Origin of the sequence: Actinomadura sp. J1-007 (assembly GCF_009793335.1) — a bacterium.
GTDB lineage: Bacteria > Actinomycetota > Actinomycetes > Streptosporangiales > Streptosporangiaceae > Spirillospora > Spirillospora yumaensis.
The window spans coordinates 3586958-3643622 of sequence record NZ_WING01000001.1 but is presented as its reverse complement, the minus strand read 5'-3'; the positions used below and the strand labels follow the sequence as shown (position 1 = coordinate 3643622).

At 73.9% G+C, this 56665-nt stretch carries 51 protein-coding genes, 3 pseudogenes and 1 riboswitch (2 of these 55 cut by a window edge); of the genes and pseudogenes, 29 read left to right on the top strand and 25 right to left on the bottom strand.

Features of this window, described 5'->3' with window-relative positions; translation table 11 throughout:
- Positions 1–13 carry the 3' portion of a PaaX family transcriptional regulator C-terminal domain-containing protein gene (locus tag GEV43_RS16535; protein ID WP_160821469.1) on the top strand. The gene continues 725 nt to the left of window position 1, outside the view, so 13 of the gene's 738 nt are visible here — the last part of the coding sequence; its start codon lies off the left edge, out of view; the stop codon is at positions 11–13.
- Positions 14–174: 161 nt separating this feature from the next.
- Positions 175–1620, top strand: coding sequence for an amino acid permease (locus tag GEV43_RS16530; protein WP_309239666.1), 1446 nt, complete (start codon positions 175–177; stop codon positions 1618–1620).
- Here GEV43_RS16530 and GEV43_RS16525 read toward each other — a convergent pair.
- The 6 genes from GEV43_RS16525 to GEV43_RS16505 form a co-directional block, all read right to left on the bottom strand.
- Positions 1610–2731 (bottom strand): zinc-binding dehydrogenase, encoded by a 1122-nt coding sequence (locus tag GEV43_RS16525; protein WP_160821468.1) that lies wholly within the window; start codon positions 2729–2731, stop codon positions 1610–1612. The two genes, GEV43_RS16530 and GEV43_RS16525, sit on opposite strands and share 11 nt — an antisense overlap.
- Entirely contained in the window at positions 2728–3144 is a 417-nt protein-coding gene (locus GEV43_RS16520; protein WP_160821467.1) for a thioesterase family protein, read from the bottom strand. Before GEV43_RS16520 ends, GEV43_RS16525 begins: the two co-directional genes overlap by 4 nt.
- Before the next feature lie 175 nt (positions 3145–3319).
- The gene (locus GEV43_RS16515; protein ID WP_160821466.1) at positions 3320–3922 is read right to left on the bottom strand and encodes a superoxide dismutase; all 603 of its coding nucleotides are present in this window, start codon (positions 3920–3922) and stop codon (positions 3320–3322) included.
- Positions 3923–4077: 155 nt separating this feature from the next.
- The gene (locus tag GEV43_RS46860; protein WP_164717195.1) at positions 4078–4230 is read right to left on the bottom strand and encodes a hypothetical protein; all 153 of its coding nucleotides are present in this window, start codon (positions 4228–4230) and stop codon (positions 4078–4080) included.
- 142 nt (positions 4231–4372) lie between these two features.
- The gene (locus GEV43_RS16510) at positions 4373–5395 is read right to left on the bottom strand and encodes a ribonucleotide-diphosphate reductase subunit beta (protein WP_309239665.1); all 1023 of its coding nucleotides are present in this window, start codon (positions 5393–5395) and stop codon (positions 4373–4375) included.
- Positions 5392–7662, bottom strand: a complete 2271-nt coding sequence (locus tag GEV43_RS16505; protein WP_160821465.1) for a ribonucleoside-diphosphate reductase subunit alpha — start codon at positions 7660–7662, stop codon at positions 5392–5394. Before GEV43_RS16505 ends, GEV43_RS16510 begins: the two co-directional genes overlap by 4 nt.
- 280 nt (positions 7663–7942) lie before the next feature.
- Positions 7943–8166, bottom strand: a riboswitch (cobalamin riboswitch).
- Between the two features lie 109 nt (positions 8167–8275).
- Here GEV43_RS16505 and GEV43_RS16500 point away from each other — a divergent pair.
- From GEV43_RS16500 to GEV43_RS16485, 4 genes are all read left to right on the top strand, one after another.
- Positions 8276–8881, top strand: coding sequence for an MFS transporter (locus GEV43_RS16500; RefSeq protein ID WP_160821464.1), 606 nt, complete (start codon positions 8276–8278; stop codon positions 8879–8881).
- Positions 8882–8981: 100 nt separating this feature from the next.
- Complete coding sequence (locus tag GEV43_RS16495) at positions 8982–9701, top strand: YcnI family protein (RefSeq protein WP_160821463.1); 720 nt, start codon at positions 8982–8984, stop codon at positions 9699–9701.
- Positions 9698–10222, top strand: coding sequence for a copper resistance protein CopC (locus GEV43_RS16490; protein ID WP_160821462.1), 525 nt, complete (start codon positions 9698–9700; stop codon positions 10220–10222). Before GEV43_RS16495 ends, GEV43_RS16490 begins: the two co-directional genes overlap by 4 nt.
- 117 nt (positions 10223–10339) lie before the next feature.
- Positions 10340–11101 carry a group II truncated hemoglobin gene (locus tag GEV43_RS16485; protein ID WP_160821461.1) on the top strand — a complete coding sequence of 254 codons (762 nt, stop codon included), beginning with the start codon at positions 10340–10342 and terminating at the stop codon, positions 11099–11101.
- Positions 11102–11123: 22 nt separating this feature from the next.
- On the opposite strand, the gene GEV43_RS16480 is transcribed toward GEV43_RS16485, so the two are convergent.
- Together GEV43_RS16480 and GEV43_RS16475 are read right to left on the bottom strand one after the other, a co-directional pair.
- Positions 11124–12479 (bottom strand): hypothetical protein, encoded by a 1356-nt coding sequence (locus GEV43_RS16480; RefSeq protein ID WP_160821460.1) that lies wholly within the window; start codon positions 12477–12479, stop codon positions 11124–11126.
- 24 nt (positions 12480–12503) lie between these two features.
- The gene (locus GEV43_RS16475; RefSeq protein WP_160821459.1) at positions 12504–12962 is read right to left on the bottom strand and encodes a DNA-processing protein DprA; all 459 of its coding nucleotides are present in this window, start codon (positions 12960–12962) and stop codon (positions 12504–12506) included.
- 67 nt (positions 12963–13029) lie between these two features.
- On the opposite strand from GEV43_RS16475, the gene GEV43_RS16470 reads away from it, so the two are divergent.
- The 4 genes from GEV43_RS16470 to GEV43_RS16455 all read left to right on the top strand — a co-directional run bounded on the left by GEV43_RS16470 (position 13030) and on the right by GEV43_RS16455 (position 17830).
- Entirely contained in the window at positions 13030–13317 is a 288-nt protein-coding gene (locus GEV43_RS16470) for a hypothetical protein (protein WP_160821458.1), read from the top strand.
- 211 nt (positions 13318–13528) lie between these two features.
- Positions 13529–15211, top strand: a complete 1683-nt coding sequence (locus GEV43_RS16465; RefSeq protein ID WP_160821457.1) for an AMP-binding protein — start codon at positions 13529–13531, stop codon at positions 15209–15211.
- Positions 15208–16875, top strand: a complete 1668-nt coding sequence (locus GEV43_RS16460) for an AMP-binding protein (protein WP_160821456.1) — start codon at positions 15208–15210, stop codon at positions 16873–16875. Before GEV43_RS16465 ends, GEV43_RS16460 begins: the two co-directional genes overlap by 4 nt.
- Before the next feature lie 76 nt (positions 16876–16951).
- Positions 16952–17830, top strand: a complete 879-nt coding sequence (locus GEV43_RS16455; protein ID WP_160821455.1) for a LuxR C-terminal-related transcriptional regulator — start codon at positions 16952–16954, stop codon at positions 17828–17830.
- On the opposite strand, the gene GEV43_RS16450 is transcribed toward GEV43_RS16455, so the two are convergent.
- From GEV43_RS16450 to GEV43_RS16435, 4 genes are all read right to left on the bottom strand, one after another.
- Complete coding sequence (locus GEV43_RS16450) at positions 17776–19209, bottom strand: MFS transporter (protein ID WP_160821454.1); 1434 nt, start codon at positions 19207–19209, stop codon at positions 17776–17778. The two genes, GEV43_RS16455 and GEV43_RS16450, sit on opposite strands and share 55 nt — an antisense overlap.
- Before the next feature lie 416 nt (positions 19210–19625).
- On the bottom strand, positions 19626–21080 hold the full coding sequence (locus GEV43_RS16445) for a GntP family permease (RefSeq protein ID WP_241682932.1): 1455 nt from the start codon (positions 21078–21080) through the stop codon (positions 19626–19628).
- Between the two features lie 92 nt (positions 21081–21172).
- Positions 21173–22741, bottom strand: coding sequence for an amidohydrolase family protein (locus GEV43_RS16440; protein WP_160821452.1), 1569 nt, complete (start codon positions 22739–22741; stop codon positions 21173–21175).
- Positions 22741–24033: an alanine racemase gene (locus GEV43_RS16435; protein ID WP_206681185.1), complete on the bottom strand. Its 1293-nt coding sequence runs from the start codon at positions 24031–24033 to the stop codon at positions 22741–22743. The genes GEV43_RS16440 and GEV43_RS16435 overlap by 1 nt, the downstream gene beginning before the upstream one ends.
- A gap of 151 nt (positions 24034–24184) precedes the next feature.
- On the opposite strand from GEV43_RS16435, the gene GEV43_RS16430 reads away from it, so the two are divergent.
- The 4 genes from GEV43_RS16430 (at position 24185) to GEV43_RS16415 (ending at position 27221) form a co-directional block, all read left to right on the top strand.
- Positions 24185–25141 (top strand): sugar kinase, encoded by a 957-nt coding sequence (locus tag GEV43_RS16430; RefSeq protein WP_309239664.1) that lies wholly within the window; start codon positions 24185–24187, stop codon positions 25139–25141.
- Positions 25138–25905 (top strand): IclR family transcriptional regulator, encoded by a 768-nt coding sequence (locus GEV43_RS16425; protein WP_160821450.1) that lies wholly within the window; start codon positions 25138–25140, stop codon positions 25903–25905. The genes GEV43_RS16430 and GEV43_RS16425 overlap by 4 nt, the downstream gene beginning before the upstream one ends.
- The gene (locus tag GEV43_RS16420; RefSeq protein ID WP_160821449.1) at positions 25902–26306 is read left to right on the top strand and encodes a RidA family protein; all 405 of its coding nucleotides are present in this window, start codon (positions 25902–25904) and stop codon (positions 26304–26306) included. Before GEV43_RS16425 ends, GEV43_RS16420 begins: the two co-directional genes overlap by 4 nt.
- A gap of 75 nt (positions 26307–26381) precedes the next feature.
- Entirely contained in the window at positions 26382–27221 is an 840-nt protein-coding gene (locus tag GEV43_RS16415; RefSeq protein WP_309239663.1) for a polysaccharide deacetylase family protein, read from the top strand.
- Here the strand turns inward: GEV43_RS16415 and mca are convergent.
- From mca to GEV43_RS16390, 5 genes are all read right to left on the bottom strand, one after another.
- A complete protein-coding gene (gene mca, locus GEV43_RS16410) occupies positions 27175–28080 on the bottom strand; it encodes a mycothiol conjugate amidase Mca (RefSeq protein WP_160821448.1) in 906 nt (301 codons plus the stop codon). The genes GEV43_RS16415 and mca overlap by 47 nt on opposite strands.
- Before the next feature lie 10 nt (positions 28081–28090).
- Entirely contained in the window at positions 28091–29506 is a 1416-nt protein-coding gene (locus tag GEV43_RS16405; RefSeq protein WP_206681184.1) for a DHA2 family efflux MFS transporter permease subunit, read from the bottom strand.
- Positions 29507–29687: 181 nt separating this feature from the next.
- The gene (locus tag GEV43_RS16400; protein WP_241682931.1) at positions 29688–30461 is read right to left on the bottom strand and encodes an SDR family NAD(P)-dependent oxidoreductase; all 774 of its coding nucleotides are present in this window, start codon (positions 30459–30461) and stop codon (positions 29688–29690) included.
- A 60-nt stretch (positions 30462–30521) separates the two neighbouring features.
- Complete coding sequence (locus GEV43_RS16395; protein WP_160821446.1) at positions 30522–31100, bottom strand: TetR/AcrR family transcriptional regulator; 579 nt, start codon at positions 31098–31100, stop codon at positions 30522–30524.
- 119 nt (positions 31101–31219) lie between these two features.
- A complete protein-coding gene (locus tag GEV43_RS16390) occupies positions 31220–31819 on the bottom strand; it encodes a CGNR zinc finger domain-containing protein (protein WP_160821445.1) in 600 nt (199 codons plus the stop codon).
- A 26-nt stretch (positions 31820–31845) separates the two neighbouring features.
- On the opposite strand from GEV43_RS16390, the gene GEV43_RS16385 reads away from it, so the two are divergent.
- Positions 31846–32781: an EamA family transporter gene (locus tag GEV43_RS16385; RefSeq protein WP_160821444.1), complete on the top strand. Its 936-nt coding sequence runs from the start codon at positions 31846–31848 to the stop codon at positions 32779–32781.
- Here the strand turns inward: GEV43_RS16385 and GEV43_RS16380 are convergent.
- Positions 32747–33331 (bottom strand): TetR/AcrR family transcriptional regulator, encoded by a 585-nt coding sequence (locus GEV43_RS16380; protein WP_160821443.1) that lies wholly within the window; start codon positions 33329–33331, stop codon positions 32747–32749. The genes GEV43_RS16385 and GEV43_RS16380 overlap by 35 nt on opposite strands.
- A 155-nt stretch (positions 33332–33486) precedes the next feature.
- Here GEV43_RS16380 and GEV43_RS16375 point away from each other — a divergent pair, with 155 nt between their 5' ends.
- Positions 33487–34383, top strand: a complete 897-nt coding sequence (locus GEV43_RS16375; protein ID WP_160821442.1) for an NAD-dependent epimerase/dehydratase family protein — start codon at positions 33487–33489, stop codon at positions 34381–34383.
- A gap of 184 nt (positions 34384–34567) precedes the next feature.
- Here GEV43_RS16375 and GEV43_RS16370 read toward each other — a convergent pair whose 3' ends face one another.
- The gene (locus tag GEV43_RS16370; protein ID WP_160821441.1) at positions 34568–34927 is read right to left on the bottom strand and encodes a hypothetical protein; all 360 of its coding nucleotides are present in this window, start codon (positions 34925–34927) and stop codon (positions 34568–34570) included.
- 210 nt (positions 34928–35137) lie between these two features.
- Between GEV43_RS16370 and GEV43_RS16365 the strand changes: the two genes are divergently transcribed.
- From GEV43_RS16365 to GEV43_RS16345, 5 genes are all read left to right on the top strand, one after another.
- Entirely contained in the window at positions 35138–35449 is a 312-nt protein-coding gene (locus tag GEV43_RS16365) for a winged helix-turn-helix domain-containing protein (RefSeq protein ID WP_160821440.1), read from the top strand.
- Positions 35450–35742: 293 nt separating this feature from the next.
- The gene (locus GEV43_RS16360) at positions 35743–35913 is read left to right on the top strand and encodes a hypothetical protein (protein ID WP_160821439.1); all 171 of its coding nucleotides are present in this window, start codon (positions 35743–35745) and stop codon (positions 35911–35913) included.
- Positions 35914–36556: 643 nt separating this feature from the next.
- Positions 36557–37873 carry a sensor histidine kinase gene (locus GEV43_RS16355; protein WP_309239662.1) on the top strand — a complete coding sequence of 439 codons (1317 nt, stop codon included), beginning with the start codon at positions 36557–36559 and terminating at the stop codon, positions 37871–37873.
- Positions 37837–38481, top strand: a complete 645-nt coding sequence (locus GEV43_RS16350) for a response regulator transcription factor (RefSeq protein ID WP_160821438.1) — start codon at positions 37837–37839, stop codon at positions 38479–38481. The genes GEV43_RS16355 and GEV43_RS16350 overlap by 37 nt, the downstream gene beginning before the upstream one ends.
- 168 nt (positions 38482–38649) lie before the next feature.
- Positions 38650–39576, top strand: a complete 927-nt coding sequence (locus GEV43_RS16345) for a hypothetical protein (protein WP_160821437.1) — start codon at positions 38650–38652, stop codon at positions 39574–39576.
- Here the strand turns inward: GEV43_RS16345 and GEV43_RS16340 are convergent.
- Positions 39573–40358, bottom strand: coding sequence for an enoyl-CoA hydratase/isomerase family protein (locus GEV43_RS16340; protein WP_160821436.1), 786 nt, complete (start codon positions 40356–40358; stop codon positions 39573–39575). The two genes, GEV43_RS16345 and GEV43_RS16340, sit on opposite strands and share 4 nt — an antisense overlap.
- Positions 40359–40623: 265 nt before the next feature.
- Between GEV43_RS16340 and GEV43_RS16335 the strand changes: the two genes are divergently transcribed.
- The 4 genes and pseudogenes from GEV43_RS16335 to rho form a co-directional block, all read left to right on the top strand.
- Positions 40624–42714, top strand: coding sequence for a PEP/pyruvate-binding domain-containing protein (locus GEV43_RS16335; RefSeq protein ID WP_160821435.1), 2091 nt, complete (start codon positions 40624–40626; stop codon positions 42712–42714).
- 43 nt (positions 42715–42757) lie between these two features.
- On the top strand, positions 42758–43720 hold the full coding sequence (locus GEV43_RS16330) for a hypothetical protein (protein ID WP_160821434.1): 963 nt from the start codon (positions 42758–42760) through the stop codon (positions 43718–43720).
- Between the two features lie 114 nt (positions 43721–43834).
- Complete coding sequence (locus GEV43_RS16325) at positions 43835–44647, top strand: hypothetical protein (protein WP_160821433.1); 813 nt, start codon at positions 43835–43837, stop codon at positions 44645–44647.
- Positions 44648–45027: 380 nt separating this feature from the next.
- Positions 45028–46197: pseudogene (gene rho, locus GEV43_RS16320) on the top strand (transcription termination factor Rho); the annotation flags it as partial.
- Between the two features lie 1046 nt (positions 46198–47243).
- On the opposite strand, the pseudogene GEV43_RS50365 reads toward rho, so the two are convergent.
- From GEV43_RS50365 to GEV43_RS16305, 3 genes and pseudogenes are all read right to left on the bottom strand, one after another.
- A pseudogene (locus GEV43_RS50365) lies at positions 47244–47960 on the bottom strand (serine/threonine-protein kinase); the annotation flags it as partial.
- A 119-nt stretch (positions 47961–48079) separates the two neighbouring features.
- Entirely contained in the window at positions 48080–49123 is a 1044-nt protein-coding gene (locus GEV43_RS16310) for a lysylphosphatidylglycerol synthase domain-containing protein (RefSeq protein WP_160821430.1), read from the bottom strand.
- Positions 49120–49989 carry a PIG-L deacetylase family protein gene (locus GEV43_RS16305; RefSeq protein WP_160821429.1) on the bottom strand — a complete coding sequence of 290 codons (870 nt, stop codon included), beginning with the start codon at positions 49987–49989 and terminating at the stop codon, positions 49120–49122. Before GEV43_RS16305 ends, GEV43_RS16310 begins: the two co-directional genes overlap by 4 nt.
- 121 nt (positions 49990–50110) lie before the next feature.
- On the opposite strand from GEV43_RS16305, the gene GEV43_RS16300 reads away from it, so the two are divergent.
- Entirely contained in the window at positions 50111–51307 is a 1197-nt protein-coding gene (locus GEV43_RS16300; protein ID WP_309239661.1) for a glycosyltransferase family 4 protein, read from the top strand.
- Here GEV43_RS16300 and GEV43_RS16295 read toward each other — a convergent pair.
- Together GEV43_RS16295 and GEV43_RS16290 are read right to left on the bottom strand one after the other, a co-directional pair.
- The gene (locus GEV43_RS16295; RefSeq protein WP_160821427.1) at positions 51265–52851 is read right to left on the bottom strand and encodes an acyl-CoA synthetase; all 1587 of its coding nucleotides are present in this window, start codon (positions 52849–52851) and stop codon (positions 51265–51267) included. The two genes, GEV43_RS16300 and GEV43_RS16295, sit on opposite strands and share 43 nt — an antisense overlap.
- 124 nt (positions 52852–52975) lie before the next feature.
- Positions 52976–54301 carry an esterase-like activity of phytase family protein gene (locus GEV43_RS16290; RefSeq protein ID WP_160821426.1) on the bottom strand — a complete coding sequence of 442 codons (1326 nt, stop codon included), beginning with the start codon at positions 54299–54301 and terminating at the stop codon, positions 52976–52978.
- A 199-nt stretch (positions 54302–54500) separates the two neighbouring features.
- Between GEV43_RS16290 and sigE the strand changes: the two are divergent.
- The 3 genes and pseudogenes from sigE to GEV43_RS16275 form a co-directional block, all read left to right on the top strand.
- Positions 54501–55027, top strand: a pseudogene (gene sigE, locus GEV43_RS16285) (RNA polymerase sigma factor SigE).
- A 60-nt stretch (positions 55028–55087) separates the two neighbouring features.
- A complete protein-coding gene (locus GEV43_RS16280; RefSeq protein WP_160821425.1) occupies positions 55088–55888 on the top strand; it encodes an alpha/beta fold hydrolase in 801 nt (266 codons plus the stop codon).
- Positions 55889–55969: 81 nt separating this feature from the next.
- Positions 55970–56665, top strand: the 5' portion of a protein-coding gene (locus GEV43_RS16275) for a helix-turn-helix domain-containing protein (protein ID WP_160821424.1). The gene runs 522 nt beyond the window's last position; the window shows 696 of its 1218 coding nt (coding positions 1–696); its start codon is at positions 55970–55972; its stop codon lies beyond the right edge, outside the window.

Sequence of the window (56665 nt, the reverse complement as noted above, 5' to 3'; positions counted from 1 at the left end):
CCTGACCGCCTGACCGCCCCGTCCGGCGGCGGGCGGCCGTCCCGGCCGCCGACTCGAAGTCCGGTACGGACGTTCTTTCCCGAATTGTGATCTTGCGCACGCAGGTTTCCGGCGCGGGGCGGGAAGACCTCTTCGGTGGACCGCGCAGCGCGGCGCGGGCGAGGAGGTAGTGCCGTGGCCCCCGACGTGCTGAACGGGATGCTCCGCCGCAAACCCATCGAGCAGATCGAGGACGAGTCGCCGGGCGGGGGGCTGCGGCGCACGCTCGGACTGTGGCAGCTCACCGCGATCGGCGTCGGCGGGATCATCGGGGCGGGGATCTTCTCGCTGGCCGGGGCCGTCGCGAACGAGAAGGCCGGGCCCGCGGTGCTCATCTCGTTCCTGGTCGCGGGCGTGGCGAGCGCCGCCGCGGCGTTCTCCTACGCCGAGTTCGCCGGGCTGATCCCCCGGGCCGGGTCCGCCTACACCTACGGGTACGCGGTGCTCGGCGAGTTCACGGGATGGGCCATCGGCTGGGACCTGCTGCTGGAGTACACCGCGATCGTGTCGGTGGTCGCGATCGGGATATCCGGCTACTTCAACGACCTGCTCGGCTTCATGGACGTCGACCTGCCGCTCTGGATGGTCGGCGCGCCGGGCACCGAGCCCGACGGCGTCGCGGACGGCAGCTACAAGGTCAACCTGTTCGCGGCGCTGCTCTGCCTGCTCATCGCGTACGTGCTGAACCTCGGCATGAAGAACGCCGCCCGCTTCGAGACCGCCCTGGTGTACCTCAAGGTCGGGATCGTCCTGCTGGTCATCGTCGTCGGCGTCTTCAAGATCAAGACCGGGAACTACTCGCCGTTCCTGCCGTTCGGGTTCTCCGGGGCGTTCACCGGGGCGGCGACCGTGTTCTTCGCCGTGTTCGGGTACGACGCGATGAGCACCGCCGCCGAGGAGTCGCGGGACGCGCGCAAGCACATGCCGAAGGCGATCCTCTACTCGCTCGCGATCTCGATGGTGCTGTACGTCCTCGCGTGCCTCGTCCTCACCGGCATGGTCGACTACAAGGACATCAACCCCACCGCGGCGTTCTCGTCGGCGTTCAAGTCCGTCGGGCTCGACACGATCGGGATCATCATCGCGGCCGGCGCCATCCTCGGCGTGCTGACCGTGATGTTCACGTTCATGCTGGGCGCGACGCGGGTGTGGTTCTCGATGAGCCGCGACGGGCTGCTGCCCGCGTGGTTCGCCCGGACGCACGCGGCCCGGCACGTGCCGACGCGGATCACCTGGATCCTCGGCGCCGGGTCCGCGGTCATCGCCGGGTTCCTGCCCATCGGGGAGGCCGCCGAGCTCACCAACATCGGCATCCTGCTGGCGTTCATCGTGGTGTGCGTGGCGGTCATCGTGCTGCGCTACCGCCGGCCCGACCTGCCCCGCGAGTTCCGCACGCCCGGGATGCCGCTCGTCCCGGCGATCGGCGTGGGGTTCTCGATCTGGCTGATCACGTTCCTCCAGTGGCAGACCTGGGCGCGGTTCGCGGTGTGGTTCCTCCTCGGCGTGGTCGTCTACTTCGCCTACAGCCGCCGCCACTCGCACCTGGCGCGCCCGGACGGCGGCGCGCAGATCAGAAAGTGACCACCTGCCGTACGGCGTCGCCCGCGTGGAGGCGGTCGAAGCCCTCGTTGACCTCGTCGAGCGTGAGGCGGTGCGACAGCAGGGCGTCCACGGGCAGCGTCCCCGAGCGGTACATGCCGATGAAGCGCGGGATGTCGCGGCGCGGCACCGACGAGCCGAGGTAGCTGCCGCGCAGCGTCCGCTCCTCGGCGACGAGGCTGAGGGCGGGCAGCGTGAGGGGCTCGCCGGGCGCGGGCAGGCCGACGGTCACGGTCGTCCCGCCGGGACGGGTCGCCGCGTACGACTGCTCCAGCACCGGGACGACGCCCGTCGTGTCGATGACCTTCTCGGCCCCGCCGCCCGTCAGCTCCCTGATCTCCTCCACCGCGCCGGGCCCGCCCGCGACCGCGTGCGTGGCGCCGAGGCCGAGCGCGAGGTCGCGCTTGTGGTCCACCACGTCGATCGCGACGAGGGTCGAGGCCCCGGCGGCGCGGGCGGCGAGGAGCGCGGCGAGGCCGACGCCGCCGAGGCCGAAGACCGCGACGGTGTCGCCCGGCCGGACGGCCGCGCTGTAGAGGGCGGCGCCCGCGCCGGTCAGCACCGCGCAGCCGAACAGGGCCGCGATGTCGTACGGCAGGTCCGCGTCGATCTTGACGGCGGACCGCGCGGACACGACCGTGTACGCCGAGAACGCCGAGACGCCCAGGTGGTGCGCGGGGCGCGTGCCGTCCGGGTAGGCGAAGCGCCGGCCGCCGCCGAGCAGCGTGCCCGCGCCGTTGGCCGCCGCGCCCGGCCCGCACAGGGCGGGACGGCCCCCGACGCACCGTTCGCAGTGCCCGCAGGCCGGGACGAACGCCAGCACGACGTGGTCGCCGGGCGCGAACTCCGTCCCCTCGCCCGTCTCCACCACCTCGCCCGCCGCCTCGTGCCCGAGCGCCATCGGCAGCGGGCGCGGGCGCGAGCCGTTGATCACCGAGAGGTCGGAGTGGCAGAGCCCGGCGGCGCCCACCCTGATCAGCAGCTCGCCCGGCCCCGGCGGGTCCAGGTCCAGCTCGGCGATCTCGACGGGACGGGACGCGGCGTACGGAGCCGGGCGGCCCGACTCGACCAGCACGGCGGAACGGGTCCTCACGCGGCCACCAGCCTCTGCATCTCGGCGCGGATCGGGTCGGCGATCTCCACGGGCCGCCGGGAGCCGCGGCCCACGAACACGTGCACGAAGTGCCCCTCGGCGACCAGCGTGCCGTCCGAGGAGCGGACCATGCCGATCTCCCACCGGACGCTGGAGCGGCCGAGCTTCCCGACGCGCATCCCCATCCGGATCGTGTCGGGGAACGACACCTCGGCCTTGTAGACGCAGTGCGACTCCACGCACATGGCGATGGCGTCGCCGGCCAGGGGGTCGAACCCGGCGGTACGGATCATCCACTCGTTGATCACGGTGTCCATCAGCGCGTAGTGGACGACGTTGTTGACGTGCCCGTACACGTCGTTGTCCTGCCACCGCGTCGGCACCGTCTCCCAGTGCGGGTAGTCGCTCGTCACGGCCGCCAGTGTATGAACCGGCCGGTAACCGCCCGCCCCCAGGGCCGCGGGAACGCGGGGAACGCGGGCGCGGCGCCCACCGGGCCGCAAGGAAAGGTTCTGAGCACGATCCCGGCCCGGTGGACGCCGCGGCTTGGTCGGCGCCACGGCGGTCAGGACCGTGGCGCCGGGCTCGTCAGGCCGTGCGGGCGGCGTCGAAACGGCGGGTGACGTCGGTCCAGTTGACCAGCGACCACAGCTTCTGCACGTAGTCCGGGCGCACGTTGCGGTACTGGAGGTAGTACGCGTGCTCCCAGGCGTCGAAGACCAGCAGCGGGGTGGTGTTCATCCCGACGTTGCCGTGGTGGTCGTAGATCTGCTCGACCACCAGGCGCTTGCCGAGCGGCTCCCAGGCCAGCACGCCCCAGCCGGACCCCTGCACGAGCGAGGTCGCGTTGGACAGCTGCTTGCGGAACGCGTCGAACGAGCCGAAGTGCTCGTCGATCGCCGCGGCCAGCTCGCCCTCGGGCCGGTCGCCGCCGTCCGGGGACAGGTTGTCCCAGAAGATCGAGTGCAGCACGTGGCCGGACAGGTTGAACGCGAACGTCTTCTCCAGGCCGACCAGACCGCCGAACTGTTCCTTGTCGCGGGCCTCCGCGAGCTTCTCAAGGGTGTCGTTGGCGCCCTTGACGTAGGCGGCGTGGTGCTTGGCGTGGTGCAGCTCCAGGATCTCCCCGGTGATGGCCGGCTCCAGCGCCGCGTAGTCGTAGGGCAGATCGGGCAGCGTGTAGTTCGACATGATCGCCACTATTGCAAATGAATTGCAGGTACGTCCAACATGCAACACCGTCCGGAGACGCGTCGGGCCCGTGACCTGGGTCACGGGCCCGGACGTTTCGGACAGCCGTCATCGCCGCGCCCGCCGTCACCGCGAGCGCGCCGTCCGCGACCGCCTCAGTGGCGCTTGCCGCCGCGCAGGCGGGCGAGCAGGCTGCGCGCCTTGGCCTGCGTGCGCGGGTCGCGGGCCAGCCGCTGGGCCTTGGCGCGGGTGCGCTGGCCCTGGGGACTTCGCAGGTAGTGCTTGATCCGGTCGACGATGGATGCCATGTCGTTCTCCTCGGCCCTGCCGTAGGGGAGCGTGCGGCGCCGGGTCGGCCGCCTCACCAGGACAACGTGCCCACCCACCGGAAAGTTTGCGCCAGGTGACAAACACCTAACCCCGCCGCCCGCGGACCCGTGCCCGGCGGCGCTAGAACGCCTCGTCGAACGCCACGTCGCCCTCCACGCCGATCTGGTAGGCCGAGACGCGGCGTTCGAAGAAGTTGGACAGCTCCTGGACGTCCTGCAACTCCATGAAGGCGAACGGGTTGGCGGTGCCGTAGCGGACCGGAAGGCCGAGGCGGGCGAGGCGCTGGTCGGCGACGTACTCCAGGTAGCCGCGCATGTCGTCCGCGCCCATCCCGGGCAGGCCGTCGCCGCACAGGTCGCGGGCGAACGCCAGCTCCGCCTCGACGGCCTCCTCCATCATCCGCGTGACCTGCGCGGTCAGCTCGGCGTCGAACAGCTCGGGCTCCTCCGCCCGGACGGTGTCGACCACGGAGAACGCGAACGCCATGTGCATCGACTCGTCGCGGAACACCCAGTTGGTGCCGGACGCGAGGCCGTTCAGCAGGCCGCGCGAGCGGAGCCAGTAGACGTAGGCGAACGCGCCGTAGAAGAACAGCCCCTCGATGCACGCGGCGAAGCAGATGAGGTTGAGCAGGAACGCGCGCCGGTCGGCGGCCGTGCGCAGCTCGTCCAGCGAGTCGATCGACCCGATCCAGCGGAAGCAGAACTCGGCCTTCGCGCGGATCGACGGGATGTGCTCGACCGCCGCGAACGCCTTCGCGCGCTCGTCGTGGTCGGGCAGGTACGTGTCGAGCAGCGTCAGGTAGAACTGGACGTGCACGGCCTCCTCGAAGAGCTGCCGCGACAGGTAGAGGCGGGCCTCGGGCGCGTTGAGGTGCTTGTAAAGGTTCAGCACGAGGTTGTTGGCCACGATCGAGTCGCCGGTCGCGAAGAACGCGACGAGCCGGTTGACCAGGTGCAGCTCGGCGGGCGTCAGCCGGGCGAGGTCGGCCAGGTCGGACGCCAGGTCCACCTCCTCGACCGTCCAGGTGTTGCGGATCGCGGCCCGGTAGCGCTCGTAGAAGTCGGGGTAGCGCATGGGCCGCAGGGTCAGGTCCATGCCGGGGTCCAGGAGCATGGCGCGTTCTCCGGTTCGGGTGGTCACTGGCACGCCTCGCAGGTCTCGGGGTTCTCAAGGGAGCAGTACACGGCGTCCGCGTCCGGCGCCGGCGCGGCCGGAGCGGCGGAGTCCTCCGCCGCGAGCGTGGTCTGGGCGATCCGGGTCGCGGGGCGGGAGCGCAGGTAGTAGGTGGTCTTGAGGCCGCGCCGCCACGCGTAGGCGTACATCGAGGAGAGCTTGCCGATGGTCGGCGTCTCCATGAACAGGTTGAGCGAGTGGCTCTGGTCGATGTACGGGGTGCGTCCGGCGGCCATGTCGATCAGCGCCTTCTGCGGCAGCTCCCACGCGGTGCGGTAGCGGGCGCGCAGCTCCGCCGGGATCTCGGCGACGCCCTGGACGGAGCCGCCCGCGCGCTTGATCGCGTCCCGGACGGCGGGCGTCCACAGGCCGAGGTCCTTCAGCTCGGCGACGAGGTAGCCGTTGATCTGGAGGAACTCCCCCGACAGCGTCTCGCGCTTGAACAGGTTGGACACCTGCGGCTCGACGCACTCGTAGCAGCCCGCGATGGACGCGATCGTCGCCGTCGGCGCGATGGCGATCAGCAGCGAGTTGCGCAGGCCGACGTCCGCGATCCGGGCCCGCAGCGCGTCCCACTCGGCGGCGCGGGTCGGCGCGGCGTCCGGGAAGTGGTCGGGGTGCAGCTCGCCGCGCGCCGTACGGGTCGCGGCGTACGCGGGCAGCGGCCCGAGCTCGGCGGCGAGGTCGGCGGACGCGCCGTACGCGGCGAGCGCGATCTCCTCAGCGATCCGCGTGGACAGCTCGCGCGCCTCGTCCGAGTCGAACGGCAGCCGCAGCTTGAAGAACACGTCGGCGAGGCCCATCACGCCGAGGCCGACCGGCCGCCAGCGCCGGTTGGCGCCCGCCGCCTCCCGCGTCGGGTAGAAGCCGCGGTCGATCGTCCGGTCCAGGAACCGCACGGCCGTACGGACCGTCCGGCGCAGCCGCTCCCACTCCACGCCGGACGGGCCGGTGTGCGCGGCGAGGTTGACCGATCCGAGGTTGCACACGGCGGTCTCGCCGTCGGACGTCACTTCGAGGATCTCGGTGCACAGGTTGGACAGGTGGACGACGTTGCCGGGCTCGGCGGTCTGGTTGCACGCGCGGTTGGCGGCGTCCTTGAACGTCATCCAGCCGTTGCCGGTCTCCGCGAGCGTGCGCATCATCCGCCCGTACAGGCGCCGCGCGGGGACCCGCCGGACGTACCGCCCCTCGGCCTCGGCGCGCCGGTACGCCTCGTCGAACGCCTCGCCCCACAGGTCGGTCAGCTCGGGGACCTCCTTCGGGTCGAACAGCGACCAGTCCGCGTCGGCCTCGACGCGCCGCATGAACTCGTCCGGGACCCAGTTGGCGAGGTTGAGGTTGTGCGTGCGGCGCGCGTCCTCGCCGGTGTTGTCGCGCAGCTCCAGGAACTCCTCGACGTCGGCGTGCCACGGCTCCAGGTAGACGCACGCCGCGCCCTTGCGCCGTCCGCCCTGGTTGACGGCGGCGACGCTGGAGTCGAGCGTGCGCAGCCATGGGACGATGCCGTTGGAGTGGCCGTTCGTGCCGCGGATCAGCGAACCGCGCGCCCGGATCCGGGTCCACGAGACGCCGATCCCGCCCGCGTACTTGCTGAGCCGCGCGACCTGCGCGTACCGCTCGTAGATCGACTCCAGCTCGTCGCGCGGCGAGTCGAGCAGGAAGCAGGACGAGAGCTGCGGGCGGCGCGCCGCCGAGTTGAACAGCGTCGGCGAGCTCGGCAGGTACGACAGCGTGCTGAGCAGCCCGTACAGCTCCGCGGCCTCCGCGACCGTGTCGGCGAGGCCGCACGCGACGCGCAGCAGGAAGTGCTGGGGCCGTTCGAGGACGCGGCGCGTCGTCGGATGCCGCAGCAGGTACCGGTCGTAGAGGGTCCGCAGCCCGAAGTACTCGAACCGGTCGTCGCCCGCCTCGTCGACCAGGCCGTCCAGCGCGTCGGCGTTGTCGCGGACGAACGCCGCCGGGCCGTCCGCCAGCAGCCCGCAGGCGTGCGCGGCGGCCACCGATCCGGCGAACGTCCGCACCCCCTCCTCCGCCGCCTCGTCCGCGATGTGCGCGCCGAGCAGCCGCGCGGCGACCTTGGAGTACGCGGGCTCGACCGCCACGAGCGCCGCCGCCTCGCCGATCGCCAGCTCCCGCAGCCCGCCCGCGTCGGCCCCGCCCCCGGCCCGCACGGCCGCGACGACCCGCCCCGGATCGGCCCCCGCCAACCCCGCACAGGCCGCGGCCACCATCGCCCTGAGCCGCTCCCCCGCGTCCGCCGCGCTCGCCGTGTCCGGTCCGTTCCCCGTGCCGGGCCGCTCCGGCGCGACCGGTCCTCCCGCCGCTCTCGGGCCTCGGGGCGTTCCTCGGCGGTCGGCGCGGTCGCGGACCGGACTTCGGGGCCGGGTGGGGCGGTCAGGTTCTGTGTCACGTGCTCGTGTCCCCTCGCGTGCGGCTCGGCTTCGCGTTCGGGCGCGCGAACGAGGCGCGGCGAGGCGGCCGCGCGCCGTCCACAGGCCCTCCCGCGGAGCCCGGACGATCATCGGTGCGGGCAGGTCTTCGGACTCACGGGCACCGCGCCTCCGGAGAGGCGCGACCTAGTGGCCGTCGCTTCCCGGCCCGCCGGGCGGGCCAGTGCGTGATGACGGCGGTCGTTCCCGTTCACCGCTGCGGGGCAGTCCCGGACTCCCACCGGGTTCCCTCTTACGACGCCCGGCCGTTTCCGGCGCGGGCGAACCAGCACGAGGCAAGACCCTACATCTTGATGAGAGCCGGAACGCAACCCCAACATGTAGGGCGTGTCTCGAGCGATCTTCGAGGGGCGGGGTGGAGTCCGCGTGCCCGGGATGGGACGATGGGCCCGCCATGTCGCCGCATCCGCCGAGCCCGCTGTTCCGCACGTCACGGGCTGTCGTCTTCGCCACCGTGTGCGTCGCCTTGGCGACCCTCGGGCACGCCATGGCGTCGGGGTCGGCGGTGCCCGCGTGGGCGGTGCTGGCGGGGTTCGCGGGCACCTTCGCGGTCACCGCGGCGCTCGCCGGCCACGAACGGTCCCTGGCGACGCTGACCGGAGGGCTGCTCGGCGGGCAGTTCGCGCTGCACGCGCTGTTCGTGAGCGCGAGCGCGCCCGCGGCGTCGATGCAGCACCATCCCGCGTCGGCGGCCGGGCCGTCCGGGCACGGGTCCGGCACGGCGATGACGCTCGCGCACATCGCGGCGGCCGTGCTGTCGGCCTGGTGGCTGCGGCGCGGCGAGCGGGCCGCCTGGTCCCTCGCCCGGCGCCTGTCGGCCGTGGCCGACCGGCCGATCCGGCTGCTGCTCGCGCTGCTCGCCGCCGAACCCGCCGCCCCCCGGCCGCGCACCCCCGTCGTACCTGCGGCGGACGTTCCCGGCCCCGCCGTCCGGGTGCTGAGGCACCTGGTCGTCCGGCGGGGTCCCCCGGCCCGTTCGAGGGCGCTCGCCCGGTCCTGAGGGACCGCGGGCGCCGTACGCCACCGGACGCCGCCCCGGCGCTTCCGGCTCCCGTCCGTACTCCCGTACGGCCCGTACACCCTCGAACGGAGCAACAGACATGCTCGTCAAACAGCGCGCCCGCCGCCGCGCCGCCCTGGTCGGCGCCGGCGCCGCCATCGCCGTCGTCGGCCTCGCGTCCGCCGCGTCCGCCCACGTCACCGTCAACCCCGGCACGGCCGAGCAGGGCGGGTTCACCAAGGTGTCGTTCCGCGTCCCGAACGAGCGCGACGACGCGGGCACCACCAAGGTCCAGGTGGACCTGCCGGCCGACCACCCGATCGCGTTCGTGTCGGTGCGGCCCGTCCCCGGCTGGGACGTCAAGGTCGACAAGACCAAGCTGAAGACGCCGGTGAAGTCCGAGGGCGGCGAGCTGACCAAGGCCGTCTCCAGGATCACCTGGAGCGGTGGCAAGATCGAGGCGGGGCAGTTCCAGGAGTTCGACGTGTCGCTCGGCCCGCTGCCGACCGGCGTCGACCGGGTGCTGTTCAAGGCCGAGCAGACCTACTCCGGTGGCGAGGTCGTCAAGTGGGACCAGGACCCGGGCAACGGCCCGAACGAGCCCGAGCACCCGGCGCCCGTCCTCAAGCTGACCCCGAAGGGCGCCGCCGAACCGGCCGCCGCCGGCGCCCCGTCCGTCAAGGCGAGCCCGGCCGCGGCGACCGAGTCCGACGCCTCCGACGGGACGGCCCGCACGCTCGGCGGCATCGGCATCGCGGTCGGCGTGATCGGCCTCGCGGTCGGCGGCTACGGCCTGTCCCGCGCCCGGACCCGGTCATGAGGCGCTTCGCCGCAGCCGCCGTCCTCGCCCTGGCGGCCCTGCCGTTCCTGGCGTCCCCGGCGTCGGCGCACACCACGCTGAAGTCGGCCGACCCGGCGTCCGGCGCGCAGGTCGCGCCGCCCGCGCAGATCACGCTGACGTACGCCGACCCGGTGATGGTGCCGCAGGTCGTGCTGACCGACGCGAGCGGCGGACGGCACGAGTCGGGCCCCGCCCGCGCGGTCGACAACAAGGTGACCCAGCAGGTCAACGGCACGCTCCCGAACGGCGTCTACAACGTCGGCTGGCGCGTGGTCGCGACGGACGGCCACCCGGTCACGGGCAGCTTCAAGTTCACGGTGAAGGGCTCGTCCGCCGCGTCCGCCCCAAGCTCGGCGCCGGCGGCCGCGCCCTCGACGGCCGCGGCGTCGGACGAGGGCTCGTCCGGCTCGTCGGGCTGGCTGTGGGTCGGCCTGGTCGCACTGGTCGTCGTCGTGGCGGGCGGCGGCGTGGCGTGGGCGCTGAGGTCGCGCCAGAGCTGACCGGAGGGGGCGTCCGTTCGCGGAAGGCGATCACGGTCGCGAACGGACGCCCCTCCCCGAAACCGGGCCCCCATGCCATGATTACTTGATTACATCCCGGGCCCGGAAGGACGCTGCATGATCGTCGAATACCTCCGCTACCGCATCGGCCAAGCGGACGCACCGGAGTTCGAGGCCGCCTACGGCCGCGCCGCCGCGTCCCTCGCCGCCGCCCCGCAGTGCGTCGACTACGAGCTGTCCCGCTGCGTGGACGAGCCCGAGTGGTACGTCCTGCGCATCGGCTGGACGTCCGCGAAGGACCACCTCGAAGGATTCCGGGGCGGCGAGCACTTCAAGGCGTTCTTCGCCGAGATCCGCCCGTACGTCCAGCAGATCGAGGAGATGCGGCACTACGAGCGCACCGCCGTGCGCGGCAACGGCGGCTCGGTGCCCACCCTGTACGACTGGGCGGGCGGCGCCGAGGCGTTCGAACGGCTCACCGAGACGTTCTACGAGCAGGTCCTCAAGGACGACCTGATCGGCCCGCTCTTCGCCGGGATGGACCCGGGCCACCCCCGCTACGTCGCGATGTGGCTCAGCGAGGTCTTCGGCGGCCCGTCCCGCTACAGCGACGAGCGCGGCGGCTACACCCACATGGTCACCCAGCACCTCGGCCGCGCCATCTCCGACGCCCAGCGCCGCCGCTGGGTGAACCTCCTGATGGACGCCGCCGACGAGGTCGGCCTCCCCGCCGACCCTGAGTTCCGCGCCGCGTTCGCCGGCTACATCGAGTGGGGCACCCGCATCGCCCTGGCCAACTCCCAACCCGGCGCCAAACCCCCCATGCAGGCCCCCGTCCCCCACTGGGGCTGGGGCGTAGCCCCGCCCTACCTCCCCTGACCAAGGCCCCGCACGCGACGCGTCAGGTGCCGATGAGCGCGGCGTGGATGTGGTCGTCCAACTCGTCGACGAACGGCTCGCCGCGCCAAGGACCGAGTTCCCGCCGCGCTCTTCTGAGCCGGATGGCGGGCACACGGCCCCGGGTACGGGCTGTGAGATCGACGCATTCGTGAAGTAGGGCGGCGGCCGCCTCTGGTGCCCCCGGCCCACCGATTCGCAGCCGGGCGATCGCCCTGTCAGTGAGGACGATCGCACGCTGCACCGATTCACGACGGCTCGTGAGAACGGCTGCGGACCTGGCCAGTTGCCGTTCCGCCGCGTCGGCTTCCCCGAGAAAGATTCCGCAGACGCCTTCGAAACCGCGCAGACGCCCTTTACAGAAAGCCGCGTTCATCGGGTCCCCGGTGGTGTCGGCGTCCAGAACGTGCCGAGCGAGGCGGAGCGCCGCCCGAGCGCGGCGATGCATGACCGGTTGCCCTCGTGCGGCCATTTCGGCCTGCAACGCGTGTGCTCGGGCTCGCACGAGGACGCTGTCACCGCTCTGAGCGTCCCGTACGGCGGCGTCAACGTTTCGGGTCGCGCGGCCGACGTCCCCTGTCGAGTAATAGACCACCATCGTCTGGCTCGACCGGATCAGAGCGCGGCGCGACATCTCAGCGGCTCCGACCGTGTTCACCGCGTCTTCGTACAAGGCGAGTGCCGTGGCGTCGTCATGCATTTCGAACGCCAGCCGCGCGGCGAGGGCGCAGGCGTCAGCGGCGACCTGGCGGAGTCGTGCGCGTACCGATGACGGCTGTTCGCCGCGCAGGAGGCGCCGACATGCGTCGACCACAGCCGCCTGGGCCAGGTGCAGCCGGACGAACGGCACACTGCCGATCCGTTGGTTCACGCTGTCGCTGGCGGATGCCAGGGCCTCCAGCGCACCGAGCTCTACCGACTCGGGAGCGGCGAGCGCGGCCGCCAGCTCCGCCCGCTGCCCCGGCCCGAGGAAAAGGAGAAAACCCATTGCGGGATCGGCGACGGCGTTCACCACGCAGTTCGTGAGTTCTTCGATTCGGCCGGGCGCGATTCCATGAAGAGAGAATACCTCCAGCAATTCCTGGAAATCCGAGCCCGGACCGACCTCGACCGTTCCGAGCGGAGACCGGGCATAGGCGAGCGCGAGGAGGTACTGATACTGCTCGTCGGGGACGGTACGGCCGGCCTCCCAGCGGGCAATGGTCCGGCGGATATTGGGAATCTGCGCCATCGCGATGCGCGCGATCCGGTACGTCCGGGCCTGGGAACGGAGTTCGAGGGCGAGATCCGTCCACGACCATCCCCGTCTGACGCGGAGCCGCCGAAGCGTCCGGGAACCGTTCTGCCAGTGCGCGTCCACACGCTCAGTACAGCACCGACCGCGTCACACGGGCACCACCAAGCGCGCTTTGTCCAGGTTCGCCGCGTAATCGATCGTGTAAAGGGTGCCGCTCGACGTGGTGCCCTTCCGGGGAAATCCGATCACCATGTCGGACCGGTCGACCATCCACCGGTTTCTCGCGTGGTAACCGGGCGTACGGGTTTCGCCGCCGAGCTCGACCAGATCGGAAAGCCGTCCCGTCTCACCTACCGACCGCACGGCGTGCTGGGCCTCGTCGGGCTGGTCGCCGAGTCCGGCGGGCACCACCACCACGAGTTCGGCCTCGGTCTCGCCCGCCAGCCAGAGCAGTGCGAGTGAGTCGATCCCCGCCGCACCGCCGAGGTGGAACCGTACGCCCGCCCGCGCGAACGGAGTCAGGTAGTCGGCGAAGATCCTGCGGTAGTCGTCCGGCGCGCGATGGACGGTCGCCCGGGTGCCGGTGATCGTCACGGCCTGCGGCATCGGGTCCCGTTCCGTGTCATCGGATGTCATCTCCTCACGCGACGTCCGCCCCGTTGTACTCGGACGCATGAGTGAACATTCCCACCTGGGCCGGTCAACGGCCGGGCAGCCCTGGCTCTACGTATGGGACGTGGAGCCGTACGGCACCGCGAACGGCGGCGAATGCGGCGTGACCGGCGATGAGAGCGCCGCGATCGGCCATCTGCGCCGAGCGCTCGGCAACGCACCGCCGGGGACGGCGGGCGCGGTGAGCCGCGTCCGCCCCTCCCCGTCGGGACGGGCCGTCTACATCTACCTCGGCACGGTCGCCCAAGGCCGCCGCGATCAGGCGTCCGGAGTCGTGATCTACTCCTGACGAACGGAGAAGACCGTCCGCGTCCGGCCCCGGCCGCGCGTTTGCGGACGCCCGTCGGGCGGGCAGGCTGACCAGCGCGAGACGCTCGCGCGGTGCTTGGAGACCGCGGCGTGTCGCGGCTTGGCGTTACCCCCGTTCGGGGGTGGTGTGGGTCACGGTCGTGTCGAACGATCCTCGTAACCGGGTGGCAGTGCGGCTACGAGGAGGAACCATGCCGGCGGTCGAGTTCAGGGCGGCCCGCGACTTCCTGCTGGCTCACCGGGAGGACCACGCGGCGGCGGCGGAGAAGTTCCGCTGGCCCGTCCTCACCGGGTTCAACTGGGCTCTGGACTGGTTCGACGCGATCGCCGAGGGCAACGACGCGCCGGCGCTGTGGATCGTCGAGGAGGACGGGTCCGAGGCGCGGTACTCGTTCGCCGAGATGTCGCGGCGGTCGAACCAGGTCGCCAACCGGCTGCGCGCGGCCGGGGTGAAGCGCGGCGACCGGATCATCCTCATGCTCGGCAACCAGGTCGAGCTGTGGGAGACGGTGCTCGCCGCGACCAAGCTCGGCGCGGTGATGATCCCGTGCACGCCCCTGCTCGGCCCGGCGGACCTGCGCGACCGGCTGTCGAGGGGACGGGCCCGCCATGTCGTGGCGGGCTCGGCCGACGCTGGCAAGTTCGCCGGGCTGGAGGGCGACTACACGCGGATCGCCGTGGGCGAGCCGGTGGACGGCTGGCTGCGGTACGACGAAGCGTACGGGGCGGACGAGCGGTTCGAGCCGTACGGCGCGACGCGGGCCGACGACACGCTGCTGCTCTACTTCACCTCGGGCACGACCGCGCGGCCGAAGCTGGTCGAGCACACGCACGCCTCGTACCCCGTCGGGCACCTGTCGACGATGTACTGGATCGGGCTGCGGCCCGGCGACGTCCATCTCAACATCTCCTCGCCCGGCTGGGCGAAGCACGCGTGGAGCAACGTGTTCGCGCCGTGGAACGCCGAGGCGTGCGTGTTCATCTTCAACTACGCGCGGTTCGACGCGGAGCGGCTGCTCGACACGCTCGAACGGTGCGGCGTGACGAGCTTCTGCGCGCCGCCGACCGTGTGGCGGATGCTGATCCAGGCCGACCTGAGCCGCCTCGCCACGCCGCCCCGGGAGGTGGTCGCGGCGGGCGAGCCGCTCAACCCCGAGGTGATCGAACGGGTCCGGCGGGCGTGGGACCGGACGATCCGCGACGGGTTCGGGCAGACCGAGACGACCGTGCAGATCGCCAACACGCCCGGACAGCCGGTCAAGGCCGGGTCGATGGGACGGCCCGTGCCCGGGTACGCGGTCGCGCTGATCGACCCGCTGACCGGCGAGCCCGGCGACGAGGGCGAGATCTGCCTCGACCTGTCCGAGCGGCCGCTCGGGCTGATGGCGGGCTACCACGGCGACGAGGAGCGCACCGCCGAGGCGATGGCGGGCGGCTACTACCACACCGGCGACATCGGGTCCCGCGACGAGGACGGCTACATCACCTACGTCGGGCGGGCCGACGACGTGTTCAAGGCGTCCGACTACAAGATCTCGCCGTTCGAGCTGGAGAGCGTGCTGATCGAGCACGACGCGGTCGCCGAGGCCGCCGTCGTCCCGTCGCCGGACCCGGTGCGGCTCGCGGTGCCGAAGGCGTACGTCACGCTCGCCGCCGGGTGGGAGCCGGACGCGGAGACCGCCGCGGCGATCTTCGCGCACAGCCGGGCGCAGCTGTCCCCGTACAAACGGGTGCGGCTGCTGGAGTTCGCCGAGCTGCCGAAGACGATCTCCGGGAAGATCCGGCGGGTCGAGCTGCGCACGGACGAGGCGCGCAAGCACCCGTCCCCCGACTCCCGTCCCGAGGGCGAGTTCCGCGAGGAGGACCTGCGATGACGTCCTCCGCGCCGACCCCTGCGGGCGCGCTGCCGTCGTACGCGTCGGGCACGTCGGCGGCGCCGCTGCTCGGCGACACGATCGGCGCGAACCTGGACCGCGCCGCCGCCGCGTTCGGCGACCGCGACGCCCTGGTGGAACGGGCGACCGGCCGCCGCTGGACGTACGAGCGGCTGGTCGCCGACGTGGACGCGGTCGCGCTCGGGCTGCTCGGCCTCGGCGTCGGCACGGGCGACCGGGTCGGGATCTGGGCGCCGAACTGCGCCGAGTGGTTCCTCGTCCAGTACGCCACGGCCAGGATCGGCGCGATCCTGGTCAACATCAACCCCGCCTACCGGGTGCACGAGCTGGAGTTCGTCCTCAACCAGGCCGGGGTCCGCACGCTCGTCGCCGCGCCGTCGTTCAAGACCTCCGACTACGGCGAGATGATCGCGGACGTGCGGCCCGCGTGCCCCGACCTGCGCGACGTCCTGCTGATCGGCCGTCCCGAGTGGGACGCGCTGCTGGAGGCGGGCCGCGCGGGCGACCGGGCGCGGCTCGCGGAGATCGGCGCGGGCCTCGGCCCCGACGACCCGATCAACATCCAGTACACGAGCGGGACGACCGGGTTCCCGAAGGGCGCGACGCTGTCGCACCACAACATCCTCAACAACGGCTACTTCGTCGGCGAGCTGTGCGGCTACGACGAGGAGGACCGGATCTGCGTGCCGGTGCCGTTCTACCACTGCTTCGGCATGGTGATGGGCAACCTCGCGTCCACCAGCCACGGCGCGTGCGTGGTCATCCCGGCGCCCGCGTTCGACGCGGCGGCGACGCTGGAGGCGGTCGCGGCGGAGCGCTGCACGTCCCTGTACGGCGTCCCGACGATGTTCATCGCCGTGCTGAACGAGCCGTCCCTGGAGGGCCTGGACCTGTCCAGCCTGCGCACCGGGATCATGGCGGGCTCGCCGTGCCCGGTGGAGGTGATGAAGCAGGTCATCGAACGGCTCGGCATGGCCGAGGTCGCGATCTGCTACGGCATGACCGAGACCTCGCCGGTGTCCACGCAGACCCGCGCGGGCGACTCGCTCGACCGCCGCGTGTCCACGGTCGGGACCGTCCACCCGCACCTGGAGGTCAAGGTCGTCGATCCGGACACCGGCGCCACGGTCCCGCGCGGCACGCCGGGCGAGCTGTGCACCCGCGGCTACTCGGTGATGCTCGGCTACTGGGACGAGCCGGACCGTACCGCCGAGGTGATCGACGCCGCGCGGTGGATGCACACCGGCGACCTCGCGGTGATGGACGGCGACGGCTACGTCAACATCACCGGCCGGATCAAGGACATGGTCATCCGCGGCGGCGAGAACGTCTACCCGCGCGAGGTCGAGGAGTTCCTCTACACCCACCCCGACATCGTGGACGCGCAGGTGATCGGCGTCCCGGACGAGAGGTACGGCGAGGAGCTGATGGCGTGGGTGCGGCTGCGGCCCGGCGCCGAGCCGCTCACCGCCGAGGCGCTGCGCGCGTTCTGCGCGGACCGGCTCGCCCGCTTCAAGATCCCGCGCTACGTGCACGTGGTGGACGAGTTCCCGATGACCGTCACCGGCAAGGTCCGCAAGGTCCAGATGCGGGCCGAGGCGCTCGACATCCTCGGCCTGCCCGAACCCGGCGCCCGCCGCTGAGCCCGGTGCGCCGTGGACGGGCCGGACGTGGCGAGGGGGCTTTCCCCCGGAGGTTCTACCGGGCATGCTTTCCGGCATGGGTGACGACGCCGGCGCCGTCCGCTCGGCGGTGCTCTCACTGCACCGCGCGACGGGCCTGCCCATGGTGTTCGGCGGCGCGCTGAACGGCCGCGACCGGCTGCGGATCACCGAGCTGGTCGGCAACACCACCGACTCGTTGAGCGGGCTGGTCGTCCGGCAGGGCAACGGGCTCGGCGGCAAGGCGATGGCGACCGGCCGGCCCGGCTGGGTGAGCGACTACCCGCGCGCCGCGACGATCAGCCACGACTACGACCGGCCGGTCGGCCGCGAGGGGCTGCTGTCGATCGTCGCCGTCCCGATCGTGGTGCGGCGGCAGGTCAGGGGCGTGCTGTACGGGGCGCTGCGCGAGCCGCTGTCGCTCGCCGACCGGGTGGTCACCGCGGCCGTGCAGGCGGCCCGCGACCTGGAGCAGGACCTCGCCGTCCGGGACCGGGCCGACGAGGCGATGGTCCGGTACGGCGGCCACGCCGCGCCGCCCGGCCCCGGGACCGAGGCGTCCGCGACCGCGGCGGCGCGCTGGGAGGAGGTCCGCGCCGTCCACGCCGAGCTGCGCGACCTCGCCGAACGCGTCCGCGACCCGGCGACCCGCGACCGGCTGCGGGAGGCGTCGCTGCGGCTCGCCGCCGCCGGACGGCTCGCGCCGCCCGCCGCGTCCGGCGACCCCGCGCCCCCGGCGGGGCCGGTGCTGTCGCCGCGCGAGCTGGACGTCCTGTCGTACGTCGCGATCGGCTGCACCAACGCCGAGGCCGCCCAGCGGCTCGGCCTGCTCCCGGAGACGGTGAAGAGCTACCTGCGTTCGGCGATGCGCAAGCTCGACAGTCACACCCGCTTGGAGGCGGTCAGCACGGCCCGCCGCGCGGGCCTGCTCCCCTGATCCCGGCCCCCGCCGCCCTGCCGTCCGCTCGCGCGTCCCGCCGAGTACGCCGCGCCGGCCGCGGCGAGGGCGGTGGCCCCGGCGGCGGTCATGACCACGGCGAACGCGTGCCCGGGGCGTCCGGCGAGGGACAGGTACAGCGTGCCGAGCACCGCGACGCCCGCCACGCCCGCGAGCTGCGCGCCGGTGTTGACGAGCCCGCTCAGGTCGGGCGCGTGCCGGGCGGGCACGGCGGACGTCAGCCGGCCGAGCTGCGCGGCGTACCCGAGGCCGAGCCCGAACCCGCCCGCGCCGAGCAGCGCGAACAGCGTCCAGCCCTGCCCGCGGGTCGCAGCCAGACCGAGGTAGGCGCCCGCGAGGATCACGTACGCGGCGACCGGGGCGCGGGCGGCCAGCCGGTCCGGGCAGCGCGGCAGCAGCGGCCCGGCGATCCCGAACGCCGCGACCCACGCCACCGGCACCAGCCCGGAGTACAGCGCGCCGCGGCCGAGCCCCTGCTGGAGGTAGAGCGCGAGGACGAACAGCATCGCCAGGTAGGTGCCCGTCGCGGCGGCGAGCGCGGCGAGCGTCCGCGCGACGACCGGCATGGCCACCACCTCCAGGTTGAGCAGCGGCGCGCCGCCGCGCGCCGCCAGCCGCCGCTGCCGCCGGACGAACGCCGCGAGGGCGGGCGCGCTCGCCGCGAGGCAGAGCCAGCACCACACCGGCCAGTGCGCCTCCCGCCCGAAGATCAGCGGCAGGGCGCCGAGCAGCACGGCCGCCGACAGCAGCGCGACGCCGGGCAGGTCGAGCCGTCCGGGCGCCCCGTCCCGGTCGGCGGGCAGCAGCCGGAGCCCGGCGGCGAGCAGGACGAGCCCCACCGGGACGTTGATCAGGAAGATCGGCCGCCAGCCGAGGCCCCACAGGTCGGCGGCGACCAGCACGCCGCCGAGCGCCTGCCCCGCGACCGCGCCTCCGGCGAGCGCGAGGACCAGCAGCCCCTGCGCGCGGGCCCGCTCCCGCCCGGTGAAGTGGAGCTGGATGCCCGACAGCACCTGCGGGACCATCAGCGCCCCCGCCGCGCCCTGCGCGATCCGCGCCGCCACGAGCGCCGCGGCGACGGGCGCGAGGCCGCAGGCGAGCGACGCGGCCGTGAACCCGGCGAGCCCCACCAGGAACATCCGCCGGTGCCCCCGCGCCTCGCCGAGCCGCGCGCCGGTGATCAGCAGCGTCGCGTACGCGAGGGTGTACCCGGAGACGATCAGCTCCAGCGTCCCGCCCGAGGGCCGCAGCCCCTCCCGGATCGCCGGCCCGGCCACGTTCACGATCGCGGTGTCGATGTTGACCATGATCTGCCCGGCGAGCAGCACCGCCAGCAGCCCTCTGCCCCGTCGTCCCATGCCCCGAGAACCCCGCCGCCGCACCGCCCGTTGCACCCGCCCCGCGCGCGTGCGAGCGCTGCGCGGGCGGGGGGTGCGGGCGGGGCGCGGGGTGGCGTTCGGGTCGGGGCGGGTGGGGGCGGTGATCGGCCCGGCGACGGGGTCGGCGGAACGTGCGGTGGTGGTCCAGCGGCTCGGCCCCCGTGGCGTACCGCCCGGATCCGTCACCGCTTCGCCCGCCGCACCGGGCCGCGATCGCGGAACGTCCGCCCCGTTTCGCGCGGGACGGGCGTCCGGCCCCCGAGACGCATGGACGACCGTACACCTTGGCGAACAACCGTGTTCGTGATGTGCGCCATAGTCCGCCGCAGCCGGCGGCGGCGCGGCGGTCCGCGCCGCGCCGGTCCGCCGGCCCGCCGCGTTCCGCCGCGCCCCGTCTAGATGAACGTGCTGAGCAGCGCGGCCACCGCGAAGCCGACGACCGACAGGATGGTCTCCAGCACCGTCCACGTCTTCAGCGTGTCGCGGACCGACATGTTGAAGTAGCGCGACACGATCCAGAAGCCGCCGTCGTTGACGTGCGAGGCGATGATCGACCCGGCCGAGATGGCGATCGCGATCAGCGCCAGGTGCGCCTGGGAGTGGTGCTCGCCGGTCACCAGCGGCGCGACGATCCCGCCGGTGGTGACGATCGCGACGGTCGCCGAGCCCTGCGCGAGCCGCAGCCCGCAGCTGATCAGGTACGCCAGCACGATGGTGGGCAGGCCCGCGTCCGACAGCGTCCCGGCGAGGGCCTTGCCGACGCCGGTGGCGGAGATGACCGCGCCGAAGAACGAGCCCGCGCCGATGACCAGCATGATCATGCCGATCGGCCGCAGCGACCTGCTCGCCAGCTCGGAGATCTCGGTGAGGGGGATGCCGCGGCGGATGCCGAGGAGCCAGATCGCCAGCAGCACGGCGATGGTGAGCGCGACGGCGGGGTTGCCGAGGAACGTCAGGGTCGGCAGCGCGGAGCTGTCCTCCCACCAGACCGTGCCGAACGTGGCGAGCAGGATCAGCACCAGCGGCACCGCGATGATCAGCAGGACGAGGGAGAGGGCGGGCTCGGTCCGCGTGGCCAGGGCGTTCGCGCCGCCCGCCGTGCCGCCCGCCGCGCCGTCCGTCTTGCCGTCCGCCGTGCCGGGGGCGGCGTCGCCGCGCTCGCGCTCGCGCTCGGCGATCACGTAGTCCTCGGGGACCTCCACCATGACGCGGCGCCCGATCCACGCGCCCCACGCGACGCCCGCCGCGAGGAACGCCGGGATGCCGCAGGTCAGGCCCATGACGATGAGCCAGCCGAGGGAGACGCCGAGCAGTCCGGCGGCGGCGACGGGGCCGGGGTGCGGCGGCAGGAACGCGTGCGTCATCGACAGGCCCGCGAGCAGCGGCAGCGCGTACAGCACGAGGGAGCGGCCGCCGCGCCGGGCGGTGATGTAGACCAGCGGCGCGAGCACGAAGATGCCGATGTCGAAGAAGACCGGGATGCCGAAGATCAGTCCGGCGAGGCCCATCGCGAACGCGGCGCCGCGTTCGCCGAAGATGCCCAGCAGCCGGCGGGTCAGCACGTCGGCGCCGCCGGACGCTTCGAGGATCGCGCCGAGGATGGTGCCGAGCCCGACGATCGGGGCGATGTGCCCGAGGATCCCGCCGAAGCCGGTCTCCAGCAGGGACGTCTTGGAGCTGAGCGCGGTGCCGACGATCTGGTTGACGCTGAGCCCGGCGGCGAGCGCCAGCAGCAGCGAGGAGACCAGCAGCGAGACGAACGGCTCCAGCCGCACCTTGATGATGAGGAACAGCAGGATGGCGATGGACGCGGCGGACAGCAGCAGCAGCCCGCCGGTCTCGTGTTGCAACCAATGGATCATGAGGAGTCTCCGGGGGCCGGGTGGGGGTCGGGGTCGGGGAGCGGGCGGACGGCGGGGAGCGGGTACACGGCGGGGGCGGGTCAGCGGCGGAGCGAACGGCCCGGGAGCGCGCTGGTGCGGCGGCCGTCCTCGATGACGGCCGTGCCGCCGACGAGGACGTAGGGGATGCCCTCCGCCTGCTGCTTCGGGTCGTCGAACGTGGCGGCGTCCCGCACGGTGACCGGGTCGAACAGCACCAGGTCGGCGTGGAAGCCGGTGCGGACCAGGCCGCGGTCGGCGAGGCGGAGGCGCCGGGCGGCGCGTCCGGTCAGGTGCGCGACGCACTCTTCGAGCGAGAGCACGCCCAGCTCGCGGACGTAGCGGGCGAGGTAGCGCGGGAACGTCCCCCACGCGCGCGGGTGCGGCTTGGCGGCGGCGAGCAGCCCGTCGCTCCCGCCGGTGTGCGCCGGGTGCCGCATCATCGTCTGGACGTTCTCCTCGTGGCCGACGTGCTGGAGGATCGTGGTGGACAGGTCGTCGGCGACGAGCCGTTCGGTGAAGACCTCGAACGCGGGGCGGCCGGACGCGGCGGCGAGCTCGGCGATCGTCCGGCCGACCGCGGCCGGGTCGGGCGAGCCCGACACCTCGATCGTGTCCCACTCGGCGGGCACGCCGTGGCTGCCGTCGGAGCCCTCGACCTCCATCGCGTGCCGGATCCGCGCCCGTTCGGCCGGGTCGGCGAGGCGGGCGAGGATCGCGGCGGGGCCGCCCTCGCTCGCCCAGCTCGGCAGCAGCGCGGCGAGCGTGGTGGAGCCCGGCAGGTACGGGTAGGTGTCGAGGCTGATGTCGCAGCCGTCCGCGATCGCCTCGTCCAGCAGGCGGACCAGGTCGGGGGCGCGGCCCTTGTTGACGCCGAAGTTCATCGTGGCGTGCGCGAGGTGCAGCGGGCAGCCGGTACGGCGCGCGAGCGCGATCATCTCGGCGTACGCCTCCAGCGCGCCCGCCCCGTACGAGCGGTGGTGGGGCGCGTAGAAGCCGCCCTCCGCGCACACCACCTCGCACAGCGCGGCCAGCTCGTCGTCGCCGGCGTACATGCCGGGCACGTACGTCAGGCCGCTCGACATGCCGAACGCGCCCTCGCGCATCCCGTCCGCGACCAGCTCGCGCTGCCGGTCGAGCTCGGCGGTTGTGGGCGGGCGGTCGTCCCAGCCCATCGCGAGCATCCGGACCGCGCCCTGCGGGACGAGGTAGCAGGCGTTGACGGCGATGCCCTCGTCCAGCCGGTCGAGGTACTCGCCGACGCTCCGCCACGACCAGTCGAAGCCGGGCGGGTCGCCGTTCCAGCCCGCGATCGCCTGCCGGATCTCGGCCAGCGTGCGGTCGTCCACCGGGGCGTACGACAGGCCGTCCTGCCCGATCACCTCGCAGGTCACGCCCTGGCTCACCTTGGCGAGGTGCTCGGGCTCGGCGAGCAGCGCGAGGTCGGAGTGGGCGTGCATGTCGATGAACCCGGGCGCGAGGACGAGCCCCGCCGCGTCGATCGTGCGGCGGCCGGTGAGCCCGGCGCCGATCGCCTCGATCCGGCCGCCGTCGATCGCGACGTCGGCGACGCGGCCGGGCGCGCCGGTGCCGTCGACGACCGTGGCGCCCTTGACCACCAGGGCGGTCATCAGAACCACGTCCGGATCAGGTCGACCACGACGGGCCGTTCGGCGCCGGCGTCGTCCACGACCGGGATGAGGGTCCACTTGTCGAGCGCCGTGCAGGGGTGCGACAGCCCGAGCCGGACGACGTCGCCGACCGCGACCTCGGCGCCTTCGAGGAACGTGTGCTGGTCGTTCAGCGCGGTGACGCGCGCGCCCGCGACGGGTCCCGGTCCGGCGCCGCGCACGAGCTGCGGCTCCGGCAGGCCCTCGTCGAACGGCAGGTCGCGCTTGCCCGTGTCGAGCAGCGCGAGTCCGGGTTCGGGGCGGGAGATGACCCGTCCCCAGCCGTGCATCCCCGCGCGGAACCGCCCGCCGCCCGCGCCGCCCGCGCCGTCGCCCTGGGCCGACGCGGTGCCGCGCGAGAACGGGGAGATCCCGCGGTAGAAGCCGTCGTCGTGGATGATGTACGCGCCCGAGCGGAGCACCAGCTCGCCGCCGAGGCCGCCGAGGACGTCCACGACCTGGTCGAAGAACGAGCTGCCGCCCGCCGTCACGATCGGGTCGTCCACCTCGAAGTCGGCCCGCCGGTGCAGCTCGGCGAGCCTGCGCAGGTAGGCGTCCACCGAGGCGCGGCCGTCCGCCGACGCGTCGTGCGCGAGCGCGCCCTCGTACCCGGCGGTGCCGGCGAGGCGCAGGGTCGGGGCCTTGCGGACGGCGTCGGCCACGGCGAGCGCCTCGCGGTCGTCGCGGACGCCCGTCCTGCCGTGCGGGCCGCCGAGCTCGACGCACACCTCGACCGGACGCTGCGCGCGGGCGGCCCGCAGCGCCTCGTCCATCAGCTCCACCGAGCGCGCCGAGTCGACCCACGACACGAACCGGAAGTCCGGGTCGCCGTCGAGCTCGCCCGCGAGCCAGGCGAGCCCGGCGGGGTCGAGCAGCGCGTTCGCGACCTGCACGCGGGCGACGCCGAACGCGCGGGCGACGCGGAGCTGCGGCAGGTTGGCGACGGTGATGCCCCACGCGCCCGCGTCGAGCTGCCGGCGCCACAGCGCCGGCGCCATGGTCGTCTTGCCGTGCGGCGCGAGCCGTACGCCCGCGTCGCCGGTCCACGCGGCCATGAGCCGGACGTTGTGCTCCAGCGCGCCCGCGTCGAGCGTGAGCAGCGGCGTGCCGAAGTCGGAGAGCGGCGGGCGCGCGCGCCTGTACTCGCCGACCGTCGCGCCGTGCGCCGACGCCGGGACCGCCTTGAACCGCCAGTCGAGCCGCTCCTCGTCGAGCGCGTCGACGGCGCCACCGTCGATGGACGGGACCATCATGACCTCCTGAGTTGCACCTGACGCAATCAGCATTGCATCCTGCGCTGCTGTGGTTGTAGCATCGCCGTCGCGTCCCGGTCAACGGGCCGCCACCGGATCGTGACCCGAACTCCGAGAGGGGCCGATGGAAAGCTCACCGACGGCGGTCTGCGTGGGCGAAACGATGGCGGCGCTCCTGCCCGACCGTCCCGGCCCGCTGGAGGACGTCGCCGCGTTCCGCTCCGCCATCGGCGGCGCCGAGGCCAACGTGGCGCGCGGGCTGGTCGCCTTCGGCGTACCCGCCGCGTGGATCGGACGGGTCGGCGCCGACGGCTTCGGGCGGCGCGTCGTCCGCGAGCTCGCCGCCGGCGGCATCGACACCAGCGCCGTGACGGTCGACGCCGAACGGCCGACCGGACTGTACGTCAAGGAGACCGGTCCTCAGGGCAGCGTCCTGCACTACTACCGCGACGGCTCGGCGGGCTCGGCGCTCGGCCCCGGCCTGCTCGACGGGCCGGGTCCGGCCGCGGCGATGCTGACGCGGGCGCGGCTCGTCCACCTGTCCGGGATCACCGCGGCGCTGTCGGACGGCGCGCTCGCCCTCGTCCGCGCGCTGCTGGAGCGGCCGCGCCCGCCGGGGCAGGCGGTGAGCTTCGACCTCAACTGGCGGCCCGCGCTGTGGCGGCGCCGCGACCCCGCCGTGCTGCGCGCGCTGCTGGACGCGGCCGACATCGTGCTGCTCGGCGCCGACGAGGCCGCCGAGGCGCTCGGCACCGGCGACCCCGAGGGGCTGCGCGCGCTGCTGCCCGGCCCGGCGACGATCGTCGTCAAGGACGACGCGCGCCGCGCGAGCGCGGTCGACCGCGACGGCCCGCCGGTGTCCGAGCCCGCGCTGTCCGTCGACGTCGTCGAGCGCGTCGGGGCGGGGGACGCGTTCGCCGCCGGATACCTGGCCGGTACGCTCCGCGGGTACGACCGCCGGCGCTGCCTGCGTCTCGGCCACCTCGCCGCCGCCGCCACGCTCGTGGTGCACGGCGACCACGGCCCGCCGCCCGCGCCCGAGCGCGTCGAGAAGCTGCTCGCGGCGGCGCCGGAGGAGTGGGCCGCGACGAGAGTGGGGGCGGGATGAGCCAGAGCCTGGGACGCGGCCTCGCGATCCTCGTCGAGCTGGGCGAGGGGCCGCGCACGCTCGACGAGCTCGCCGCGACCGTCGGCGTGCACAAGACGACCGTGATGCGGCTGCTGCGCGCGCTGGAGGAGGAGCGGTTCGTGCACCGCGACGACGGCCACCGCTACCACCTCGGGTCGCGGCTGTTCGCGCTGTCGGGCGCGGCCCTGGAGCAGCGCGGCATCCGCGCGATCGCCGCCCCGCACCTCGCCCGGCTGAACGAGGCGACCGGGCAGACCGTGCACCTCGGCGTGTACGAGGGCGGCGAGGTCGTCTACCTCGACAAGTACGACTCGCGGCACTCGATCCGGATGTACTCGCGGGTCGGGCTGCGGATGCCGCTGCACGCGACCGCGATCGCCAAGGTGCTGCTCGCCGACCTGCCCGAGGACCTGCGCCGCCGCGTCGCCGACGGCATCGAGTACACCCCGTTCACCGAGCGCACCATCACCGGGCCGCGCGAGCTGCTCGCCGAGCTGGCCCGCGTCGCCGAGCGCGGGTACGCGACCGACGACGCCGAGCACGAGACGTTCATCCGCTGCGTCGCCGCGCCCGTCCGGGACGCGGGCGGACGGGTCGTCGCGGCGGCGTCCATCTCCGTGCCGGACGTGGTGCTCAGCGGCGACCGCGTCGGCGACCTGCTGCCCGACCTGCTCGCCACCGCGCGGGCGATCTCGGCCGACTGCGGCCACACCGAGAGAACAGAGAGAAAGGCAACACCTTGAGCGACAAGACCCGCGTCGTCACCGACGGCGCGCCCACCCCCCTGCCCGTGTTCTCGCAGGGCGTCCGGAAGGGGCCGCTGCTCCAGGTGTCCGGGCAGGGCCCGCAGGACCCGGCGACGGGCGAGTACGTGCACCCCGGCGATGTGAAGGCGCAGACGCGGCGCGTGCTGGAGAACATCAAGGCGGTCCTGGAGGCGGGCGGCGCGAGCGTGGACGACGTGCTGATGTTCCGCGTCTACCTGACGACGCGCGACGACTTCGCGGCGATGAACGAGGCGTACTCGGCGTTCGTCACCGAGAACTGCCCGAGCGGCGTGCTGCCGTGCCGGACGACGGTCGCGGTCGAGCTGCCGCACCCGTCGATGCTCGTCGAGATCGACGCGCTCGCGTCCGTGTCGTGAAGGTCATCCCAATTGAACCTATTGTGATCTGATTACGGCCGCCTCGACCCCACCGATCCCGATAGCGTGGGAGTTGTGGCGGAAAGTGAGTCGGGCGAGCCATCCCGCCGCAAGGCACTCTGGCTGATGGGGGCGGCGGCCGGGCTCGGCGCGCTGGGAGCGGACGGCGCACGCCAGGCAGGCGGGCACCACGCGGCGGCGGCGACGGGCGCGCCCCGGCCGAGGGCGCTGATCCATCCGACGCCGACGCCCACGCCGACCCCCACCCCGACGCCCCGGCCCGCGCCGTGGACGCCCGCGAAGCTGACGGCGCTGAAGACGCCGGTCCGCGACCTGTCGGAGCTGTCCCCGGCGCCGCCGCCGCAGACGATCGCGCTGACCATCGACGACGGCCCGCACCCGACGTGGACGCCGCGGGTGCTCGACCTGCTGGCCGAGCACCAGATCCACGCGACGTTCTTCATCATCGGCGAGCAGGTCAAGGAGATGCCGAAGCTGACCCGCCGCATCGCCGACGCCGGCCACCAGGTGTGCAACCACACGATGACGCACCCGATCACCATCGCCGGGCTGTCGGAGAAGCGGGTGCGCAGGGAGATCGTCGAGGCCAACGAGCGCGTCGCCGACGTGACGGGCGTCCTGCCGCAGTTCTTCCGGTCGCCCGGCGGCGCGTGGTCCAAGACCGTCCTCGAACTCGTCGCCGAGAACGGCCTGCTGCCGATCGACTGGGCCGTGGACCCGCGCGACTGGTCGCGTCCCGGCGTCGGGCACATCCGCCGCACGCTGCTCGGCAGCAAGGCGGGCAACATCATGCTGTGCCACGACGGCGGCGGCGACCGCTCCCAGACCCTCTCCGCCCTCGGCAAGGTCATCCCGAAGCTGAAGAAGCGCGGGCTGACGTTCGTGGCGCTCTGACGCCCGCGAACAGGTCGTCCTCCGGAAGCTCCGCCGCGACGAGCGAACGGGCGAGCCGGTAGTCCTCGGTCGGCCACACGTCCCGTTCGACGTCGCGCGGATGCAGCATGAAGCCCGCGTCCGGGTCGATCTGCGTCGCGTGCGCGAGCAGGGCGCGGTCGCGTACCGCGAAGTACGCCTCGCACCGCACGCGCGTCGTGACGTCCAGTTCCGGCGCGGTGTCAGGCCACTCGTCCAGCAGCGGGCCGATGGCCGACACGACGCCGCGCGCCGTCATCGCGTCGTGCAGCGCCTGGAACCACGCCCGCGAGAACGCGCCCTGGTAGTACAGCTTCAGCGGCGACCACGGCTCACCCGTTCCGGGATAACGCCCCGGATCGCCCGCCGCGTCGAACGCCTCCACCGTGACCTCGTGCGTCTTCACGTGGTCGGGATGCGGATAGCCGCCCGTCTCGTCGTACGTCACGACGACATGCGGCCGGAACTCGCGGATCAACGCCACGAGCGGACGCGCCGCGGACTCCAACTCCTGCAAAGCAAAACACCCGTCGGGCAGCGCCTCGCCCTCTCCCGGCAGGCCCGAATCGACGAACCCGAGGAAACGCTGCCGTACACCAAGAATCCTCCGCGCCGCGTCCATCTCCTCCCTACGGATCTCGGCCAGCCGCGCCCGGACCTCGGGACGGTCCATGCGCGGGTTGAGCACGCTGCCGCGCTCGCCGCCCGTGCAGGTCGCCACCAGGACGTCCACGCCCTCGTCGGCGTACCTGGCGAGCGTCGCCGCGCCCTTGCTCGACTCGTCGTCCGGATGGGCGTGCACGCTCAGCAGCCGCAGCCCTTCACCATCGGTGACGCGCATCCGCTTCCCTTCACTTCTTGGTCGGATAGAACAGCGCGGGGATCAGCGTGACGGCCGACAGTCCGAGCGCCCACCAGAACGTCTCGCCGAACGCGGACGCCGCCCCGCCGGGCGCATGCGCCTCGATCCGTCCCTGGAGGACGACGGCGAGCACGGCAGTGCCGAGCGAGCCGCCGATCCGGTTGAGGGTGTTGACGGCGCCCGCCGCACGGGGCGCCTCGTGCGGGGCGACGCTGGAGTAGATCGCGGCCATGCCCGGCGCCATGACCACGCCGAGGCCCGCGCCGCGCAGCACCAGCGACGCGACCAGCAGCCACCCCGCCGGATCCGAACCGAGCTGGGTGAACGCCACCGTCCCCGCCATCGTCATGACGATCCCGGTGAGGATCAGCGGGCGCGGCCCGACCCGGTCGGCGATCTTCCCGGCGAGGAACGACACCAGGGCCGTCCCGAGGGCCTGCGGCGCGATGAGCAGCCCGGCCTCCAGCGCGCTCGCGTGCTCGACCCGCTGGTAGTACAGCGGCAGCAGCAGCATCGAGCTGTAGAGCGCCGCGCCCTGGAGGAACGAGTTGGCCGTCGCCACCGCGAACCCGCGCCGCGCGAACAGCCGCAGGTCGATCAGCGGCGCCGCCTTCCCCCTCATCGCGTGCGCCCCGTACGCCGCCAGCAGGACGGCCCCCGCCGCGACCGCCCCGCCGACCCGTACCGTCCCGAACCCCCGGTCGCCCGCCTCCGACAGCCCGTACACCAGCGCCGCGAGCCCCGGCGACAGCAGCACGAACCCGACGAGGTCGAGCCGCCCGCCCCGTTCGTCCCGCGGCGGGTCCTTCGGCAGCACCCGCGCCGCGAGCAGCAGCGTGACCAGCCCGACCGGCACGTTCACCAGGAACATCCACCGCCAGTCGAGGTGCTGGAGGATCACCCCGCCCAGCACCGGCCCGGCCACCGGCGCGAACGTCAGCGGCAGCACCGTGATCCCCATGACCCGCCCGATCCGGGACGGCCCCGCCGCCCGCGCGATCATCGCCTGCCCGAGCGGCTGGATCATGCCGCCCCCGACGCCCTGGAGCACCCGGAACACGATCAGGCTGCCCGCCGACCAGGCCATCCCGCACAGCGCGGAGCCGAGCACGAACAGCGCCACCGACACCGTCCACATCCGCCCCGCGCCGAACCGCTCGGCCGCCCATCCCGACAGCGGCATGACGGCCGAGACCGCGAGCAGGTACCCGGCCGACACCCACTGGACCGTCGCGAGCGGACTCCCGAACTCCCCCGCCACCGCCTCGATCCCGACGTTGACGATCGTGGTGTCCAGCATCGCCAGGATCGGCCCGAGCACCAGCACGAACGCGAGCCGCAGCAGCTTCGGATCCAGCCGCCCCGAGGCGTCCTCCCCCGCTTCGCCACGAGCGACGACAGCCACCTGAACCTCCCCGGCCCCGACACTTACTTAGGTCGGACCTAACAGTAGGCTCAGCACACATCATGGGTCAAACCAAAATTTAGGTCCAACCTACAAAGTGGTGTGCGATGGGCCGTTACAACGTGTCCGACCCGGGCGCTGGGTCTAAGCGCCCAGCGCTCGGATCGTCGGCAGGGCCCCGTCAGGCCGTCTTGGATTGGCCGCCGTCGATGATGTAGTCGGCGCCGTTGATGTTGCGGGCCTGGCCGGAGGCCAGGAACAGCACGAGGGCGGCGACTTCGTCGGGTTCGGTGAGTCGCCCGGTGTTGAAGCCCGCCTTGGCCGGGAGGCCGGCCAGGAGCTCGGCGACGGTGCTCCCGCTGGCCGCCGCGAGCGTCGCGCCGATGCCGTGCTCGCCGTCCCAGGCCGGAGTGCGGGTCGGTCCAGGGGAGACGCTGTTGACCCGTATCCCGCGCGGCCCGAGTTCCTCGGCCAGCGCCTTGCCCAGGTTGGTCAGCGCGGCCTTGGACGCTCCGTAGTCGACCGTGCCGGGCTGGGGGAAGCGCCCGCGGATCGAGGAGACGTTCACGATCGCTCCTTGGCGTTCCAGCAGGGACGGCAGGGCGGCGCGGATCGCGCGCACGGCGGAGAAGAAGTTGACCTCGAAGGTGTGCTGCCACTGGGTGTCGGTGATCGCGCCGAACCCTTCCAGCCGCGCCTCGAAGGCGCCCACGTTGTTGACCAGGACGTCGATGCCGCCGAGCGCGTCGACGGCTTGGCGTACCGCCTCGCCCGGGCCTTCGGCGGTGGCCAGGTCCACCGCGACCGGATGCGCTCCGACGGCCTTGAGGGCCGGGCTGATCGTGCGGGCCACGCCGGCCACCCGGGCGCCCTGCGCGATCGCTCCGGTGGCGACGGCCAGACCGATCCCCTGGCTCGCCCCGGTCACCAGAAGCGTCTTTCCGGACAGGGACATGATGACCTCCATGTGTAATGATCGTTCGAAAAAGAGGGTAAAAAAAACTCGCGCGCCGCCTCACAGCGCGTCGACCGTCGCGTCCACCACCTCCACCAGTCGCTCCCGATCGGTGGCGGCCTTGCCGAGCACCCGCAGTCCGTAGACGGCGTTCAGGACGAACCGCGCCAGGGTGGCGGCGCTGCGCTCGCCGGTGATCTCACCGGCCCGCTGGCCGCGTTCCAGGGCCGCCGTCAGCGCCTCCTCGACCCGGGCGAAGGTGCGCCGAACCAGGACGGTGACCGCCTCGTCCTTGCCGGCCAGCTCGATCGCGGCGTTCACCGCCAGGCAGCCCCGCCGCCCGGGATCGCCGAGTTCGGCGTCGATCACCCCGAGCATCAGCTCCCGGATGTGCTCCTTCACCGGACCGGGCTCGTCCAGCAGCGCGATGTCGGCCTCGGTGTTGCGCTCCAGGTATCGGCGCAGCGCCAGCTGGTAGAGCCGGTGCTTGCTGGTGAAGGCGTTGTAGAGGCTGCTGCGCCCCAAACCGGTGCTGTCCACCAGGGCCTGCGCGGACGTGGCGGCGTACCCGCGCTCCCAGAACGCCTCCATGGCGGCGTCGAGCACCCGCTCCTCGTCGAACTCCCGCGCCCTGGACATGAAGATCAGGCTACGCCATCAGGAACGATCGTTTCAAATCGGCGGCGACAGCGAGACGGGGGCTCGGAGCGTGATGCCGCCTTCCGGTTCGTTGGTGAGCAGCGTTGCCGCGGAGATCCTCAGCCTGCGGGCGGCCCGCGACGCGGACGGCGCGGACCGACCACGGCCCTTGCGCCGCCGGGTCGTGGCGGGGTCGGCTTCGCGGCGGTTCTGGCTCGGTGGCGGCGGACGGCGTCGCGGTTGGCGCAGGTCCGGGTGCAGTAGCGCTGGCGGCCTCCTCGGGTCATGTCCACGAAGGCGAATCCGCATTCCTTCAACGCGCAGCGGCCGAGCCTGTGCATTCCGAACTGCGTCAGGTGCTTGGCGGCGGCCACCACCGCGACCGCGCGGAGCACCGCTGCCAGGTGCACGCCGTCGTCGCGGTAGTGCAGGTGCCAGGCGGTGCCGCCGTGGCCGGTGATCCGCGGGTAGGCGGCCGTCTCGGCGAGCAGGGCGTTCAGCAGCCGCACGCGCTCCTCTTCGGTCTCCGCGTCGATCACCTCGGTCCAGCGGGCGAGGAACTCGCGTGTCTCGGCGAGGTCCCGGGCGTCGGCCGTTCGGCCGGTGCCGAGGCCGGCGGCGTGCCATCGGCGCGTCAGCTCGTCGGGATCGGTCGGCGGACGGTTGGTGAGCTCGGTCACGAAGTTCAGCACATCGCCGTAGTAATGGTTCCCCTGCACAAGCCCATTACAGCAAAGTCGTGGGCATGTCCGACTCAGGGATACCGGCGACGAGCGGCGAACGCACCGCGGCCACGTCCGCGCTGACCGCCCTGGCGCCCGCCGTCTGGGGCTCCACCTATCTGGTCACGACCGAGTTCCTGCCGCCCGACCGCCCGCTGCTGGCGTCCACCGTCCGAGCCCTGCCCGCCGGGATCGTCCTGCTGCTGGTCGGCCGCGTCCTGCCCAGGGGGATCTGGTGGTGGCGCGCACTGGTGCTCGGCGTGCTCAACATCGGCGCGTTCTTCTACCTGCTGTTCCTCGCCGCCTACCACCTGCCGGGCGGGGTGGCGGCGCTGGTCATGTCCACGCAGCCGATGATCGTTCTGCTGCTGGGCGGCGTCCTGCTCAAGGAGCCGATCCGGGCCGCGCACGTCGTCTCGTGCGTGCTCGGCATCGCGGGCGTCGCGCTCCTCGTGCTGGAGCCGGGCGTCCACCTGGACGGGGTCGGCGTGCTGGCCGGCGTGCTCGGGGCCGCGTCCATGGCCGTGGGCATCGTGCTGACGAAGCGCTGGGGGCGCCCGGCGGATGTGACGCTGCTGACGTTCACCGGCTGGCAGCTCACCGTCGGCGGCCTCGTCCTGCTGCCGGTCACGCTGGCCGGCGAGTCGCTGCCGGACGGTCTGACGTGGGGCAACGCCGGCGGCTTCCTGTATCTGAGCGTCGTCGGCGCGATGATCGCGTACGCCCTGTGGTTCCGCGGCCTGTCGCGCCTGCCCGCGCTGCTGGTCTCGCTGCTGTCCCTGGCCTCACCGCTGTGCGCGACCGTGCTCGGCTACGTCTTCCTGCACCAGTCGCTGGGGCCGGTCCAACTGGGCGGGGTGGCGGTCCTGGTCGCGGCCGTCCTCCTCGCCCAGCCGCGCGCACCTCGGGGGAACGGCTCGTCGCTCAGCGCGCCTTCCGCGCGTGAAGCCCGTCCATGAACGCCTCGGCCAGTTCCCGCGCCGCGAGCCCGGAGGGATCGCGTCCGCTCAGGATCCAGAAGAAGGGCGGGCCGATCAGCAGCGCGGTGGCCAGATCGACCGGGATCGACGCGGCCTCCTGCCGGACGACTCGTTCCACCACGCCTCGGGCGCTGTCTCCCAGCACGTCCTTGGACGCGAGCAGTTCCGCGACGGCGGAGTCCTGCTGCGCTGCGGCGAGCAGCGCCCGGTAGGCGGCGCCGGCCGGTGAATGCGCGAGGAAGCGCACGAGGGCTTCCAGATAGGCCGTGAGGTCGTCCAGCGGAGCGCCCGCCGGGCCGATCGCGAGCTCCTCCTCCGCGTCGGCGACGCTGGCCTCGAAAAGGATCTCCGCCTTGGTCGACCACCACCGGTACACGGTCTGGCGGCCCACTCCGGCCCGTTCCGCGATGCCCTTCATGGTCATGGCCGCGTAGCCGACCTCCAGCAGCAGGTCGTCCACGGCCTGCAGGACGGCCGTCCTCGCCTGCTCGCTCCGGGGACGTCCGCCTCGACCGCGCTCCTCGTTCATGCCCCGACTATATCGAGACACCATGCCTCGAATGTGCTACCTTTTCGGGACACGGTGACTCGAAACTCGGTGCCGGACCGGTGGCGCCCGTCCGCGTACGGGTCCGGGTCCCGCACCCACTGCATGGCCCGGAAGGGCTGAAGGAGGGCACGCACATGCGTGTGTTCGTTACCGGAGCAACGGGCTGGATCGGATCGGCGACCGTTGACGAGCTGCTGCGAGCAGGGCACGACGTCGTCGGATTGGCCCGGTCGGAGAACGCCGCGGCGTCGCTCAAGGGCAAGGGCGCGACGCCCCTGCTCGGGGACCTCGACGACCTCGACGCGATCCGCCGCGGGGCTCGCGACGCCGAAGCGGTCGTCCATCTCGCCAACAAGCACGACTGGGCCGACCCGGCCGCTACCAACCGCGCCGAACGGGGCGCGGTGGAGACCATCGCCGAAGCGTTGGCCGGCACCGACCGGGCTTTCGCGGTCGCGAGTGCGCTCTCCGGACTCGTCCAGGGACGCCCGGCGCTGGAGACGGACCCGTCACCTGCCGTCGGCCTGGACTCCCCGCGAGGCGGCAGCGAGAACCTGGCGCTCGACTACGCCCGCCGCGGAGTCCGCGCCATGAGCGTCCGTTTCGCCCCGTCGGTGCACGGCACGGGCGACCCGGGCTTCATCGCCTCCGTCGTGGCCGCCGCCCGTCGGCACGGCGTCTCCGCCTTCATCGGCGACGGTTCCGCGGCCTGGTCAGCGGTGCACCGTACCGACGCTGCGCGGCTCATCCGGCTCGGGCTGGAGGGGGCGCCCGCCGGATCGCGCCTGCACGCGACCGCGGAAAAGGCCGTTTCCACTCGTACGATCGCCGAGTCCGTCGGAGCCGTTCTCGACCTCCCGGTGACATCAGTCGCCCCGCAGGACGCCGCCGAGCATTTCGGGTTCGTCGGCAGGTTCTTCGGGATGGACATGACCGCTTCGAGCGAACGCACCCGCGAGATGCTCGCGTGGACCCCGACCGGGCCGACCCTGGTCGAGGACATCCGGGAGGGCGCGTACACCGGCGCCTGACGCCCGAACCGAACCGGGCCCCCGACCGTCCGGGAACGGCGCGTCGGGGTCCCGGTCGGGCGTCGCGCCGAGGGCTTTCGCCGTCCGGCCGGACGATCCGTGCCTCAGGAACCCGCGGGCGCGATGCCGAATTCGGTGTCGAGGTCCTCGACCCGCTGCACCGCGGACTTCAGCAGATGCCGGTTCAGGACCCGGCGGGCCGGACTGCCGTAGGGCGCGACCAGGTGCAGGGTGCCGCGAGCGGCGCGTACGGCGAAACGGGTCTTGGCCAGCAGGGCGGCCCCTGGGAGTCGACCGCGCCGACGCCGGACAGGTCCAGCACCAGCCGCAGGGGCCGCGGGGACAGCACGACCGTGGTCAGGATGCGCGCCTCGGCCGTCACCACCGTGTCCGCCACGAGGTCCCCCGCCAGCGCCAGAACGGTGGCGGGCCCGTGAGCGCGCGACCGCGTCTCCAGACTCGGCCTGCCCGGACGGGCCGGAGCGCCGGAACGCTGCGAGCCGGGGCCCGGCGCGGGCCGCCGCCCGGCGGAGTGCGCGTACACGCGGGCCCTCCCCTCTGGCCGACCGGTCGAACGCGGAGCGTCAGAAGCACCAAGAATGTTACACGAAATATTATTCGTCAAAAGCCGATCGTATAATGTTCGGGAAACGTGCACCTCCGGCATACCGGCGGTGAAGCGGCACCGGCCCGGCGGCCGCGCCCGCGGGCGCGCGCCCCGGCGCCGGACGAGCACGGACGATGAGGTAGGCGCATGGGGAGCACACCACCCCGCGACGGCAAGCCGTGGACGTTCCTGACCAACCACGCGCGGGTGCTGATCTGCATCGCCCGCCAGCCGGACCTGCGCGTGCGGGACGTGGCGCAGGCGATCGGGATCACCGAGCGCGCCGCGCAACTGATCATCACCGATCTCGAAGAGGCCGGCTACCTCACCCGCACCCGCGTCGGCCGCCGCAACACCTACACCGTCAACGGCGCCCGACCGTTCCGCCACCCCGTCGAGGCCGACCACGACGTCCAGGCCCTGATCGAACTCTTCGCCGGCCACGACTCGTACGCCTGACCCGCCCGGCCCGCGCACGCCCGGCGACACCACTCCGGCCGGACGCACTTCTCTGCTCCGGAACGCGCCCGGCTTGCCCCGCCCGCCCCGGCCGCCGACGGCGGTCCCTTCGGCCGCGCCCGTGGTCCGGCTGTCCGTTCCAAGCGTCCGACACGCCTCCGCGTGCCGAGGCTTCTCCCGGTACCGGATACCGCGATCCGCTCCCCGGACGGTGCGGGCGGCGGAAGTCACCGCCGCCCCTATGCCAGCATGGCGTGGTCAGAAGAGCACTCTCCGTGATTGGAGCAGTTCACATGCGTACTGTCCGCACGTCGCTACGGGCCTTGACCGCCGCCGCGGTGGCCCTGACCGCCCTCACGCTGCTGTCCGGCCCCGCGAGCGCCGCTCCCGCACAGCTCGGCCCGGTGGGCGGTCTCCTCGGACCGGTGCTCGGCGCGCTCGGTGGCGTGGGCGGGGGCGGCTGAGCCCGCGGCACCGCACGGGCCGCCGAGGCGGAACGTGCAGGCCGCTCACCGAAGAGGCAAGACCCGGGGTCCCGGGATCGCAGAGCACCGCGATCCCGGGATCTCCGGTTGCGGGCGACGGCACGCGCGCCGGGAACGCCCCAGGTCAGCCGCGCCTGGGCCGCCGGGTGACGCCGCCCTGCCCCCCTGGACCGAATCATCGCGGTCGTCACTCTATGTAGTTGCAATTACGTAGAGTAATCCCGGGGTCGGGGCAGAGAGGACGGAACGATGATCGGCCCGCGCGTACTCGGCGGCACGGCCCCGGAGGCCGCCGCGGTCCTCGCGGCGACGGGCCCCGCGGCCTCGTCGCCGGTCGGCCCGGATCGGCGGGACGACCCCTCGGTCTTTCGAAGCCATCCATGAGCCGGGGCCGGGCAGTGGTGGCCCGGCCCCGGGTGGCATCCAGGGCCGTCGCCCTCTCCAGGAAAGTCGCTCCCTCCAAGAAATCGGTGCGGGCCCTTCCGGCCCTGCGTGGTGGGGGTTGTCGCATTTCGGGGGGTGTACTCAGGTACACCCCTCTTCCGGGAAGGAGGCACACTGCGTATCGGGCTCCGCGGCCGGAGACTGGTCTCGGCACGACGGACGAGGTACGGAGGAAACCGTGGACGCGGAAGTGAGCACGAGAGACGGCAGGCTCGCGGCGCACGCCAGAGCGCCCTGGCACGGACTGCGGTTGTGGCTGATGTCCTGGCCCGCGCTGCTCCTGTCCTGTGCCCTGCTCACCGCGATGTCGCTGGTGGGGATCGGGATCGGGATGCTGCTCGTGCCGCCGGTGCTGCTGGCCGTCCGCGGGCTGCTGAACGTCTACCGCGACCTGATCTCGCGGTGGACGGGCACGGAGATCGAACGCCCCTACCTGCCCCTGCCGGACACCGGGACGGGCCTGAACGGGCACGTCAAGCGGTTCGTGGCGCTGATGTCGGACCCGGCGACGTGGCGCGACTGGGCCTGGCTCGCCGCCGACCCGTTCGTGGCCCTGTTCACCGCGTCGCTGTCGTTCCTGCTCGTGCTGTACGGGGTGTGGGGCTGGCTGCTCGCCGCGTTCGCCGGTGAGCTGATCGCCGACGCGGGCGGCAACGACTGGTACGCGTGGATCAACGTCACCCGCGGCTACGGCGACGACACCGGCGCCCGCGTCGAGACCGCCGCGCTCGGGGTCGTGTTCCTGGCCGCCGGGATCGTGTTCGGCCCGGCGCTGCTGCGGGCGTACGGCCGGTGGGGGCGGCTGCTGCTCGGCCCGACCGAGAAGTCCCGGCTCGCGCTGCGCGTCCGGCACCTGACCGAGACCCGTTCGGACGCCGTGGACACCTCCGCCGCCGAGCTGCGCCGGATCGAGCGCGACCTGCACGACGGCGCGCAGGCCCGGCTGGTCGCGATGGGCATGAGCCTCGGCGCGATCGAGCACCTGCTCGACCGGGACCCGGAGAAGGCGCGGCTGCTGCTCGCCCAGACCCGCGAGTCGTCCGCCAAGGCCCTCGGCGAGCTGCGCGACCTCGTCCGCGGCATCCACCCGCCGGTCCTCGCCGACCGCGGCATCGGCGACGCGGTCAAGGCCCTCGCGCTCGACCACCCGCTCCAGGTCGAGGTGACCGTCGATCTGCCCGGACGGGCGGAGCCGCCGGTCGAGTCCGCCGCCTACTTCGCGGTGTCGGAGATCCTCACCAACGCCGCCAAGCACTCCGGCGCCCGCCGCGTCTGGATCGACCTGCGGTACGAGTCGGGCATGCTGCGGATCTCGGTCACCGACGACGGCCGCGGCGGCGCGCGCCTCGACGCCGGGACGGGACTGCGCGGGATCGAGCGCAGGATCGGTACATTCGACGGCGTGCTCGCCCTCAACTCGCCGCCCGGCGGGCCGACCCTCGTGACCCTGGAGCTGCCGTGCGCGTTGTCCTCGCCGAAGACCTCGCTCTCCTGAGGGAGGGCCTGGTCTCCCTGCTGGAGACGCACGGCTTCGAGATCGCCGCGGCCGTCGACAACGGCCCGTCGCTGCTCAAGGCGCTGCTCGACCACCGCCCGGACGTGGCGGTGGTCGACGTCCGCCTGCCCCCGTCGTTCACCGACGAGGGACTCCAGGCCGCGCTGGAGGCCCGCCGCCAGGTCCCGGGCCTGCCCGTCCTCGTGCTGTCGCAGTACGTCGAGCAGCTCTACGCGCGGGAACTGCTCGCCGACGGCACCGGAGGCATCGGCTACCTGCTGAAGGACCGGGTGTTCGACGCCGCGCAGTTCGTCGACGCGATCCGCCGGGTCGCACAGGGAGGCACCGCCATGGACCCCGAAGTGATCTCCAGGCTGGTCGCGCGCGGCAGCCGCGACGAGCCGCTCGGCCGCCTCACCCCCCGCGAGCGGGAGGTGCTGGAGCTGATGGCGCAGGGACGGTCGAACGCGGCGATCGCGCAGGCGCTCGTCGTCACCGAGCGGGCCGTCACCAAGCACACCGCCAACATCTTCGCCAAGCTCGACCTCGCCGTGTCCGACGACGACAACCGCCGCGTCCTCGCCGTCCTGGCCTACCTCGACCACTGATCCGTAAAGCTCTCCGCGCCGTGCGGCGGACCCGCCGTACGGGCGTCGCCGGCGCGTTCCGGAACGGTCCGCGCAGCCGCCGTCCGCCTTCCGCGCCCTTTCGGGCTATCCGGGCTCGCGTCCGGTGGCTTATCTTGCTCGGCGAGAGGGCCCGTTGGAGGGCGCACGATGACGGTGATCTTGATCCTGCTCTGCATGGCGATCGCGGGCCGCGAGCTGTACCTGGCGTTCGAGCGCAAACGGACCGGGAACGCGCCCGAGATCGCCGACATCCGCACCCAGCTCGGCGCGCTCAAGGGCACCCGCGACGAGCTTGAGCGGTTCCGCGCCGAGCAGACCCGGCGGCTGGACGCGCTGGAGGCCGGGCGGGGCGAGCGCCTGGAGCAGGACCTGGAGCGGCTCGCCGCCGAGCAGTCCCGCGAGAACGAGTCGCTGCGCGGCACCGACGCCCGCGTCCACTCCCTCGTCACGCAGATCAACGAGCGGATGGTCCCGGAGATCAACGCCAGGCTCGGCCGCCAGCGCGAGGCCGCCGACGCGCTCGCCGCCGAGGTCGCCGAGCTGCGCGGCCATCTCGCGCGGCGCCTCGACCAGGCCGCCGCGACGTCCCTCGGCGCCGACCCCGCCGACGTGGTCGCCGGGTCCCTCGCCGTCCCCGGCCACGGCCTGCGCGGCCCGTACGAGCGGTTCGCCGAGAGCTACGGGATGCGGGTCGAGCTGGTCCATCCGTCCGAGCCGGGCCCCGTCCGCTACTACCTGACGGGACGCAGCCCGCGCGGCCTGGAACGCGACTTCCTCGACCTGCTCCACACGCTCCGCACGGCGTGCGACCGGAAGGGCGCCGCGCCGCCGAACGCCGCCGCGCAGGCGCTCCTGGAGGCGTTGCGCGGGATCGGCGAGGGCACGGTACGGCTCGGGCCCCTGCTGATCGTCCGGACGCCGGCGACCCTCGTGTGCGGCGTCCTGCCCCTGGCCGAGCTGCTCAAGGCGCGGACGGCCGCGTCCGCGGCGGACCCCGGTGAGGCGTCCGCCCATCTCGCGCACCTGCCGGCGGCGCGCCGCCACGACGCCTCGCGGCCGCCCGTGAAGCGCTAGGGCGCGGGCGCCGTCCACGTGAAGACCGGCGGACGGCGTTCGAGGAACGCGGCCACGCCCTCCGCGGCGTCGCCGCCCTTCGGGACCTCGTCCAGCCAGCCCCCGGCGGTCTCCTCGACCCGCGCGGGCGGGGCACCGGACGCGATGACGTCCACGATCTCCTTGGTGGCCCGCTGGGTGAGCAGCGACCGCGACGCCAGCGTGGCGGCGAACGCCGCCACCCGCGCCCGCAGCCCGTCGCCGCCGCCGACCGGGACGACCTCGTCCACCAGGCCGATGCGCAGGGCGTGCTCGACGCCGATCAGGTCGGCGGAGTAGAGCAGGTACTTGGCGGCGGACGGGCCGACGAGGCGGACGATCCGCGCCGTCGCCGCCACCGGGTAGACGATCCCGAGCTTGGCGGGCGTGATCCCGAACCGGGCGTCCTCGGCAGCGAACCGCAGGTCGCACGCCGCCGCGAGCTGGCAGCCGCCGCCCACGCAGTACCCCTCGATCGCGGCGATCGTCGGCTTCGGGAACGCGGCGAGCGCCTCCTCGGCGGCCGTGGACAGGTGCCCGCCGTCCCGCCGGTCGATCTCGGTCAGCTCGGAGATGTCGGCGCCCGCGCAGAAGTCGCCGTCCGCGCCGGTCAGCACGACGGCGCGCACGTCCGGGTCGGCGGCGAGCCCGGCCAGCAGGCCGGGCAGCTCCCGCCACATGTCCGCCGTCATGGCGTTGCGCTTGGCGGGCCGGTCGATCGTGACCGTGCCGACGCCCCCGGCGACCTCGCGGCGCAGCCCCATACCCGTCCCCCTCCGGTCCGACGTCCCGCAATCGTACGGACGGAGGAGATCATCGCGTCCGGCGGGCCCGCGCGACGCGGCGGCGGAACGGCCCGCGCCGCGCCCCTGGGAGTGGTCAGGGATCCTCCTCCGTCCTGGGGACGAGGCGAGGTCATCGGCCGTACACCTCCGGGCGAGCCGTAAGACACCCCTTACGAGGGAGGAATTCAACGGGCCGCGCGCGGATTCTTATTAGCACGGGCGGCCCCGTCGAACGGAGTTCGCAGTGCCACACAGCACCCGCGTCTTCTGGACCATCCACCTCGATGACCCCCTGGCCACCAAGCCCGACCGGGTCGGGGCCAAGGCGGCCAACCTCGCGCGCGCTGCCCAGCACGGCCTCCCGGTGCTTCCGGGTTTCGTCATCCCGGTGCAGTGCGCGTCGCAGGACTCCGGCTACCTCAACACCGGCGAGCTGCGCGCCGCCTGGGCGAGGCTCGGGCGCGACGGGCGCAGGCCGCTCGTGGTCCGGTCGTCGTCCACCCAGGAGGACGGCGCGGCGTCGTCCATGGCGGGACGGTTCGTGTCCGTGCTGGGCGTGCGCGGCTGGCCCGAGTTCCTCGCCGCCGTGAAGCGCGTCGTGGCGTCCGCGACCGGGCCGGGGACGATGGCGGTGCTCGTCCAGCCGCAGCTCGACGCGGCGGCGGGCGGCGTGATGTTCGGCGCCGACCCCGTGGACGGCCGTACCGACCGGGTGATCGTGTCGGCGGTGCCCGGCGGGCCGCAGGCCCTCGTGGGCGGCGAGGCGAACGGCACCCGCTACGCGCTGACCCGGCGCGGCCGGGTGGTCGACGTCGAGGACGACGACACCGGCGAGGACGCGGGCCCCGGAGCCGGCGCGGGGCGCGCGGCGGACGGCGAGCGGGGCCCGCTCACCCGGCTCCAGCTCCGCGCGCTCGCGCGGATGGCGGCCAAGGCGGCGGCGGTCTTCGGCGGCCCGCAGGACATCGAGTTCGCGTTCGACCACGAAGGGCGGTTGCGGCTGCTCCAGAGCCGACCCGTGACCGCGCTCGCGCCGCTGCCGCCGCGCCGGGCCGTGCTGCTCGGCCCGGGGCCCGTCGCCGAGACGCTGCCCGACCCCCTCGCGCCGCTGGAGGAGGACCTCTGGCTCGTCCCGCTCGACCGGGGGCTCGGCGAGGCGCTCGCGACGGCGGGCGCGGTGTCGCGGCGCGCGCTGCGCCGCGGCCCGACCGTCCGCGCGGTCGGCGGGCGCGCCGCCGCCGACCTGCGCAGGCTCGGCGCGGCGCCCGGCCGCCGCTCCCGGCTGCGGCTGCTGAACCCCGTTCCCCCGGCGCGGCGGCTCGGCGCGGCGTGGCGGGTCGGGCGGCTGCGCGCCGAGCTGCCCGCCCTCGCCGCCGAGACCGCCGCCCAGGTGGACGCCGACCTCGCCGCCGTCCCGCCGCTCGCCGAGATCACCGACGAGGAGCTGGTCGCCGCGCTGCGCTGGGTGCGGGCCGCCCTCACCGCGCTGCACGGCCTCGAAGCGCTCTCCGGCTCGCTGCTGGAGCAGCGGGACGGCGCGGGAAGCGCGGCGGCCCGGGGCCTCGCGGCGCTCGGCCGGGGCCGGGCCCTCGGCCGCGACGACCCGCGGATCCTCGCCAGCGATCCGGCGGTCCTCGCGCTGTCGCCGCCCGCGATCGTCCCGGCGCCGCGGCTGCCCGCCGCGGCCCCCGCCGACGCGCCCCGCGAGGTGCCGGAGCTGCCGCCGCGCGAACGGCTCCGCCTCCGGATCCGCTGGGTCCAGGAGCTCGGCGCCCGCCTCGCGTGGACGGCGGGACGCCGCCTCGCCGCGTCCGGCGCCCTCCCCGACCCGGCGCTGGTCCGCGCGCTGCGCTTCGACGAGCTGGTGGCCGCCGTCGAGGGCGCGGCCCTCCCCGCCGACCTTGAGCGCCGTCCGGCCCCGCCGCGCACCGCGCCGCTGCCCGCCGAGTTCCGGCTGGCGGGCGACCGCATCGTGGCGGAGGCCGCGCCCGCGGGGGACGGCGCGCGTCCCGCGGGCGGCGGCCGGGGCGCCGGGCCGGCGCACTCGGGCCCGGACGCTCCTCCGCCCGGATCGGTGCTGGTCGTCGGCACGCTCGCGCCGTCCCTCGCCGCGCACCTGCCGTCCCTCGCCGGGCTGGTCGCCGAGACCGGCAGCCCGCTGTCGCACCTGGCGATCCTGGCGCGCGAGCTGGGCGTCCCGACCGTCGTCGGCCTGCGCGGCGCCCTGGACCGCTTCCCGCCCGGCACCGAGATCCTCGTGGACGGCGACACCGGGCGCGTCGAACCCCTCCCCGCCGCCCCCGGCCCCCGCGCGGGAGAGGAGTCGGTCGCATGAACGGGACGCGCAAGGGCCGGGCGGGCAAGGTGGAGGCCGGACCATGAGGCGGGTGGTCTACGCCGGGCTCGGGGCGATGGTGGCGGCCACCGGCGGGTACGTCGTCGTCTACCTGGCGCGGTGGGAGTGGCAGCGGGCGCTGATGGCGGGCGAGCTGCTGCTGGTGAGCCTGATCGTGCTGGTCGCGGTCGCGGGGGCGCACCGGCTCGGACGGCTGGAGCGGCGGCTCGGGGAGCTGGCCGAGGGCGACGGCGCGGGGCGCGGGGCCCCGGTGCGGCTGGCGGCGGTCCCGTCCCAGCGCCCCGCCGCGCCGTTCGCCGAACGGGCCGGGAGCGGGCCTTTCGCCGGACGGGCCGGGGGCGGGCCTGAGGACGACGCGCCGCGGTTCCGGTGGCTGGAGCCCGACCAGGACGCGTACCGCGTGTTCATCCCCGTGCTGCTCGGCGCCGGGATCCTCGTGTCGGGGCTCGCGGCCCTGGTCGAACGGGTCGCGACGGCGCTCGGGCGGGGCGGCGTGACGTCCGGGCGGGTACGGCTCCCCCGGGCGCTGACCGTGCCGTCCGGCGGGGTGCTCGCGGGCGCGCCGGACCTCACGCCGCCCGGCCCCGACCGGCGCGCGCGGCTGCGGGTCGCGGCGTGGGCGCTGGCCGTCGCGCTGGTGGCGGCGCTGGTCGTCCAGGAGATGGCCGAACGGACCCAGGACCGGCCGGACGCGCCGGTGGGCGCGGTGGCGAGCACGCTGGTCGTGCAGGCCAGCACGCACGGGTACACCGGCGCGGCGACGGCCGATCCGCTGGCGACGCGGCTGTGGGAGTACTGCAAGGGCTCGACCCGCCCGTACGTGGAGGACGGCGGCGTGGTGCCGATCGGCGGGCGGCGGTACGCGTTCGTGGCGAGGCCCGCGCTGGGCGAGCACGCGCTGCGGCGGATGAAGGGCTGCCTGGAGGACGCGGTGATCGACGGCGGGCGGTTCCGGGTGGTGTCGGTCGAACCGGCGGACGATTGATCGCCGCCTGATCGGAACCTGGACGCCTCCCGAAGAGTCATAAGGGGCCATAAAGGGCCGTTGCGGGCGCGCCGGGGGGATGCGCGCGCCCCGTTCTCCAGGGGAGACGTTCAGATGGACGACCGAGGTTGGGCGGCGCGCGTCGCGATCGGGGCCGGCTGCGTGGGGCTCGCCGTCGCGATGACGGGCTGCGGGGGCGCGAAGAAGCACAGACGGACGGACGCGGGGGCCTCCACGACGCCCGCCGCGTCCACCGGTGACGGCCCGCTGAACTGCACCGACCCGACCGGCGACGTCAAGGGCGGGCGGGGCGCCCCGGCCGGGACCGACCTGTCGGCGGTGTCCTGGACCCGTACGGGCGAGGGCGCGACGGTCGTGTTCACCACGGCCGGGGCCGCGGACGCCGGGAAGGGCTCGCCCGCCGTCACGTACACCACCTCGTTCGCCCAGGGCGCGGCCGAGGCCCGGGTGGACGCGCGGCGCGACGGCGACGCCTGGCGCGTCACGAGCAGCGGACCGGGGAAGACCGCCGTGCTGAAGGCGGCCCCGCGGGCCGCGAACGGCACGGTGACGCTGGACCTGCCGCGCAGGCTGCCCGCCGGGGACCGCGTCATCGACCTGTCGCGGCGCGCGGACGTCGGCGCGGCCACCAGGTCCGGCGCGTACGGCGACATCGAGTGCGGACGGGGCGCGACGACGCGCACCTCCACCGTCCACGGCCGGAAGAGGAAGATCAAGCGCCATCTCCTGTCGTGGCCCGTCCTCGCCGGCGGGCCGTCCGGCACGGCGCGGCGCCCCTCGTCCGGGTCCGGCGGGCCCGCGCCGACGCGCCGGGCGACCCCGCCGAGCGCGCCCCGCAAGTCCTCCGGGACCTCGGGGTCCTCGGGCTCGGGGTCCCGGCCGTCCAGGCCGCGCGGCCGCCACTGAGATCCGGGAATGCGCGGCGGGTCCGGTTTGCTGTACTGTCGTAGCAGCGCCATCGGATTTCCGCTCAGCGTCACGAACGCGGCGACGGCGCCCCTTCCCCGCCCGGGCCATCTGAGCGCCCGGTGATCCACTTTCGGAGACGCGCAGGCCCGAGTCCTGGGCCCACACGCATCAAGGGAGCCGACGTCAGCCCGGAAGGCCGAGCTGCAATCCTCTCGTTCCTCTCGCGTACGAGCCGCGGGTCGTTCCGCCGTACGCGACGACCGACTCCAGGCGGGCGCGGAACGTTCCGCACCACCTGAGAAGGGACCTGCATGTCCACCCCCACCATCACCCCAGAGCGCACACCGCCCGCCGCGGCGGAACGCGCCGTGTCCGCGAGGGGCACGGCCGCCCGCAGGCAGCAGGGCCGGCGCGCCGCCGCCGTCCAGCCGCCCGCCGACGAGACGACCGTGCCGTTCCAGGGCGTCCTCGCCCTCCAGGACAAGCACGCGTTCGTCCGCACCTCCGGCTACCTGGCCGGGCCCGACGACGTCTACGTGACGCTCGCCCAGGTCAAGGACGCGCACCTGCGCCCCGGCGACGTCGTCGCCGGGACCGCCCGGCCGCCCCGCTCCAACCGCGAGAAGTTCAGCGCCCTCGCCGAGGTCGAGACCGTGAACGGCGCGTCGCCCGCCGCGGCCGCCGGCCGGCCCGAGTTCGGCAAGCTGACCCCGCTGTTCCCCGACGAGCGGCTGCGGCTCGACACCGGGCCGCTCGCGACCCGGATCATCGACCTGGTCGCGCCGATCGGCAAGGGCCAGCGCGGGCTCATCGTGTCGCCGCCCAAGGTCGGCAAGACGATGGTCCTCCAGTCCCTCGCGAGCGCGATCAGCCAGAACAACCCCGACTGCCACCTGATGGTCGTCCTCATCGACGAGCGTCCGGAGGAGGTCACCGACATGCAGCGCACGGTGCGCGGCGAGGTGATCCACTCGACGTTCGACAAGCCCGCCGAGGAGCACACCGCCCTCGCCGAGCTGGCGATCGAGCGCGCCAAGCGGCTGGTCGAGCAGGGCCACGACGTGGTCATGCTGCTCGACTCGATCACCAGGCTCGGCCGCGCCTACAACCTCGCCGCGCCCTCCAGCAGCCGCATCCTCGCCGGCGGCGTGGCGACCACCGCGATCTACCCGCCCAAGCGGTTCTTCGGCGCCGCGCGCAACATCGAGAACGGCGGGTCGCTCACCATCCTCGCCACCGCCCTGGTCGAGACCGGCTCCCGCATGGACGACGTGTTCTTCGAGGAGTACAAGGGCACCGGCAACATGGAGCTCAAGCTCGACCGCGGCCTCGCCGACCGGCGCGTGTTCCCCGCCGTCGACATCGAGGCGTCCAGCACCCGCCGCGACGAGCTGCTGATGTCGCCCGAGGAGCTCGCCATCACCTGGCGGCTGCGCCGGGCGTTCCAGGGCATGGAACGCCAGCAGGCCATCGAGATGCTCCTGGAGAAGATGAAGGGCACCTCCTCCAACGCCGAGTTCCTGCTCCGCATCCAGCAGACCACCTGAGGCCGCGCCCCCGTTCGGGGGCGACCGCGCTCAGGGCCGATCGGGGCGGAAGGATTTGAGGATCTTGTCGTAGAGGCGCTGGCCCGGGGTCCACTCCGCCTCCGGCGCGAAGAAGGAGAACTCGTACCCGGCCGCCCGGCTGCGCAGCCCGTGCCCGCGTGACGCGCCGCCCGCCGCGCCGCCGCCCGGCCCGTCCGCCCGGGCGCCGCCCGCGAGACCGCCGCCGGAGCCGTCCGGCAGGCCGTCCGGCGGGCCGATGGACGACATCCCCCGAGCCCGAACACGCGCGGCATCCGCGACGTGCCGTACGACGGTCCCGAGACGCCGCCCGACGTATCGTCCGGCGCATCGCCCGGTGTTCCGTCCGCCGCTCCGTCCGGCGCTTCGCCCGGCGCACCTTCCGACGCGCGGCCCGGCGTTCCGTCCGGTGTTCCGTTCGGGGAAGTGGCCGTGGGGCCGGTCGCGCGGCCGTTCCAGGTGAACTCCCATTCGGCCGCGCCGTTCGACACCTCCGGCGTGGCTTCGAGGCGCAGCCGCCGGTAGCCGGGGTAGAGCCCGCCCTCAGCGGCGGCGCGCTCGGCCGCGCGCAGGCCGGCCAGCGGATCGCCGCCGACCGGCGCGACGCGCAGGGTCTGGTCGCCGTCCGGCGACCGCCACCGCACCGACGAGCCGTCGCGCTCCTGCGCCCAGCCCACCGGGACGTCCACGCTGTACCCGTCGGGCTCGTGGTAGGTGATCGTCGACAGCTCCGCGCCGGGCGCGGGCAGCAGCGCCACCGCCTCGCTCTTGCCGACCGACGTCCACGGCGACGCCCACGTGCCGAGCCCGACCGACAGGAGCGCGAGCGCCGCCACGCTGGCGACCGCGCCGAGCCTCGGCCGCCGCCCGGTGACCAGCGTCGCGGTCCGCCGCCGCCACGGGACGAGGCGCGCCGCGCGGGCCCCGGCCGCCGCGTCCGGCGCCGCGCCGTCCGCCGCGTTCTCCCCGCGGGGCTCCGGAACGGGGCGGGCCGCCCCGTCCAGCAGCGCCGCGGTCGCCTCCGCCGTCAGCCGCTCCCGCGGGTCCTCGCGCAGCAGCCCGGTGATCACCGGGGCGAGCGCGCCCGCCCGCTCCGGCGGCGGGTACTCCCCGAGCAGCACCGCGACCATCGACGCGAGCGCGTGGCGGCGCAGGAACGGCGGCGTCCCCTCCACCGCCGCGTACAGCGTCGCGCCGAACGACCACAGGTCCGACGCCTCCAGGGACGGCTCGCCGCGGACGCGCTCGGGCGGCAGGTAGGCGGGCGAGCCCTCGATCCCGGCGACGAGCGTCTCGGCGATCTCCTGCCCGCCCCGGTCCATGTGCACGGCCAGGCCGAAGTCGCTGAGCAGGACGCGGCCGTCGTCGCAGAGCAGGATGTTGCTGGGCTTGACGTCGCGGTGCAGTATCCCGGCGCGGTGCGCGGCGCGCAGCACCGACAGGACGGCGGCCCCGACCTCGGCGGCGCGGGCGACGCCGAACGGCCCGTCCTCGGCCACGGCCTCGTGCAGCGAACGGCCGCGGACGAACTCCATCACGATCCAGGGGCGGCCGTCCTCGATCACGACGTCGTACAGCTCGACGACGCCGGGATGGCGCAGCGCGGCGGTGGCGCGGGCCTCGCCGATGAGGCGGCGGCACAGCACGCGCCGCTCGCCGCCGGTGAGGCGCTCGGGCAGGCGGACCTCCTTGACCGCCACGTCCCGGTCCAGCATCTCGTCGCGCGCCCGCCAGACGGTGCCCATGCCGCCCATGCCGCCCACCGAGAGCAGGCGATACCGGCGCGCGAGCGGTATCAGCCGTTCCTCCCCCATGGGGTGTTTATGTGCGGGAACCGCGCCAAGCCACGCTCCGGCCGCGTCCATCATTTCTTGACCAGCGCCCGTTGTGTCGGCATTGCAGGGGTTTTGTGGTGCCTGCCGCGCAGGATCCAGCCCGCCCACGCGAGACCGCCCGCCGGCATCTCGATCGCGTACGTGTAGAACGAGTACAGGACCGTCGCCGCCGCGGCCGGGCCCGCCGCCACACCGAAGTGGACGAGCAGCGCCGCCGTGCCCGTCTCGCTGATCCCCGCGCCGCTCGGCGTCACCACCGCGATCGTCAGCATCCGGTTGATGGCGAACACCGCCACCACCTCGGCGAACCCCGCCCGCGCGCCCACCACGTGCAGGCACGCCGCGAGCAGCAGCGCCTGCGACAGCAGGTACGCCGCCATCCCGGCGGTGAGCCCCGGCCAGCCGGTCCGCAGCACGCCGACCGCCTTGCCGCGCACGTCGAGCATCGCGCCGTCCGCGCGCATCAGCGTCCGGCGGGCCCGGCCCCGCAGGCGGGACGCGGCGGCGCGCAGCCTGCGGTCCACGGCGCGCGCGGCGGTCTCCGAACGCAGCACGAGCGCGAGCAGCACCACGCACCCGGCCAGCACGCCCGCAGCGACGGCCGCGACCGCCGCCATCCGCCGGTCCGGCAGCTCGCCCGCGGCCAGCAGCGCGGCGACCCCGACGGCCGGGAGCAGCAGCCGCGCCAGCACGTTCCACACGCCCGTGACCAGCGTCGACACCGCGATCGCCGTGCCGCGGTGCCCCCAGCCCCGGCACATCGCGAACGTGACCGCCACCCCCGCCGCGCCGCCGAACGGCATCAGGTTGCTCACCGCGCTGCCCACCGCGTTCAGCATGAACGCGTGGACGTGGCCGAGCCCCGGCAGCGACGCCGTCAGCACGAACGTGTACGCCCACAGCCCGGCCAGCCACAGCGCGGTGAGCGCGGCCAGCTCCCACGGGCTCAGCCGGGAGATCTCGCCGCCGATCTGCCTCCAGTCCACGCCGACGACGTACGGCAGCGCGGCGAGCAGCGCGGCGGCGCCCAGCAGCGACAGTGCGGACAGCGCGACCCGCGCCGGCCCGTTCAACGCGCGCCCGCGACCCTGCCGCCGCCCGTTCCCTGGCCGGCCCTGCGTTGGGGGAACGACGCGAGGGGATGGTCGAGCACCGTTCCGGGCGGGAGGTCCCGGCGTACGTACCACTCCGTGCCGAGCGCGCGCCGGAACAGCGGGCGCGGCAGCCGGAGCAGCGCCGCGAGCGTACGGACCGAGTCGCCGCCCGTCGCCTGCGACGCGTGCGCGGCCATCGCGGCGCGCTTGGCGGCGGCGTACCGGCCGACCCGGACCCGGTGGGTGATCTCCCGCGCGGGGAGGTAGGCGTGCTCGAAACGGGACGCGTCGAGCGCGCGCGGGGCCAGCCGCCAGCGGACGATCGGCCGCAGCACGCGCAGCAGCAGGTCGCGGTCGACCGTCGCCTCCAGCACGACGGGCGTGCCGGCGAGGCGCGCGGCCTCCACGCCGACGCGGTGCACCTGGACGTGGTCGGGATGCCCGTAGCCGCCGGACGGGTCGTACACGGTGAGCAGGTCGGCGTCCTCCTGCCGCAGCAGTTCGGCCAGCTCCGCCGCGGCGACGTCCACGTGGGCGCGCGCGAACCCGCCGGGCGCCCCGCCGTCCAGCCCCGAATCCTCGTACCCCAGGAGAACGACCCGCGCACAGCCCAGCACGCCCGCCGAAGCGTGCAGCTCCCCCGTCCGCACCTCCCCGAGCCCGGGGCCTGGATCGGCGGAGCCGTCGCGTGGAGGGTCGTGGTCGGCGGTGAGGCCGCGTTCGCCGGCGGTGGCGACGACGAGCACGACGCGGTGCCCCTCGTCCGCGAGGCGGGCCATGGTGCCCGCCGTCAGCAGCGCCTCGTCGTCGGGGTGGGCATGGAAGAAGACGCAGGTCCGTCGCACGGCTTCTAGATTCCCGCGCGCCGCTGAAATCCAGGTCACGCCCGCGTCAAACCTGTGCCATCGCCCGCCGGGGAAGCGTGTCGCGGGCGTCCGCGCCGACGGACTTCGGTGGGGTGCGCGAGTGAGGATTCTCCACGTCAGCGACTGCTACCTGCCGCGCCTCGGCGGCATCGAGGTCCAGGTGGACGAGCTGGCCCGCGCCCAGCAGGCGGCCGGCCACCAGGTCGCGGTCGCCACGGCCACCCCCTCCGGCGCTCCGGAAGACGAACCCGAATGTGCCCCACTGCCCGTGGTCGCGCTCTCGGCGGCGTCCGCGCCCTCACCGTCCCCGCCCTCGCCTTCCCTGGCGGGCGCGGCGTTCGCCGTGGAACGGCTCGTGACGCCCATGCCGTGGGAGCTGCCGATCGGGCGCTCCCTCGCGCCCGTCCTCGCGGGCCGCAAGCCGGACGTCGTGCACGTCCACGCGGGCGCCGCCTCGCCGTTCGCGTGGCGCGCCGTCCACAGGGCTGTGCACGCGGACGTCCCGGTCGTGCTCACCGTCCACAGCCTGTGGGGAACGTTCAGCCGCGCCGCCTACCGCGCGCTGTTCGCCGGGTGGACGCGCCGTCCGGGCGGGCTGGTCGTGACGGCGGTCAGCGAGGCGGCGGCCGTCCCGGCGCGCCGCGTCGCGGCCGGGCGCGTCCCCGTCCGGGTCGTGTCGAACGGCATCGACCTCGCGCGCTGGCGCGACGGCCCGCCCGCCGCGCGGCGCGGCGCGGAGGAGCGGGTGCACGTCGTCGCGGTCGGACGGCTCGCGCCGCGCAAGGAGCCCGTGCGGCTGCTCCGGCTGCTGCGCGACGTCGAGGCCGCCGTCCCGATCCGCGCCACGATCGTGGGGGAGGGCCCGGCGCGCGCACGCATGGAGCGGTACCTGCGCCGCCACCGGATGGACGGCTGGGTACGGCTGACCGGCCGCCTGGACCGGTCGGGCGTGCGGGCCGTGCTGGCGGGCGCGGACGTGTTCCTCGCCCCGGCCGCGCGCGAGTCGTTCGGGCTGGCGGCGCTGGAGGCGCGCCTCGCGGGCGTGCCGGTGGTGGCGCGGGCGGGCGGCGGCGTCGCCGATTTCGTGGCGTCCGGCAGGGAGGGGCTGCTCGGCGGGACGTTCCCCGAGATGTCGGCGGCGCTGGCGCGCCTGGCGGGCGACGCCGGCCTGCGCGCCGGCATCGCCGCGCACAACCTGGCGACCGAGCCGGTGCGCTGCACCTGGCCCGCGGTGCTGGACGACTTCGCCGCCTGCTACGAGCTGGCGGCGGCGAAGACCTCCCTGGCCCACTTGTAGTCGGACTTGCCGACGGCCGTGCGCTGCACCTCGTCCACGAGCGTGATCTGGCGCGGCAGCTTGTAGCCGGCGAGGCGGTCGCGGCAGTGCGCGCTCAGCTCCTCCAGCGTCGGCGCGGCGCCGGGACGGGGCGCGATCACGGCGGCGACGCGCTGGCCGAACCGCTCGTCGGGCAGCCCGACCACGACGACGTCGTAGACGTCCGGGTGGTCCTTGAGCGCGACCTCGACCTCCTCGGGGTACACCTTCTCCCCGCCCGTGTTGATCATCAGGGAGCCGCGGCCGAGCAGCACGATCGTGCCGTCCTCCTCCAGGCTCGCGAAGTCGCCCGGCACCGACCAGCGCACGCCGTCCGCGTCGGTGAAGAACGTGGACGCGGTCTTCGCCGGGTCGTTGTAGTAGCCGAGCGGGATGTGCCCGCTGCGCGCGAGCCGTCCGATCTCGCCCGGCCGCACCGGCTTGAGGTCGTCGTCCAGGACGGTGATGCCCGGCTTCATCATGAACCGGGCCGTGCCCTCCTTGCCGCCGACGGACGGCCCGCACGCGCCCGTCTCGGACGCGCCGTAGTTGTCGAGGAACATCACGTTCGGCAGGTGCGCCTTCAGCTCGTCCTTGGCGCCCTCGGTGAGCGGCGCGCCGCCGGAGGCGATCGCGAACAGCGACGAGGTGTCGTGCTCGCCCGCGCCCAGTTCTTTCGCGAGCGGACGGGCCATCACGTCGCCGACGACCATCAGGACGTTGGCCTGCTCGCGGGCGAGGAGCCGCAGCGCCTCCGCCGGGTCGAACGCGTGATCGGTGTAGAGGACGACCTTCGCGCCGCTGAACAGGCCCATGAACGCGACCCACTGCCCGGCGCCGTGCATGACGGGCGCGCAGTCGAGCACGGCCATCGGCGGCTGGTCAGCGTTCGCGGCGATCGCCTCGGGGCTGGTGATCGGGTCGCCGAGGACGTTGCCGCCGCCGAGGGCGCCGAAGAAGATGTCCTCGCAGCGCCACTCGACGCCCTTGGGGTAGCCCGTCGTGCCGCCGGTGTACATCACGTACCGGTCGTCATCGCTGCGTTCCGGGAAGTCGTCGCCGGACGCGGCGCCCGCGAGGGCCTTCTCGTACTCGACGGCCCCCGGGATCGCCGCGTCCGAGCCGTCCTCCAGGACGAGGACGTGCCGCAGCTCCGGCAGGTCGGCGCGGACCTCCTCGACCTTGGCCAGCAGCGACCGCTCCCCGACCAGCGCGACCGAGTCGGAGTCGGACAGCACGTGGTGCAGCTCGCCCGCCACGTACCGGAAGTTCACCGGGATCGGCACCGCGCGGATCTTGAAGATGCCGAGCATCGCCTCGATCCACTCGGCCCGGTTGTGCGCGAGGATCGCGACGTGCTCGTCCGGCCGGACGCCCGCGGCGGCGAGGTGGTGGCCGACCCGGCTCGCCCGCTCGTTCAGCTCCCGGTAGGTGCGCCGCTCGTCCCCGGCCACCAGGGCGGGACGGTCCGGGCCCGCCTCGGCCAGGATCTCGAGCAGGTCGGCCAGGTTGTAGCTACGCGCCATGCCGTGTCCTCGCGTCTCGGGGTGGGGGACGGTGCCTCCGATCATCCTCGACGCCCGAGGGGCGCTCAACAGCTGTTGGCATCGCGTCCAATGAGATCGGTCACAGGCTCCGGCCCCGCCGCGCTCACCCGGGCAGGCGCACGTACCGCAGCTCCGTCCGGACCCCGCTGTCGATCAGCCGGCCGTCCGGGCCGAACGTGCCGAGCCCGAAGTCGTTGTCGTTGACCACCGCCAGCGTACGGCGGTCGGCCAGCGCGATCCCCTCGATCTTGCCCGGCATCCCCGGGACCGCCGACAGGTCGCTGACCAGCCGCTTCGGCAGCGCCGCCACGCCGTCCGGGACCTGCGCGGACTTCTCCAGCGACGGCGCGGTCGCCGCGTCGTCCCAGCGCGACCCCGCGATGTCGGTGGCCTTGCGCAGATCGACCGAGTAGACCTTCGCGACCTTGTCGGTGCGCTCGTCCACGAGCAGCGTGCGGTCGTCCACGGCCGTCAGCCCGGAGATCTTCATCTCGTTCTGGTCGCCGCAGCTCGCCCCGTCGAACGCGCACACGTCCTCGAACCGGTACACGTACTCGCCCGCGACCCGCCGCGACCGCAGGTCGAACTTGAAGATCCGCCCGTTGCGGGACGCCTTGTAGGTCTTCTTGTCCGGGTTCGACAGCGGGCTCTGCACGGCGGCGTAGAGCGACCGGCCGTCCGGGCTGATCGCGAGGCCCTCGAAGCCCCGGTTGTAGGTCCGCTTGCCGAGGATCGCGGGCAGCGTCTCCCGGACCGGGTAGCCCGCGTCCCCGCCGCCCCAGCCCTTCGGGACGTACCGCTCGACCACCCGTCCGCGCCGGTCGAGGTGCAGCAGCGACGGCCCGTACTCCTCGGCCACCCAGAACTCGCCGTCGCGGGTGCGGACGAGCCCCTCGGAGTCGATGCCGCCTGCGTTGAACGGCAGCCGCTCCTTGCCGTCGAAGCCGTACGGCGCCTCCTCCCGGCCTTCGACGTTCGGCAGCCCGGTCACCGGCCTCCCGTTCCGGCCGGTGATCGGCAGCGCGCGGACGATCTTCAACGTGCCCTTGCGGACCCGCAGCTTGACGATCGTCGGGTCGAACCCGGGGACGGGGAACGTCACGCGCTCCTCGCCGTTCACCGTGGCCGTGCCGTTCGGCCCCCGGTCGGTGACGGCCCAGAACTCGTCCGGGCGGTCGCCCTTCGCGTGGAACAGGTCGCTGCCGACGCCGCCGAGCGCCACGCCCCGGTCGTCGGCGACACTGCCGGGCAGCAGCCGGTTCTGGAACGGGGCGAGCGGGATGCGCGGCAGCACGGCCGACGCGGCGGGCTCCCGGCCCTTGCCCGCCGGGCCCGCCGCCGCGCCCGCCGCGCCCGGGACGGACGCGAGGAGGGCCCCGACGGCAAGGGCGATGAGTCCGGACTTATAAGGAAATGAGCGTTCTGTCACAGCCGGACGGTACGGCGCGCGGGTGTCCGGAGGGTGAGCGCCAGGTGAAACCCCTGGTGGCGGCGGGCCCGCGCGGGCAGGGTCGGGAGAAGCCGCATCCGGCCAGCCGGCCGGTTCTTACACGGCTCTTATCCGGGTACCGGCATGCTTGGCCGTAACGATTTCGCATCAGACGGGGGTAGCGGTGAGCGCAGGCGCGATGGCGTGGACGCCTCCGACATGGGAGGAGATCGTCAGCGAGCACTCGACCAGGGTGTTCCGGCTGGCGTACCGGCTGACCGGCAACAGGCACGACGCCGAGGACCTGACCCAGGACGTGTTCATCCGGGTCTTCCGGTCCCTGTCGTCGTACAGCCCCGGCACGTTCGAGGGCTGGCTGCACCGGATCACCACCAACCTCTTCCTCGACCGCGCCCGCCGCAAGCAGCGCATCCGGTTCGACGCGCTCGGCGAGGACGCCGCCGAACGGCTCCAGGGCCGCGAGCCGAGCCCCGCCCAGTCCTACGACGAGCGGCACCTCGACGCCGACATCCAGAAGGCGCTGGACGCCCTCGCCCCGAGTACCGGGCCGCGGTCGTCCTGTGCGACATCGAGGGCCTCACCTACGAGGAGATCGCCGCGTCCCTCGGCGTGAAGCTCGGCACCGTCCGCTCCCGCATCCACCGCGGGCGCGCCCAGCTCCGCGCCGCGCTCGAACACCGCCGCCCCGCCGAAGCCTGCACCTGACGTCCGGGCGTGACGACCGTCACCCGTGACCGGTAAGTGGCTTCTGATTACAGTCGTGCCGTGGACATCGTCTTCGAGCGCCGCGGCGAGGGCCCGCCCCTCGTCCTGCTGCACGGCATCGGCCACCGGTGGCAGGCGTGGCGGCCGGTCATGGACCTCCTCGCCGCCGAACGCGACGTCATCGCGGTCGACCTGCCCGGCTTCGGCGCGAGCCCGCCGCTGCCGAAGGGCACCCCGTACACCCTGGACTCGGCCCTCGACGTCCTCTCCCGGACGTTCGCCGAACTCGGCCTCGACCGCCCGCACATCGCGGGCAACTCGCTCGGCGGCCTGTTCGCCCTCGAAGCCGCCGACCGCGGCCTCGTCCGCTCCGCCACCGCCCTGTCGCCCGCCGGGTTCTTCAACGCCGCCGAACTCCGGTACGCCATGTCCGTCCTGCGCGCCTCGCGGCTGGTGGCGAACGTGCCGGACGCCGTCCTCACCCGGCTGGCGCGTTCGCCCCGCCGCCGCGGCGCGATGTTCGGCATGATCTACGGGCGCCCCGACCTGCTGGACGTCGAGGCGCTCGCCGGCGACGCCCGCGCGATGCGCGCCGCGCGCGGCTTCGAGCCGACGCTCCGCGCGGGCCGCAAGGTCCGCTTCCGCGGGACCTGCGCCGACGTCCCCGTCACGATCGCCTGGGGCACCCGCGACCGCCTGCTGCTGCGCAGCCAGGCCATCCGCGCCCAGCGCCGCCTCCCGGGCGCCCGCTTCGTCTGGCTCGAAGGCTGCGGCCACGTCCCCATGGGCGACGACCCGTCCCTCGTCGCCCGCGTCCTCCTAGAGGGCAGCACGGCCACCCCCCTAGCCCGCACGGCCTGAACGCCCCGCCCAGGCCCCTGACACGCTCCGACCCCGCGCCGTAGCCTGAGGTTGCCGAGACGCTCAGGAGGTACGAGGCCGATGCACGCCGAGACCACCACCGGAACCCGGCTGCGGTCCCTACGCCGCTGGCGCGGGATGACCCTGGAGGAACTCGCGGGCCTCTCCGGGCTCAGCAAGTCGTTCCTCTCCATGGCGGAACGAGGGCTCCGGGCGCTTGACCGGCGGTCGCACATCTCCGCTCTCGCGGCGGCGCTGGAGGTTTCGGAGACCGAACTCGTCGGTGGTCCGCATCTGGGCTCCGACCACCTCCAGTCCGACCCGCACACGGTCGTCCCACCGATCCGGACGGCCCTCCAGACCAACACGCTGCTCTCGCCAGGCGCGGACCGGGCCCGCCCGCTCGACGAGCTCGTGGCGGAGATGGCGCGGATCGAGCCGCACCACCAGGCATGCAATTACCTGGAAGTGGGCCGGTCCCTGCCCTGGCTGCTGGACGAGCTGCACTTCCATGCCTGCGCCCCAGCGGACGAAGCGGCCTACCGCGTCGCCCTGGAGACCCTCGTGGACGCGTGCGTCGCGGCGACGTTCACCTGCAAGGATCTCGGCTACCCCGACCTCGCCCACCTCGCCGCCGTCCGCGCCGAGGAGGCCGCCCGGATCCTGGACGACCCGGTGCGCCGGGGACAGGCGGACTTCCTCCGGATCCACACCATGCCGCGTGCCGGATCGTGGGACCGGACTCTTGCCGCGGCTGAGCTGGCCGCCGATCGGCTG

Bases quoted from the DNA above. Each gene is read 5' to 3' on its own strand.
- GEV43_RS16515 (WP_160821466.1), bottom strand. From the start codon at position 3,922: ATGTCGAACTACACGCTGCCCGATCTGCCCTACGACTACGCGGCGCTG.
- GEV43_RS46860 (WP_164717195.1), bottom strand. From the start codon at position 4,230: ATGGCATCCATCGTCGACCGGATCAAGCACTACCTGCGAAGTCCCCAG.
- GEV43_RS16505 (WP_160821465.1), bottom strand. From the start codon at position 7,662: ATGGTGGCCGCGGCCTGTGCGGGGTTGGCGGGGGCCGATCCGGGGCGG.
- GEV43_RS16500 (WP_160821464.1), top strand. From the start codon at position 8,276: ATGTCGCCGCATCCGCCGAGCCCGCTGTTCCGCACGTCACGGGCTGTC.
- GEV43_RS16495 (WP_160821463.1), top strand. From the start codon at position 8,982: ATGCTCGTCAAACAGCGCGCCCGCCGCCGCGCCGCCCTGGTCGGCGCC.
- GEV43_RS16490 (WP_160821462.1), top strand. From the start codon at position 9,698: ATGAGGCGCTTCGCCGCAGCCGCCGTCCTCGCCCTGGCGGCCCTGCCG.
- GEV43_RS16485 (WP_160821461.1), top strand. From the start codon at position 10,340: ATGATCGTCGAATACCTCCGCTACCGCATCGGCCAAGCGGACGCACCG.
- GEV43_RS16475 (WP_160821459.1), bottom strand. From the start codon at position 12,962: ATGCCGCAGGCCGTGACGATCACCGGCACCCGGGCGACCGTCCATCGC.
- GEV43_RS16470 (WP_160821458.1), top strand. From the start codon at position 13,030: ATGAGTGAACATTCCCACCTGGGCCGGTCAACGGCCGGGCAGCCCTGG.
- GEV43_RS16465 (WP_160821457.1), top strand. From the start codon at position 13,529: ATGCCGGCGGTCGAGTTCAGGGCGGCCCGCGACTTCCTGCTGGCTCAC.
- GEV43_RS16460 (WP_160821456.1), top strand. From the start codon at position 15,208: ATGACGTCCTCCGCGCCGACCCCTGCGGGCGCGCTGCCGTCGTACGCG.
- GEV43_RS16455 (WP_160821455.1), top strand. From the start codon at position 16,952: ATGGGTGACGACGCCGGCGCCGTCCGCTCGGCGGTGCTCTCACTGCAC.
- GEV43_RS16450 (WP_160821454.1), bottom strand. From the start codon at position 19,209: ATGGGACGACGGGGCAGAGGGCTGCTGGCGGTGCTGCTCGCCGGGCAG.
- GEV43_RS16440 (WP_160821452.1), bottom strand. From the start codon at position 22,741: ATGACCGCCCTGGTGGTCAAGGGCGCCACGGTCGTCGACGGCACCGGC.
- GEV43_RS16435 (WP_206681185.1), bottom strand. From the start codon at position 24,033: ATGATGGTCCCGTCCATCGACGGTGGCGCCGTCGACGCGCTCGACGAG.
- GEV43_RS16425 (WP_160821450.1), top strand. From the start codon at position 25,138: ATGAGCCAGAGCCTGGGACGCGGCCTCGCGATCCTCGTCGAGCTGGGC.
- mca (WP_160821448.1), bottom strand. From the start codon at position 28,080: ATGCGCGTCACCGATGGTGAAGGGCTGCGGCTGCTGAGCGTGCACGCC.
- GEV43_RS16400 (WP_241682931.1), bottom strand. From the start codon at position 30,461: ATGTCCCTGTCCGGAAAGACGCTTCTGGTGACCGGGGCGAGCCAGGGG.
- GEV43_RS16395 (WP_160821446.1), bottom strand. From the start codon at position 31,100: ATGTCCAGGGCGCGGGAGTTCGACGAGGAGCGGGTGCTCGACGCCGCC.
- GEV43_RS16385 (WP_160821444.1), top strand. From the start codon at position 31,846: ATGTCCGACTCAGGGATACCGGCGACGAGCGGCGAACGCACCGCGGCC.
- GEV43_RS16380 (WP_160821443.1), bottom strand. From the start codon at position 33,331: ATGAACGAGGAGCGCGGTCGAGGCGGACGTCCCCGGAGCGAGCAGGCG.
- GEV43_RS16375 (WP_160821442.1), top strand. From the start codon at position 33,487: ATGCGTGTGTTCGTTACCGGAGCAACGGGCTGGATCGGATCGGCGACC.
- GEV43_RS16365 (WP_160821440.1), top strand. From the start codon at position 35,138: ATGGGGAGCACACCACCCCGCGACGGCAAGCCGTGGACGTTCCTGACC.
- GEV43_RS16360 (WP_160821439.1), top strand. From the start codon at position 35,743: ATGCGTACTGTCCGCACGTCGCTACGGGCCTTGACCGCCGCCGCGGTG.
- GEV43_RS16345 (WP_160821437.1), top strand. From the start codon at position 38,650: ATGACGGTGATCTTGATCCTGCTCTGCATGGCGATCGCGGGCCGCGAG.
- GEV43_RS16340 (WP_160821436.1), bottom strand. From the start codon at position 40,358: ATGGGGCTGCGCCGCGAGGTCGCCGGGGGCGTCGGCACGGTCACGATC.
- GEV43_RS16330 (WP_160821434.1), top strand. From the start codon at position 42,758: ATGAGGCGGGTGGTCTACGCCGGGCTCGGGGCGATGGTGGCGGCCACC.
- GEV43_RS16325 (WP_160821433.1), top strand. From the start codon at position 43,835: ATGGACGACCGAGGTTGGGCGGCGCGCGTCGCGATCGGGGCCGGCTGC.
- GEV43_RS16295 (WP_160821427.1), bottom strand. From the start codon at position 52,851: ATGGCGCGTAGCTACAACCTGGCCGACCTGCTCGAGATCCTGGCCGAG.